At 60.8% G+C, this 57,671-nt stretch carries 49 protein-coding genes and 4 pseudogenes (1 of these 53 running past the window's edge); 33 read left to right on the top strand and 20 right to left on the bottom strand.

Annotated features, from left to right (window positions below; genetic code table 11):
• Window positions 1-506 precede the first annotated feature (506 nt).
• Window positions 507-2,228: a ubiquinone-dependent pyruvate dehydrogenase gene (gene poxB, locus OKW29_RS09365; RefSeq protein WP_429290848.1), complete on the top strand. Its 1,722-nt coding sequence runs from the start codon at window positions 507-509 to the stop codon at window positions 2,226-2,228.
• 229 nt (window positions 2,229-2,457) lie between these two features.
• Here poxB and OKW29_RS09360 read toward each other — a convergent pair.
• The 11 genes and pseudogenes from OKW29_RS09360 to OKW29_RS09310 form a co-directional block, all read right to left on the bottom strand.
• Window positions 2,458-2,727: pseudogene (locus OKW29_RS09360) on the bottom strand (transposase); the annotation flags it as partial.
• Window positions 2,728-2,895: 168 nt separating this feature from the next.
• Complete coding sequence (locus OKW29_RS09355; RefSeq protein WP_429290847.1) at window positions 2,896-4,809, bottom strand: ATP-binding protein; 1,914 nt, start codon at window positions 4,807-4,809, stop codon at window positions 2,896-2,898.
• Complete coding sequence (locus tag OKW29_RS09350; protein ID WP_429290846.1) at window positions 4,809-5,264, bottom strand: response regulator; 456 nt, start codon at window positions 5,262-5,264, stop codon at window positions 4,809-4,811. Before OKW29_RS09350 ends, OKW29_RS09355 begins: the two co-directional genes overlap by 1 nt.
• On the bottom strand, window positions 5,252-6,439 hold the full coding sequence (locus OKW29_RS09345; protein ID WP_429290845.1) for an ATP-binding protein: 1,188 nt from the start codon (window positions 6,437-6,439) through the stop codon (window positions 5,252-5,254). Before OKW29_RS09345 ends, OKW29_RS09350 begins: the two co-directional genes overlap by 13 nt.
• Before the next feature lie 431 nt (window positions 6,440-6,870).
• Window positions 6,871-7,317 (bottom strand): hypothetical protein, encoded by a 447-nt coding sequence (locus OKW29_RS09340; RefSeq protein ID WP_429290844.1) that lies wholly within the window; start codon window positions 7,315-7,317, stop codon window positions 6,871-6,873.
• A gap of 494 nt (window positions 7,318-7,811) precedes the next feature.
• Window positions 7,812-9,275 carry an efflux transporter outer membrane subunit gene (locus tag OKW29_RS09335; protein WP_429292471.1) on the bottom strand — a complete coding sequence of 488 codons (1,464 nt, stop codon included), beginning with the start codon at window positions 9,273-9,275 and terminating at the stop codon, window positions 7,812-7,814.
• Between the two features lie 2 nt (window positions 9,276-9,277).
• Complete coding sequence (locus OKW29_RS09330) at window positions 9,278-12,451, bottom strand: efflux RND transporter permease subunit (RefSeq protein WP_429290843.1); 3,174 nt, start codon at window positions 12,449-12,451, stop codon at window positions 9,278-9,280.
• Window positions 12,448-13,533, bottom strand: coding sequence for an efflux RND transporter periplasmic adaptor subunit (locus tag OKW29_RS09325; RefSeq protein WP_429292470.1), 1,086 nt, complete (start codon window positions 13,531-13,533; stop codon window positions 12,448-12,450). The genes OKW29_RS09330 and OKW29_RS09325 overlap by 4 nt, the downstream gene beginning before the upstream one ends.
• Before the next feature lie 319 nt (window positions 13,534-13,852).
• The gene (locus tag OKW29_RS09320; RefSeq protein ID WP_429290842.1) at window positions 13,853-15,217 is read right to left on the bottom strand and encodes a lyase family protein; all 1,365 of its coding nucleotides are present in this window, start codon (window positions 15,215-15,217) and stop codon (window positions 13,853-13,855) included.
• A 1,608-nt stretch (window positions 15,218-16,825) separates the two neighbouring features.
• On the bottom strand, window positions 16,826-17,185 hold the full coding sequence (locus OKW29_RS09315) for a hypothetical protein (RefSeq protein WP_184072440.1): 360 nt from the start codon (window positions 17,183-17,185) through the stop codon (window positions 16,826-16,828).
• 17 nt (window positions 17,186-17,202) lie between these two features.
• Entirely contained in the window at window positions 17,203-17,628 is a 426-nt protein-coding gene (locus OKW29_RS09310; protein WP_429290841.1) for a hypothetical protein, read from the bottom strand.
• A gap of 513 nt (window positions 17,629-18,141) precedes the next feature.
• Between OKW29_RS09310 and OKW29_RS09305 the strand changes: the two genes are divergently transcribed.
• Both OKW29_RS09305 and OKW29_RS09300 read left to right on the top strand, forming a co-directional pair.
• Window positions 18,142-18,375, top strand: a complete 234-nt coding sequence (locus tag OKW29_RS09305) for an ATP-binding protein (protein ID WP_429290840.1) — start codon at window positions 18,142-18,144, stop codon at window positions 18,373-18,375.
• A gap of 451 nt (window positions 18,376-18,826) precedes the next feature.
• Window positions 18,827-19,498 carry a response regulator transcription factor gene (locus OKW29_RS09300; RefSeq protein WP_187628426.1) on the top strand — a complete coding sequence of 224 codons (672 nt, stop codon included), beginning with the start codon at window positions 18,827-18,829 and terminating at the stop codon, window positions 19,496-19,498.
• Window positions 19,499-19,558: 60 nt separating this feature from the next.
• Here OKW29_RS09300 and OKW29_RS09295 read toward each other — a convergent pair whose 3' ends face one another.
• Window positions 19,559-19,999 (bottom strand): response regulator transcription factor, encoded by a 441-nt coding sequence (locus tag OKW29_RS09295; protein ID WP_260330610.1) that lies wholly within the window; start codon window positions 19,997-19,999, stop codon window positions 19,559-19,561.
• A gap of 666 nt (window positions 20,000-20,665) precedes the next feature.
• Here OKW29_RS09295 and OKW29_RS09290 point away from each other — a divergent pair.
• On the top strand, window positions 20,666-21,142 hold the full coding sequence (locus OKW29_RS09290; protein ID WP_429290839.1) for a hypothetical protein: 477 nt from the start codon (window positions 20,666-20,668) through the stop codon (window positions 21,140-21,142).
• Window positions 21,143-21,935: 793 nt separating this feature from the next.
• Here OKW29_RS09290 and OKW29_RS09285 read toward each other — a convergent pair.
• Together OKW29_RS09285 and OKW29_RS09280 are read right to left on the bottom strand one after the other, a co-directional pair.
• Window positions 21,936-22,040: pseudogene (locus tag OKW29_RS09285) on the bottom strand (ATP-binding protein); the annotation flags it as partial.
• 71 nt (window positions 22,041-22,111) lie between these two features.
• A pseudogene (locus OKW29_RS09280) lies at window positions 22,112-22,210 on the bottom strand (hypothetical protein); the annotation flags it as partial.
• Window positions 22,211-22,751: 541 nt separating this feature from the next.
• On the opposite strand from OKW29_RS09280, the pseudogene OKW29_RS09275 reads away from it, so the two are divergent.
• The 6 genes and pseudogenes from OKW29_RS09275 to OKW29_RS09250 form a co-directional block, all read left to right on the top strand.
• A pseudogene (locus OKW29_RS09275) lies at window positions 22,752-22,874 on the top strand (IS6 family transposase); the annotation flags it as partial.
• 379 nt (window positions 22,875-23,253) lie between these two features.
• Entirely contained in the window at window positions 23,254-24,405 is a 1,152-nt protein-coding gene (locus OKW29_RS09270) for a substrate-binding domain-containing protein (protein ID WP_429290838.1), read from the top strand.
• Window positions 24,402-26,534 (top strand): ATP-binding protein, encoded by a 2,133-nt coding sequence (locus OKW29_RS09265; RefSeq protein ID WP_429290837.1) that lies wholly within the window; start codon window positions 24,402-24,404, stop codon window positions 26,532-26,534. The genes OKW29_RS09270 and OKW29_RS09265 overlap by 4 nt, the downstream gene beginning before the upstream one ends.
• A gap of 233 nt (window positions 26,535-26,767) precedes the next feature.
• The gene (locus tag OKW29_RS09260; RefSeq protein WP_429290836.1) at window positions 26,768-27,067 is read left to right on the top strand and encodes a histidine kinase dimerization/phospho-acceptor domain-containing protein; all 300 of its coding nucleotides are present in this window, start codon (window positions 26,768-26,770) and stop codon (window positions 27,065-27,067) included.
• A gap of 338 nt (window positions 27,068-27,405) precedes the next feature.
• A complete protein-coding gene (gene folC, locus OKW29_RS09255; protein ID WP_429290835.1) occupies window positions 27,406-28,716 on the top strand; it encodes a bifunctional tetrahydrofolate synthase/dihydrofolate synthase in 1,311 nt (436 codons plus the stop codon).
• Window positions 28,717-28,729: 13 nt separating this feature from the next.
• Window positions 28,730-29,185, top strand: coding sequence for an FKBP-type peptidyl-prolyl cis-trans isomerase (locus OKW29_RS09250; RefSeq protein ID WP_429290834.1), 456 nt, complete (start codon window positions 28,730-28,732; stop codon window positions 29,183-29,185).
• An 82-nt stretch (window positions 29,186-29,267) separates the two neighbouring features.
• On the opposite strand, the gene OKW29_RS09245 is transcribed toward OKW29_RS09250, so the two are convergent.
• The 3 genes from OKW29_RS09245 to budA form a co-directional block, all read right to left on the bottom strand.
• Entirely contained in the window at window positions 29,268-30,179 is a 912-nt protein-coding gene (locus OKW29_RS09245; RefSeq protein ID WP_429290833.1) for a LysR substrate-binding domain-containing protein, read from the bottom strand.
• Window positions 30,180-30,483: 304 nt separating this feature from the next.
• Window positions 30,484-32,169, bottom strand: coding sequence for an acetolactate synthase AlsS (alsS, locus tag OKW29_RS09240; RefSeq protein ID WP_429290832.1), 1,686 nt, complete (start codon window positions 32,167-32,169; stop codon window positions 30,484-30,486).
• A 73-nt stretch (window positions 32,170-32,242) separates the two neighbouring features.
• The gene (gene budA / locus OKW29_RS09235; protein WP_429292469.1) at window positions 32,243-33,061 is read right to left on the bottom strand and encodes an acetolactate decarboxylase; all 819 of its coding nucleotides are present in this window, start codon (window positions 33,059-33,061) and stop codon (window positions 32,243-32,245) included.
• Between the two features lie 70 nt (window positions 33,062-33,131).
• On the opposite strand from budA, the gene OKW29_RS09230 reads away from it, so the two are divergent.
• From OKW29_RS09230 to OKW29_RS09170, 13 genes are all read left to right on the top strand, one after another.
• The gene (locus tag OKW29_RS09230; protein ID WP_429290831.1) at window positions 33,132-34,079 is read left to right on the top strand and encodes a LysR family transcriptional regulator; all 948 of its coding nucleotides are present in this window, start codon (window positions 33,132-33,134) and stop codon (window positions 34,077-34,079) included.
• 108 nt (window positions 34,080-34,187) lie between these two features.
• The gene (locus OKW29_RS09225; protein ID WP_429290830.1) at window positions 34,188-34,316 is read left to right on the top strand and encodes a hypothetical protein; all 129 of its coding nucleotides are present in this window, start codon (window positions 34,188-34,190) and stop codon (window positions 34,314-34,316) included.
• A gap of 511 nt (window positions 34,317-34,827) precedes the next feature.
• Window positions 34,828-36,225, top strand: a complete 1,398-nt coding sequence (locus OKW29_RS09220; RefSeq protein ID WP_429290829.1) for a cytochrome ubiquinol oxidase subunit I — start codon at window positions 34,828-34,830, stop codon at window positions 36,223-36,225.
• A gap of 49 nt (window positions 36,226-36,274) precedes the next feature.
• Window positions 36,275-37,261 (top strand): cytochrome d ubiquinol oxidase subunit II, encoded by a 987-nt coding sequence (locus OKW29_RS09215; RefSeq protein WP_429290828.1) that lies wholly within the window; start codon window positions 36,275-36,277, stop codon window positions 37,259-37,261.
• 59 nt (window positions 37,262-37,320) lie between these two features.
• Window positions 37,321-38,244, top strand: a complete 924-nt coding sequence (locus tag OKW29_RS09210) for a LysR family transcriptional regulator (protein WP_429290827.1) — start codon at window positions 37,321-37,323, stop codon at window positions 38,242-38,244.
• A gap of 182 nt (window positions 38,245-38,426) precedes the next feature.
• A complete protein-coding gene (locus tag OKW29_RS09205; protein ID WP_429290826.1) occupies window positions 38,427-40,100 on the top strand; it encodes an NAD-dependent malic enzyme in 1,674 nt (557 codons plus the stop codon).
• A 114-nt stretch (window positions 40,101-40,214) separates the two neighbouring features.
• Window positions 40,215-40,628 carry a succinate dehydrogenase, cytochrome b556 subunit gene (gene sdhC, locus OKW29_RS09200; protein WP_429290825.1) on the top strand — a complete coding sequence of 138 codons (414 nt, stop codon included), beginning with the start codon at window positions 40,215-40,217 and terminating at the stop codon, window positions 40,626-40,628.
• Between the two features lie 2 nt (window positions 40,629-40,630).
• Complete coding sequence (gene sdhD, locus OKW29_RS09195; RefSeq protein ID WP_429290824.1) at window positions 40,631-40,999, top strand: succinate dehydrogenase, hydrophobic membrane anchor protein; 369 nt, start codon at window positions 40,631-40,633, stop codon at window positions 40,997-40,999.
• Between the two features lie 3 nt (window positions 41,000-41,002).
• On the top strand, window positions 41,003-42,778 hold the full coding sequence (gene sdhA / locus OKW29_RS09190; RefSeq protein ID WP_429290823.1) for a succinate dehydrogenase flavoprotein subunit: 1,776 nt from the start codon (window positions 41,003-41,005) through the stop codon (window positions 42,776-42,778).
• Between the two features lie 30 nt (window positions 42,779-42,808).
• Complete coding sequence (locus tag OKW29_RS09185; protein ID WP_429290822.1) at window positions 42,809-43,513, top strand: succinate dehydrogenase iron-sulfur subunit; 705 nt, start codon at window positions 42,809-42,811, stop codon at window positions 43,511-43,513.
• A 1-nt stretch (window position 43,514) separates the two neighbouring features.
• Window positions 43,515-43,787, top strand: a complete 273-nt coding sequence (locus OKW29_RS09180) for a succinate dehydrogenase assembly factor 2 (protein WP_429290821.1) — start codon at window positions 43,515-43,517, stop codon at window positions 43,785-43,787.
• Window positions 43,788-43,924: 137 nt separating this feature from the next.
• Window positions 43,925-45,331, top strand: a complete 1,407-nt coding sequence (gene fumC, locus OKW29_RS09175; RefSeq protein WP_429290820.1) for a class II fumarate hydratase — start codon at window positions 43,925-43,927, stop codon at window positions 45,329-45,331.
• Window positions 45,332-45,409: 78 nt separating this feature from the next.
• Window positions 45,410-46,768, top strand: a complete 1,359-nt coding sequence (locus tag OKW29_RS09170; protein ID WP_429290819.1) for an NAD(P)/FAD-dependent oxidoreductase — start codon at window positions 45,410-45,412, stop codon at window positions 46,766-46,768.
• On the opposite strand, the gene OKW29_RS09165 is transcribed toward OKW29_RS09170, so the two are convergent.
• A complete protein-coding gene (locus OKW29_RS09165) occupies window positions 46,755-46,955 on the bottom strand; it encodes a hypothetical protein (protein WP_429290818.1) in 201 nt (66 codons plus the stop codon). The two genes, OKW29_RS09170 and OKW29_RS09165, sit on opposite strands and share 14 nt — an antisense overlap.
• A 374-nt stretch (window positions 46,956-47,329) precedes the next feature.
• Here OKW29_RS09165 and OKW29_RS09160 point away from each other — a divergent pair, with 374 nt between their 5' ends.
• The 3 genes from OKW29_RS09160 to OKW29_RS09150 all read left to right on the top strand — a co-directional run bounded on the left by OKW29_RS09160 (window position 47,330) and on the right by OKW29_RS09150 (window position 50,362).
• Window positions 47,330-48,364, top strand: coding sequence for an FUSC family protein (locus OKW29_RS09160; protein ID WP_429290817.1), 1,035 nt, complete (start codon window positions 47,330-47,332; stop codon window positions 48,362-48,364).
• Between the two features lie 528 nt (window positions 48,365-48,892).
• On the top strand, window positions 48,893-49,318 hold the full coding sequence (locus OKW29_RS09155) for a hypothetical protein (protein WP_429290816.1): 426 nt from the start codon (window positions 48,893-48,895) through the stop codon (window positions 49,316-49,318).
• A gap of 288 nt (window positions 49,319-49,606) precedes the next feature.
• Complete coding sequence (locus tag OKW29_RS09150; RefSeq protein ID WP_429292468.1) at window positions 49,607-50,362, top strand: PAS domain S-box protein; 756 nt, start codon at window positions 49,607-49,609, stop codon at window positions 50,360-50,362.
• On the opposite strand, the gene OKW29_RS09145 is transcribed toward OKW29_RS09150, so the two are convergent.
• On the bottom strand, window positions 50,278-50,664 hold the full coding sequence (locus OKW29_RS09145) for a DUF3331 domain-containing protein (protein ID WP_429290815.1): 387 nt from the start codon (window positions 50,662-50,664) through the stop codon (window positions 50,278-50,280). The genes OKW29_RS09150 and OKW29_RS09145 overlap by 85 nt on opposite strands.
• Window positions 50,665-51,226: 562 nt before the next feature.
• Here OKW29_RS09145 and OKW29_RS09140 point away from each other — a divergent pair.
• Window positions 51,227-51,898 (top strand): response regulator transcription factor, encoded by a 672-nt coding sequence (locus OKW29_RS09140; RefSeq protein WP_429292467.1) that lies wholly within the window; start codon window positions 51,227-51,229, stop codon window positions 51,896-51,898.
• Between the two features lie 95 nt (window positions 51,899-51,993).
• Here the strand turns inward: OKW29_RS09140 and OKW29_RS09135 are convergent, their stop codons facing one another.
• Window positions 51,994-52,167 carry a hypothetical protein gene (locus tag OKW29_RS09135; RefSeq protein WP_429292466.1) on the bottom strand — a complete coding sequence of 58 codons (174 nt, stop codon included), beginning with the start codon at window positions 52,165-52,167 and terminating at the stop codon, window positions 51,994-51,996.
• A gap of 777 nt (window positions 52,168-52,944) precedes the next feature.
• Here OKW29_RS09135 and OKW29_RS09130 point away from each other — a divergent pair.
• From OKW29_RS09130 to OKW29_RS09105, 6 genes are all read left to right on the top strand, one after another.
• On the top strand, window positions 52,945-53,460 hold the full coding sequence (locus OKW29_RS09130; protein ID WP_429290814.1) for a hypothetical protein: 516 nt from the start codon (window positions 52,945-52,947) through the stop codon (window positions 53,458-53,460).
• Window positions 53,461-53,635: 175 nt separating this feature from the next.
• A complete protein-coding gene (locus OKW29_RS09125) occupies window positions 53,636-54,157 on the top strand; it encodes a cytochrome ubiquinol oxidase subunit I (RefSeq protein ID WP_429290813.1) in 522 nt (173 codons plus the stop codon).
• A gap of 17 nt (window positions 54,158-54,174) precedes the next feature.
• Complete coding sequence (cydB, locus tag OKW29_RS09120; RefSeq protein ID WP_429290812.1) at window positions 54,175-55,164, top strand: cytochrome d ubiquinol oxidase subunit II; 990 nt, start codon at window positions 54,175-54,177, stop codon at window positions 55,162-55,164.
• Between the two features lie 38 nt (window positions 55,165-55,202).
• The gene (locus OKW29_RS09115; RefSeq protein ID WP_429290811.1) at window positions 55,203-55,946 is read left to right on the top strand and encodes a (Fe-S)-binding protein; all 744 of its coding nucleotides are present in this window, start codon (window positions 55,203-55,205) and stop codon (window positions 55,944-55,946) included.
• Window positions 55,943-57,316, top strand: coding sequence for a lactate utilization protein B (locus OKW29_RS09110; RefSeq protein ID WP_429290810.1), 1,374 nt, complete (start codon window positions 55,943-55,945; stop codon window positions 57,314-57,316). The genes OKW29_RS09115 and OKW29_RS09110 overlap by 4 nt, the downstream gene beginning before the upstream one ends.
• On the top strand, window positions 57,313-57,671 hold the 5' portion of the coding sequence (locus tag OKW29_RS09105; protein ID WP_429290809.1) for a LutC/YkgG family protein. The gene runs 241 nt beyond the window's last position; 359 of the gene's 600 nt are visible here — the first part of the coding sequence; the start codon lies at window positions 57,313-57,315; its stop codon lies off the right edge, out of view. Before OKW29_RS09110 ends, OKW29_RS09105 begins: the two co-directional genes overlap by 4 nt.

Here is a 57,671-nt window from a genome sequence, read left to right as displayed (position 1 = left end):
ACTTGCACCCGGCGACGCCGAGCGAGCATGAACAAGCAAAGCCCATTTGCCGCAAGGATGTCTACCGCCGGATAAAGCCGCAGCCACGCTCCATTTCGCCACCGCATGAAGCCAATGGCTCCCAGGGTGCGCTGCGTGGCGGGTGAGTCGTGCAGGGCAAGCAGATCTGCACCGCTTCCTGGTCGTTGTCGGCGTCAAGCGCGCGGGCCAATCCAACCGCAGCCCGCATGATTTTCGCCCGCCTCCTTTCGAAGTGCCTACATGCCTGATATGCAAAGTGCCTACATGCCTGATATGCACTAAGGTATCAGTTGAGCGGCGAGCTGGTGCCTGCGTGGCCCGAGCATGTGTGAGGCAGGCGTTTGAGCCTCGGCGGTAGCGCCGCGAGTCGCACGACCCGATGGAACTGCATTCCGACGCGCCGCTAACCGCCTTCTTGCACGTTACGGCTGGCCACAGCCCGGCTTGGCGGGTGCCGGCATTCCTTTTTCAGTGAGGAGTTGACCATGGCAAAGCAGACGATCGCTGAATATCTGGCAAAAACGCTCGAGGCCGCAGGGGTCGAGCGCATCTGGGGCGTGACGGGCGACAGTCTGAATGGACTGGCGTTTAGCCTGAGCCGACTCGGCTCGATCCGCTGGATGCACACACGTCATGAGGAGAGTGCCGCTTTTGCGGCCGGTGCCGATGCTGCATCGACAGGGCGGCTCGCCGTGTGCGCGGGCAGCTGCGGTCCGGGCAATCTTCACCTGATTAATGGACTGTTCGACTGTCATCGCAATCACCAGCCCGTGCTCGCGATTGCAGCGCATATTCCGTCGACGGAAATCGGCCTCGGCTACTTTCAGGAGACACATCCTCAGGAGTTGTTCAGGGAATGCAGCTATTTCGCCGAGTTGGTGTCGAACGCGCAGCAGTTTCCTCGCGTCCTCGCGCGCGCAATGCACACTGCCGTCGAGCAGCGCGGAGTCGCCGTCATCGTGTTACCGGGCGACGTAGCGTTGAGCGATGGGCCCGTGGAAACCGCGAGTTGGACCGAATCGGCTCCGCCGTCCATCGTTCCGGCAGATCACGACCTCGACCGACTGGCGGATCTTCTCAACACGTCCGCGGCTGTGACGTTACTCTGCGGCAGCGGCACGCAAGGCGCCCATGACGAAGTCGTAGCATTGGCGGACACGCTGGCTGCGCCCGTGGTTCACGCTTTGCGCGGCAAGCAGTTTGTCGAATGGGACAATCCTTTCGACGTGGGCATGACGGGCCTGATTGGTTTCAGCTCGGGCTATCACGCGATGCAATCATGCGACACGCTGCTCATGTTGGGCACGGATTTTCCGTATCGCCCGTTTTATCCGAGCAACGCAAAGGTTGTCCAGATCGATTGGAAGGGCTCGCAACTCGGCCATCGTGCGCCGCTTGCACTTGGACTGGTGGGAACGGTCAAGGATACGATCAAGGCAGTACTGCCGCGTTTGCACAGAAAGACCGATCGTGGGTTTCTCGACAACGCGCGCAAGCACTACGCTTCGGCAAGAAAAGGGCTGGACGACCTCGCTGTCGCGTCCGCTCCAGGCAGGCCAATTCATCCGCAATACCTGACCAGGCTCATCGACGAAGCGGCCGACGAAGATGCCATTTTTACCGCGGATGTCGGCACGCCGACACTCTGGGCGGCCCGCTATCTGACGATGAACGGCAAGCGGCAGTTGCATGGCTCGTTCAATCACGGATCGATGGCGAATGCCATGCCGCAGGCGCTCGGCGCGCAGGGCGCGAATCCTGGGCGCCAGGTCGTCTCGCTTTCCGGCGACGGCGGATTGTCGATGCTACTCGGCGATCTTCTATCGGCGCGACAATTGGATCTGCCGATCAAGGTTGTCGTGTTCAACAACAGTCTGCTTGGCTTCGTTTCGATGGAGTTGAAGGCTGCCGGATTCGTGGATACCAACGTGGATCTGAGCAAGACCGATTTTGCGGCGATTGCGAAAGGCGCCGAGATTTTCAGTATCAGGGTTGAGGAGTCGGAAAGTCTTCCGGACGCGCTGAAAGCCGCTTTTTCACATTCGGGGCCGGCGCTCGTCGATGTGGTGACATCGAAGTACGAACTTGCGATGCCGCCCAAGGTCGAGCTCGCGCATGCGAAGGGGTTTAGCCTGTTCATGCTGCGCGCGATCCTCAGCGGGCGAGGCGATGAAATCATCGAGCTTGCCAAAACGAACTTGCGCTAGTGCACGCGCACCGCAGAAAGCACGCCGCGGAGATGACCGATCAGAGTGGTCGACCGTTTTTACGGGCAGTCGAAGGCGCTGCGCGGCGATTCAACAGAATAGGCCAGTTTTGGTCCCTTCCTCGATCGCGCGAATGGCAGCCGACGCGGGACCAACGGCCTCGCGGCATCAGCTAGCGAGGGTCTCTTCACGGTCGACATGAACCTGACTCATCCGGCAGCACGCGGCGGCTGGCGCTGCCGTACAGCGCCTCTTCACAGGCGAAGTCGGCCAGATTGAACCAGTGCTGCACGAAGTGGATCCGCAGCATGCGCTCCAACCCGATCGGCGGGCGGCCATTGCCGCGCTTCGGATAATGCGGCTCGATCACCGCGCACAGTTGCGCCCATGGCACGATCGCGTTCATGGTGTCGAGAAACTCGTCGCGCCGCGTGCGTTTGCGGTGCGTCTCGAAACCCGCTCCTTGATCGGCTGCCATCGCCAGCGTCTGCTGCTTCATCCTGTTTCGCCTTCCTCGTTCGATCCGATCTCTGACGCCTGACGTACCGGTTCGGTGGACGTAATTAGCGTTACCCTAGACGGGTCTGGCTTGGGTAGTCCCACATAGCATCTCTGCCTTGGCCAACGGACGGACAGCAGCGCGAGGAAGTTCTCGTGCTGCTCGCAGTTACGATGAAGCGTCTGGATGGGCGGGCACCGTGAATTGAAAGATCGCGCCGCGCGGCACGTTCGCGCTTGCCCACAATCGGCCGCCGTGTGCCTCGACGATCGAACGGCAGATCGGCAGCCCCATCCCCAAACCGGTCGGCTTGGTGGTGTAGAAAGGAGCGAAAAGGCGCTCGGCACTGTCCGCGGCAAAGCCAGGCCCCGAATCGAGCACCGTCACGAGTACACAGCCCGAGTCGGCTCTTGCCGTGCTGATGAGCAATTCCCGCACGCCATCGCTGACACCGCTCATAACCTCCATCGCGTTGATGAGCAAGTTAAGGAGGACTTGTTGCAACTGGACCCGATCTCCTTCAACTAGCGGTAACCGGTCCGCGAGATGCGTCTGCACCGAGGCGCCGTGCTTCCACGCTTCGCCACGGGTGAGCTCAATCACCTCGCGGATTGCCTCGTTGATGTCCACCGGTTCCTTCCGTGGGGGCGTCTTCCTGATCAGTTCATGGATGCGGCCGATTACGTTCCCCGCTCGGTTACCGTCGTCGACGATCCGGCCGAGCGCCTGCCGGGCCTTCTCGACTTCAGGAGGCTGGCCGGCGAGCCATCGCAGCGCCGCCTGGGCGTTGGTGACCGTCGCGGCGATCGGCTGGTTGACTTCATGAGCGATCGAGGCCGTGAGTTGGCCCATGGTTGCGACACGATTCGCGTGCGCCAGCTCCCTTTGCACCTCCTGGTAACGCCGATCGCTCTCGTGGGCTTCGGTTTCGGCACGCTTGCGCTCGGTCAGATCCACGACGAATGCCACACCTTCCGTCCCGCTTGCGTCAAACGTGGCCAAACCGACCATAACGGGCACACGGCTACCGTCCCTCCTGATGTACTCCTTCTCGTAAGGCTGGGCGCGCCCCGTCTGCCCGGCCTCCACCAGGGCCCGTTCGCTGCGCGGGAGCCATTCCTGCGGCGTCAGATCCCTCCAGCCTACGCGACCTGAGCCTATATCTTCACGCTCGTATCCCACGATGCGCAGAAATGCGTCATTGGCCTCGAGAATCTCACCATCGAAATTCCAGACGATGATCCCGATGATGTTGGCATCCACGAGGCGCCGGATCTTCGACTCGCGTTCGAGCAGTGTTTGTTCGGTGCGTTTGCGCTCGGTGATATCCATTACCGCGCCCACGAAACGGAAGCGATCCGGATCACAGCCGCTCACGCCATGCGCCACAGCTCGAACATACTTGATAGAAGCATCAGCCATCAGCAGACGATGCTCGACCGTAAATGCCTTCCTTTCGCTTGCGGCGCGGTCAATGATTTGCTGCAGACGGACACGATCGTCCGGATGCGTCCGGTCGATGATGGCCTGCAAGGTGGGCTTGATGGCAGCGTCGAGCTCGAATATTCGATAAGTCTCATCTGACCAATAGATCTCGCCGCTCGATAGGTACCAGCCAAAACTCCCTGTCTGGCTCAGTCGTTGGGCTTCCGCCAGATACATCTCGCTCCGGTGTAGCGCCTGCTCGACGTTCTTGCGTTCGGCTCGCTCACTTGCTTCGCGCAGCGCGCGCCGCACTGCGGGCACGAGCCTCGACAGTCGCGTCTTCAGAACAAAATCGGTAGCGCCACTCTTTAGCGCCTCTACCGCCAGTTCTTCGCCAAGCGTGCCGGAAACCAGGATAAAGGGCACCTCGGGACGTTCGCTTTGAGCGATCTCTAGTGCCGAGAGGCCGTCGAACGCCGGAAGTTGGTAATCCGCGAGAATCAGGTCGATTCCAACGGTTTTCAACGCAGCCTCGAAGTCCGCACGCGATTGCACGCGAACGATTTCGCAGCAGAGATGATCGGCTTGAAGGAGCTCTTGAATGAGTTCGGCGTCATTCGCGTTATCTTCCAGCAACACAATGCGAAGCACCGACATTATTGCCCCTTCCTCATGCTGCCTGGCGGCGGCTCATTGATCAGTGCCCAGAATACGCCTAGCTCCTTGATGGCATTTATAAATTCATGAAAGTCGATTGGTTTTACTACGTATGCGTTTACCCCTAGTTTATAGCTTCGCATCATATCTTTCTCTTCGTGCGACGATGTGAGCACCACCACGGGAATGAGCTTCAAACGTTCGTCCGACTTCACTGTGTCCAGGACTTCCAAGCCATCTACCTTGGGGAGTTTCAGATCCAGTAACATGACTGAAGGGTTCTCGTCGTAGCGATCGACAAATTCTTCCCTGCGATAGAGGTAATCCAAGGCTTGCTGTCCGTCTCTGACAACCACTACCTCGTTTGCCAAGTTACAGTCTGACAGCGCGGCCAGAGTGAGTTCGACGTCTCTCGGGTCATCCTCGACGAGCAGAATGCGTCCTAGTTGGTCCATGGTGTCCTCGCAGTCTTTGCCGTTGCACCGTGTGCCTTAGGCACTGAGAAATAGAAAGTAGCGCCCTGATCCACCCCCCCCTCTGCACGGACCTTGCCTCCGTGGCGGACGATGATGCGTTGAACGATAGCCAGTCCGATGCCAGTACCTTCAAACTGCTCCGGGAGATGCAGACGTTGAAAAACGCCGAACAGTTTATGCGCATACCGCATGTCAAAGCCTGCACCATTATCTTTCACAAACACCTCCACCACGTCTTTATTCGGGTCCACGCAACCAATCTCGATTTCGGCCCGCGTTCGCATGCGTGTGAATTTGACCGCATTGGCGACGAGGTTGGCGATAACCAGTCGGAGCATGGGACGATCCCCGTAGCAGACCGGAAGAGCGTTGATTGTCCATACAATGTCTCGCCCGCTCGTTTCTTGCCCGATCTCCGCGACGACCTCCTTGACGAGCTGATCGAGGCTCACCGGCGTCTTTGTGGTCTCCACCTGTCCGACCCTGGAAAAGGCCAGCAAATCGTCGATCAGGTTACTCATTCTTTTTGCCGCGTCGACAATCGTTTGTATGTAGCGACGACTTTTATCATCGAGCGAAGAAGCCGCCTGTTTTTGTAGTAGCTCGGAGTATCCGATCACATGGCGAAGTGGCGCGCGTAGATCGTGCGAGACGGAATAGGCGAAGGATTGCAGTTCCTTGTTACTCGTTTCAAGCTGCTCAGCCCGCGCGGTGACTTCCTGATTGAGCCTGTGAATCTCGCTTTCTTTATGCTGACTCTGTTGCAATTCGGCCTGAAGGCGATCGCTGGTGTGACGAAGCTCAGTTTCGATTCGCCGTCGAGCAGCGACGAAACCGGCAAAGATCAAGCCCCATGCCGTGAAAACTAAAAAACGCGGAAAATCTTTGCTTTGAATACCGATGGTGTACAGCGGCGCAGAAAGAAAATAATCGTAGGACGCCGCCGATAGCACGACTGCCAGCACGGAAGGTCCCACCCCTCCGTACCAGCAAGCAACCCCGATGGCGAAGTTAAAAGGGGACCCGTAGACGTCGTGGATCCCGAAAAACCGGAACACGAGCGCCAGCCCAAGTGCAGCCCCAACGCAGACGACGGATAAGCCGTAGCGCAGAATCGGTGAGCGACTTTGCAAGTCCAGGTGCAAGTGCGCCAAGCTTCGCCTCGTTGCCAATGGTGCGGATCCCCTGAACTAAAAATTATAGTCGTCCCAGTTCCGATCGTTGAGCAGTCGGGGACGCCCCAACGCGGATGCGTTGGCGAGCCGGCTCATGCTTGTGCCCGTTGTCCGCCTCGATCATCGCGATGGTGCGGGTGTGGTCCACCAACGATTCGTCCGCCAAATAGACCGCCAGAAGTCTTCCGTTAAACCGCTCAACACCGCTTGACAAACATGGATAAGCAAATCGGCGAATGGCAACTCAGGGGTTCAGTAGCTGCCGCAGATGGGGTGCCGGGTTCAATGGGTCGGAACTACCCATTCGGCTCTCTGGAGAAGCGGTCATTGGCAGGCTCCAGCCTGACTTCGGCGCCGAAGAGGCGTGGCAGGCAGGAAGCCTTCCACCGTGAGGGTACGGACGCCGCGCGTCAAGACGGGCTGCAGACCACCGCGGTCAGCAACAACGGAATCACCATGCGCACGGTAGCGTTGCTGCCAGCATCGCGCACGCGCGATTCGACCGCGTCGCTGGGAGCGGACAGCACAGCGCCGTACAGCGGGCCCGCGAACGCATTGCCGCGGCCCTTCTTGAACGTCCCGTCGTCCTGCTCGTACCCAAGCACGGCGTAGACACGAAAGCCGAAGGCCGTTATGTCGCTGCCTTGCGCTGGCCGAAACGCGTTGACCGAATTCGCCTCAACGTGCATCGGATTCGGGTCGATGTACTGGTTGTTGATGAGCTGCCCGATAAACGCGTGCGGACTCGCCCTGCAGTCGAATTGCCCATCAAGCGCGTACGCGTGCGCCGCGACTGGGCAGAAGCCTGCGCCTGAAATCAGCAGTATGACGAGTACTTTTAGAAGACGGATTGCCATGGTGAACTGAACCGCGGGGGTCGACAGGCAAAACACGAGCCAGCCTGTAGTCTCGCAGATTTTCGCCGTCCGCGTGTGCGTGTTATGAGCGAACGATGCAGTTGGGGTAGGAGTCGGCTGCAGCGGCTCGGCTCCGACCATGTCTGACGAATGGCCGGTGTTCGCATGCGTACGCCGCCGTGATTGGCCTCGCGCGAGCGTCTGAGGTTATGTGCCATCCCTGACATGCAGCGCGCCGATTGCGCTCCGGTCGCGCCGCGGCCCGCGCCGCCGAATCCCGCGCCGGTCATCCCGACCGCGAGATGGACCTTCCTGTTCCCCCATCGGCGCGCAAGCGCACGGACGCCAGGATGAATTTTCTGGTGTCATTCGACGCGGCAGAAATGCCGGCTCATTTATGTTGTGGGTGCCTAACTAGCGCGTGGCACCACAGCTACTCTCGATGGATGGCGACCCGGTCAAGGGCCGCTCATCCCGAACTCATCGAGGGACGATCATTCTCTTGACGCGGCTACCGACTGACCGGCCGGCAGTTCGCCCATCGACTGGAACAGCGCCGCAGTATCGCTCATACGCTGGCTTGCTGCGCGAATCGAGCTGAGCTGTGCACTTAGAAACCGCTGCTCACTGGCATACTGTGCCGTAGAAGGCAGGGAGCCCATGCGATGGCGCGACGCCGTGTCATCGAATGCCGCCCTCGCGGCCTCCGCCGCCGCTTCCGTCGACGCGAGTGTCTGTGCGTCGTTATCCAGCGCGGCAAGCGAATCCGCGACATTCTGGAACGCCGAGAGAACGGTGGACTTGTAGTTCAGCACGGCCGCATCGTAAGCGTCGATCGACGCCTTGCGGTGCGCGAACAGCGCGCCGCCATGGAAAATCGGTTGCGTCAGGCTCGCACCAATGGCCCAGAGTCCGCCCGCTCCCGAGAGAAGCGCGGGCCAGCTAAAGCCGCCGCGGCCCATCGAGCCCGTCAGTGACAGGCTCGGAAAGAGCTGCGCGGTCGCAGCGCCGACATCGGCGGCTGCGGCCTTCAGGGCGGCGTCGGCTGCCTGAACGTCGGGGCGCGAACGCAGCAGGACCGACGGCACCTCGACAGGCACGTGTTCGGGCAACACCAGGCTGTCGAGATCGGGAACGGCCGGGGCGTTGTCCGGCGTGCGGCCCATCAGCACCGCGAGCGCATGGATGGCTGTGTCGCGCTGCTGGCGTAATGCAGGAAGACTCGCCGCAGCGGAAGCCGCATCCTGCGTCGATTCGAGCGCCTGCGCACGCGAGACCGAGCCGAGTGCGTACCGCTGCTGGTCCTCGTTCGCGGCCGTCCTGGCCACGGCAACGAGCCGTTCGGTGAGCGCGATCTGGCGATCGAGTGCCGCCACGCTGATCGTCGTACCGACGATGTTTGCCGCGAGCGCGCGCCGCGCCGCCTCCAGTTGATACGCCTGCACGTCTACGCGAGCGGCGCTGGCCGCATTCGCCGAACGCGTCGCACCGAACAGGTCAAAGGTGTAGGACGCGAGAACCTGTCCGGCAAAAAAGTTATAGCGAACCTCGCTGGGGCCAATGCCGGGCACAAGCGGTGAACGCCCGCGATCGACTTGTGCGGCAGCATCGATTGAAGGCAGCGTCGATGCGCCGACCTGGGCGCGCAGCTCCTGCTGCGCGGCTGCGAGCGTCCGCTGCGCAGCCCCGAGCGTGGGGCTGTTGCGCAAGCCTTCCTCGACCAGTGCACTCAGTGCGTCCGACCGGTAAAGCCGCCACCATTGCGGAACGGCCACTGCGCCGATATCGAACTGCTGCGCCACGCCGCCCGCTGCGACGGTCTTCGCCGGCTGTGCCTCGGCACCGTAGTGCACGGGCGAAGGCATCGCCGGGGGTGCGCCGTTCGGGCCGAACGTGCAGGCCGTCAGTGCGATGGCCACAGCCACGGCCATCACGGATGTCTTGTAGGCGAAGCTCATCATCAAACCTCCGTCTGCTCGTCCACGACCTGTTGCATCCCGCGCTCGTCGTGCCGGACCCTGAAGCACGCCGCGTACAGCGCGGGCAGGAAGAACACGGTCAGTACTGTGGCGATCGTGATGCCGCCCATCAGTGCGGTCGCCATCGGACCGAAGAAGCCCGAGCGCAGCAGCGGAATCAGCGCAAGGACGGCGGCGGCGGCCGTCAGCATGATCGGCCTGAAACGCCTCACCGTTGCACCGATAATCGCGTCGAAGCGTCCATGCCCCGCCGCGATGTCCTGATCGATCTGGTCGACCAGAATCACGGAGTTGCGCATGATGATGCCGAACATGGCAATCACGCCCAGCAGCGCGACGAAGCCGAAGGGCTTGCCGAACAGCAGCAGCGCGGCCACGACGCCAATCAGGCCGAGCGGCGCCGTCAGCACGACGATGAAGGTCCGCGCGAAGTTCTTGAGCTGGATCATCAGCAACAGCAGCACAGCGATGATCATCAACGGCATTTCGGCATTGATCGAAGTCTGGCCTTTCACGCTTTCTTCGACCGCGCCGCCCACCTCAATGCGATAGCCGACCGGCAGCTTGGCGCGTTGCGTGGCAAGCGCATGTTCGATGTCGTGGGTCACGTCCATCCCCTGCGCGTCGCCGCGCACGTCCGCCTGCACCGTGATGGTCGGCTGACGGTCGCGTTGCCAGATGACGCCGTACTCTTGCGTATCGCGCACGTGTCCGAGCGAACCGAGCGGCACCGGGCCGTGGGGCGTCGGAATCGCGAGGCTCATAAGCTGCGCCGGATTGACACGTTCGCTCTTTGGCGCACGCAGATCGACGTTGATCAGCTTGTCGCGCTCGCGGTACTGCGTCACCGTGTAGCCCGATAGCGTCATCGCGAGGAAGTTCGACACGTCCTCCGAGGTGACACCAAGCTGGCGCGCCCTGTTTTGATCGATCTCGAACGAGATCGAGCGCTCCGCCGGCTCGTCCCAGTTGAACTGGACGTTGCGCGTGCGGGGATCGGCGCGGACCGTGTCCGACACCGTCTGCGCAATCGATCGGACGGTCGCGATATCGTCGCCGCTCACGCGGAACTGGATCGGGAACCCGACAGGCGGACCATTCTCGAGCCGCGCGACACGCGTGCGCATGCCGGAGAAGTCCTTCTCGAGCATGCCGTCGAGCCAACGCATCAGTTCCTCGCGCTTCTCAACGCTTTTAGCCGTAATCACGAACTGCGCGAAGTTGGGCTGCTGCAACTGCTGGTCGAGCGGCAGGTAAAAGCGCGGCGCACCGGTGCCGACAAAGTCGACGAAGTGCTCGATCCCGGCTTTGCCGTCGAGCACCTTTTCCAGGCGCTTCGCTTCACGCAGCGTCGCCTCGAAGGAGGCGCCTTCCGGCAGCCGCAGGTCGACGAGCAGCTCTGGCCTCTCCGAGTTCGGGAAGAACTGCTGCGGCACGCGCGTGAAGGCCAGCATGGAAATCGCGAAAAGCACGACGGTGACGCCGAGCACGACCCAGCGACGCTCGACACACCATGACACCCAGCCCCCCAGGCGCCGGTAAAAGCCGGTGCTATAGACGTCGTGATCGTGACCATGGCCGCTGCCCTCATGGCCCTTGCGCTCCGGCAGCATGTGATAGCCCAGCAACGGCACGAGCACGACTGCCGCGAACCACGAAACGATCAGCGCAATCGCCGACACTTCAAAGATCGAGCGCGTGTATTCGCCGGTGCTGGATTTGGCCAGCGCGATCGGCAGGAAGCCGCATACCGTGACGAGTGTGCCCGTCAGCATCGGGAATGCCGTGCTTGTATAGGCGAAGGCCGCTGCCCGCAAGCGGCTCCAGCCCTGCTCAAGCTTCACGGCCATCATCTCGACGGCGATGATCGCGTCATCGACGAGCAGGCCTAGCGCGAGCACGAGCGTGCCGAGCGAGACCTTGTCGAGCCCGATATTGAAGATGTGCATGCACAGTGCCGTCACCGCCAGCACGATCGGAATCGTGATCACGACGATCATGCCGGTGCGCAGGCCGAGCGAGACGAGGCTCACGACCAGCACGATCGCCACCGCTTCGCCAACCGATCTCACGAACTCATCCACCGAGTGCTTGACCGCGTGCGGCATGCTCAAAACCGGCGCGAGTTTCAGACCCGCCGGCAGCGTGGCCTGCAGTTCGGCGGTTTTTGCGTCGAGCGCCTTGCCGAGGTCGATCACGTCGCCACCCTTTTGCATCGTCACGCCGATGCCGAGCACCGCCTGGCCGCCGACGCGCATCTGGGTCACCGGTGGATCGTCATAACCGCGTGTGATCTTCGCGATGTCGCCCAGCCGGAAGCTGCGCTTGTTGATGGTGATCAGCATGTCGGAGAGTGCCTGCACGTCTTTGAATGCGCCGCTCGGCCGCACGAACACGCGGTCGTCCGGGGTCGTGATGGTGCCGACGGGCGCCACGGCATTCTGTGCGTCGATCGCCTGCGCGAGCTGTTGCGGCGTGATCGAAAGCCGCGTGAGCTGCGCATTCGGTATCTCCACGAAGATGTGCTGATCGGGGTCGCCAAAATAGTCGACCTTGGCCACACCGGGTATGCGCAGCAGGACTGTGCGCAGCTTGTCAGCGTAGTCGTGCAGTTGCGCCGGCGAAAAGCCGTCGCCTTCAAGCGCATAGATGTTGGTGTAGACGTCACCGAATTCGTCGTTGAAAAACGGGCCGACGGTTCCCTTCGGCAGCGTCGCGGCAATGTCGCCGACCTTCTTGCGCACCTGATACCAGGTTTCCGGCACTGCCTTGACGGGCGCCGAGTCCTTCATGGCGAAGAAGATCATCGACTCGCCAGGCCGCGAGTAGCTCTTGATGTAGTCGATGTTCGGCGCGGCCTGTAGCTGGCGGCCGATCCGGTCCGTGATCTGTTCCTGCACCTCGCGCGCAGTCGCACCAGGCCAATAGGTCTTGATCACCATCGTGCGGAAGGTGAACGGCGGATCCTCCGACTGCGCGAGTTGCGTATAGCCGATCACGCCGAAAAGCGTGGCGAGCCCGATCAGAAAGATCACGAGCTGCTGATGACGCAACGTCCATGCAGACAGGTTAAAGCCACCTTCACCCGGCGTTTCGGCGTCGGAACGCGGGACGGGCGCGCTGTTGCCTGCGGATTCACTGTCGCGGGCCCTCATGACAGGAAGTCCTCGGGATGCAGCGGGGGCACCACCTGCACATGCTGGCCTGCGCTCACGGCGTGGGCGCCTTGGAGCATGACGCGGTCGCCGTCGCGGAGGCCCGATCTGATCGAGACGGTGCGCTCGTCATATCGCTGGATAGTGACCGGGCGCAGTTCGAGTGTGTCGCTGCCGGCGCGCACCACCCAGACAGCGGGGTGCTCACCCTGGTGAAAGAGCGCCGTCACAGGCAGCGTAAAAATCTGCCCCACGGGCGCGTTGCCGACGGCATCGAACCCCACATTCGCCGTCATGCCGAGGCGCACGTCGCGGCTCGGGGCGGCCAGCGTCAGCTTGACGCGCCAGGTGCGGCTTTCTGGATCGGCAGCAGCCGATACCTCGCGCACGCGCGCCTCGAAGGTCTTGCCGGGTAGCGCCGGCAGCGTTACGCGCGCCATGCTGCCAACGGTCAGCGATCTCAGCGTGCGCTCGGGCGCGTCGCAGACGATATCCACGTCGCCCGTCCAGTCGAGGTGATAGATCGATTGGGTTCCCTGAACGTTCTGGCCCGTGTCGGCGTCCTCCGAGGTAATCACGCCGTCGTGGTCCGCTGTCAGCGTCGCATAGCGCAGATTGTCCGAGGCGAGCGCCATCTGGGCGAGCGCCGAATCACGCTGGGCGATCGCGGAGGCGTAGGCGTCCTGCGTCTGTTCAAGTTGCGCCGGCGCGATCAGGTTCGCCTGCGCCTGCGCCTGATCGCGGTCGAGCTGCTGCTTCGCGTAGACAAGTCGATGTTCGGCGGCATCGAGCTGGGCTCGTGCATTGGCCAGGTTATTGCGCAGGTCGGTCGGGTCGAGCAGTGCAACAACCTGTCCCGCCCTGACGGCATCGCCGAGATGAACCCGCCGTTCGATGATTTTGCCGCCCACCCGGAACGAAAGCGCCGTCGAGTAGCGCGCCTGCACCTGAGCCGGCAGCGACGCACCTGCCGCGCGCCCGTCAGCGTGAACGGCCAGGGCGACCACGGGCTTCAGCTCAGGAGCGGCGGCTTCGCGTGGCTGGCATGCCGACAGCAGGATTGCGCTGCAAGCCGCGACCATCACGTGCGTCCGCTTGGGCAAGCGTATGAACGAAGATAAGAAGATACGTGCAATTTTAGGCGCGACAGGAACGGAATGTTTCACGATGTTCACAAGGCAGAGGATTGATCCAGGTAAAAAATTTCCCGATGCTGTAGACCCGCCATGCAATGAAGCACGGTTCGCCGTCAGCATGGGTGCGCAAACAATCTCTCAATACGCTGGACTCCTACGTATCGCCATGGCATGCCGGCAACATGTGCCCTCCCGATGGGACGCGCGCACTCAGCGTCTGATTCGCGCGCTTACATGCACACTTGCCTCACGGGTCTTTTGCTCTCTACCCCGGCATCGACAAAACTACCGATAAATCGCCTGCGCCAGCGCGCAGGGCCCGGTCGAGTTCCTCCTCGGCTATCAGCTGCCGGTGCAGCACCGCCTCTCTTAGCATGCTGTATCTGGAATGCGCGCCGGGTATGCGAGCACTCTTGCCGCCAATACAGGGATTTGCCGCAGTCGCCATCGCGCAACGACACTCGGGTATCTCCCGGATCTGTTCGGAAGCGGCCGCGATCTCCCTGATGCAGTGCTCGGCCAGCGTCTTGCATGGATGCACCTGAACCGATTCAGCCGCGAACGTGACCGCGACGTCGCTCGCCAAAATCCGGAGTGCCATCTGACGGACGACATCGGAAATCACCGCATTCGGTCTGCCAGGCGTGACAAAGGAGTCGGTCCGCATCCACGCGAGATCGCTTTCGGGCACGTCGAATAGTGCCCGGATGGATATCAGATTGAGGTCGCTGCTCGCGTTCGAAAGCTCGACGGCGATGTCGGTCAAAATGCCGGAAATCCGCAAATACGCGGCACACTCCTGGGTTCTTTCAATCGGAGTTGACGCCGTAGGCAAACCGAGCGCGGTCATTGCGTTTACCGCATCAACCGCTTCAACTTCAACCGCTTCGACTTCATACCCGGAATGGGCCGTAGCGCCCGCGTCGATCGTCGCGCGAAGATAGATTTCACGAAGCTGCACGGATGACGCTCGCAACCTGACCATCTGTTCGTCCAGCATAAGCGCATGCGTCAAAAACTTGAAAGCCAGCGTGGTGTGAACTGCATCGTATAACTGGGTGGTTCGGTCGAGTTGCAGCAAATCGCGGAATTCCTGCGCCTTTCTGACGAAGGCGGACCGCAACGCATCGCACCCGTCACATAGGTGTTCAATCGCAGCGCAGATCGAGATCCTAAGTACGGTCGAATAGACATTGCCGCCTCCGGGACACATGCGCGCACCTGGATCCAGATGAATATAGTCGCCGCGCGGACGACCCAGAAGTTCAAGAGCGCGGTTGCATATCACCTCGTTGGCGTTCATGTTGTTCTCAGTGTCAGCGCGGCCCTGAGTCACGTCGACGAAGCACTGGTCACACAAGCGTCCTTTCTGCGCCTCCACGCAAGAGGCGACGATTGCGTCACCAAGTGGGGGTTCAAGTAGATGCAACTCGGCATTCACTTCTGCGACAGCCTGCTTGACTGCCGCCAGCGCATTCAGCCGGTCTGGGTATGCGCCTACCGGCGTCCCCGATATGGGACAGTTCTCGACGGCGCCAGGCGTGTGAATGCCATATCGCGCTTCCTCGGGTATTTCCCGCTTGCCCGGCGAATCGTATTCGACCCGGAAACCTGGTCTGCCGATCTCCATATTCACTCCTGCCAAGGATGAGTGCTTGCATAACACACGCAATAGCCAATAGCGGCCGCTCTGCATATCAAGGGCAGCGCTGGTTCGGACGGGGTTCGTCGGTATGCATTCCGGTCGAACGAGGCCAGAAGCTATATTCGCGGTAGGCATTGGTGCCTACATAGAGCCAGTTACGCAAAATGTTTGACATGTCACTTCCTTAGCAGCCGTTGGTGAGACCACGATCTCGTGAAGCCGGTGTATAGCCGCATGTTTATTTCCGGCGCCCAATGCCGGTAATTTCTGACGGCTAATCGGAGTGCCCCGACTCGGCGCAGAAACGGGCCGAGGAAATACCCCGGTTTCGCAGTCGATGACTATCGCGAAGCCAAGGCGCGAGGACGCTAAAGCGCCATTGGGGTCGATAGGGCAACGCAAAAAAGACTCATCGCGCACAGGAAAGAGAAAACTTTAGCGGCATGGCGAGCGCCGAGTAGCGCTGCAATGCCTGGCCAACAACACCGGTCTTGTCGACACCGCCGAGGTGAACGCAGCGTCACCGATGTTCAACAGGAAGTCAGATACTGTCTGGATGAGCGGTCGCCAGGAGACGACATGCGTCGCAGCGGTGACAGCGAATCCGGTATTTCGCCGTTTGACGTCCCGACGCCAAGGATGTACTTGCGCAAACTGCAATGCCTTCACTCGTGCTCGTTCGTCAAACATGGATTACTTCTCCAGGAGGGTGTGACGGGATCTCCATTATCAGTATGCGTATCGAGGTCTGGCTCGCACGCTACCGTGCATCCGAGCCGCGCGAATGCCACTGGACGATCACGTTTCGGACGCCGCCGGATGAATCAGACTCCGTCGATCGCCCCTGTGCAAAGGCGCTGTCCACATTTCCCACGATAGACGCTAGCGACCCAGGAAGATATCGTACCGTCGGTTATCGCGCGTCTACCTGCCCGTCCAAAGCCTATACGGCGGTATAGCGCACGCGGCGACAGGGATAAGACCAATCCGCTCAGGTGTAGGGTCCGATACCGTCGTTCAGCAGCGTGCGGAAAGCCGGCGTGTACCCATGCGTGTTGTTCCGGTGGCCGCGATAATGCGATTCGTTTTTTTTCGCCATCTCATTCGCTCGCGCCTGCACCGCAGCAGCTATCGTTTTACCGAGATATCGGTGACGAGCCAAACGTTTGGCGCGTCCGTCGAGGTATCAACATAGACCGTGACCAATACACTGGAGCGAAGCGGCCGCGACTGCCTCCTGGAAGTGCGACGACGGTCGCGGCAAAATTGCTGTCGACAGTTTGCGTGGCAAGCGCACCGCCATCACGGTACGGTTTCCAGTCGATCAGCGGTCGGCAACGTAGTGCAGTGGAGAAACTGCATTATTGAGTCGTTCTGCAACAGATCAAATGAATCCGTCAGAAGGCGGCTGACTACGGCTGGTCGTCGTCGGGCCATCGGAGACGGTCAGAGGTGGGTTTTCCTCGCAAACGACGGAATCTGGTCGCGACGCACGCTTCACTATCCTGTGGCTGATCAATCAGCATGCCACCGGCCGCTACGACTCGCGAACCCTCGCATCGCCAATGCGCGATCAATTATTCGTTTTGCGTGTCAGACGAACCCGTACCGCTTACCGAGAGCGGCGAGAAGATCTGGCCACTGATCGACGCTGGCGCCGTCGTGAATCTCCTCAAGTTCGCAGAGCAGATCGGCAATGCCCGGATCGTAGGCATTGACGTTGGATGCATACAGCGCCTGCAGTAGCTTGCCGTCCCGGGCGTGCCGATAGTACGAAATGCCGATCCCTTCGATGTCCGGGTGATAGAACTCGTCGCTAACGAGCGATCCGACCGCGCACTCGCGGTCGTTGTCGCCGCGCAGCCGGCATGAGCCGTTCTCGTCCTCCGAGACGGCCTCCTGGTTAAGCAGATGAGCGCTGACGCGCTCGTAGATCTCTCTTGCGCACTGCATCACGACACCTGCAACCCTCAAGCAGCGGCTTTCAGAAACGTGGCCGACAGGGCAAATTGTCGAGCAATTGATGCCAGCCGCTCACTCCATTCCCATGTGCCAAATACATCGTGGACGTTCTGCAGACAACTAAGCCATTCGACAGTCACCGGATCGGACACATCGATGCGCGAGCGAAGCAGCGCGCGCTTGAGCGCCGCGACACCGATATCCATATAAGCCGGCACGTCCTTTGGCGGTTTTGCGACGTAGCGGATGGGCACGCCTTCCATTGCCGTCATATAGTCGCACGGCTTAATGAAGCTGCCGACCGGACAGCTGCCGCAGTAGCCTCGATAGGCGCCGCCGCCGCGAGGCAGCAGGGAGGCTCGCGCCTGACCGAATAAATGCTCTACAGCGTGGTTGAAAATCTCCTGACGTGTCAGGAAGCTCCGGCTTTTCATGTCCACCTCTTTGCGTCTTTCGCATCGGCCAGTCGTTGACAACGGGCAGCCTGCGCTCTAAGTATCAAACGTCGCCGCCGGGGCAAAGGGGCTGCTGCGAATACAAGCGACGCGAAGTTTTGACGGAACCTCGATTTGGCTCGAAGCCGCCTGCGCTAGTCAGACCGGAGGCCGTTGTAGGCGCAAAGCGCGGCTGCATCGGGCATGGGTTTACGGTACAGCCGCGACCGAAATTGGGCTATCACACGGAAGGAAGGAACGCCTCTACGTTGGGATGCACCGGCACAGTGTTCAGAGTTGCGTGAATATACGGGCGTATAGGCTCCGCCTCCGAGATTTCGATAACGATTGAGTACGCGACGCGAGTGGGCGACTGTGGGGCCGTAGCCGCATGCTGCTCGAGCAGCTCTTCCGGGTCACCGCGCCAAAGCGGGGGCTCTACGCCGCGATATGGTGAGCGTGATCGTTGCCCGCGAGCGCCGGACACCATCGCCCGAAGCATGAGACACCGGCGTGGGGCTGCGCGACGCAGAGCTGGAACACCTTTTTGAATCGTTTCATACGACGAAAGCGGGAGGCAAGGGCATGGGCCTTGCCATTTGCAGGTCCCTTGCCGAGACTCATGGCGAGCGCATCGACGCAGGCGCCGAACAAGCCTGGCAGTGCGGTGTTTCGCTTCGCGATCCCTGTCGAACGGCACGATTGTCCGCGTGCAGCAACTCAGCGCGCCTAAAACCGCAGGTTTAAAGCCCGCGGCGGCAGGGGCGGTCTGCGGCTGCGTTTGTGCTGCCGGGGATGCAGCGGCCAACAGCAGCTGTTTTCCGGTATCTCCTGCTTTCGTGCTGCCCCCGCGTCAAGCAGGGCCGGGTGGCTGCGCTTGCCAAGGCGCGCAGAGGTAAATCTGCAGCACGCCTCTGGCATCGACGACATAGTAAGCTCCGAACAGGGGGCGTATCCCTCGCCCCATGCCGCGGTTCATGTTCTAGCCGCTTCGTGCGATGCATTGCAGACGTAGATGCAAGGGTAGCGGGCCGCTTGGGCGTCGGCAAAGCTCCATTCGGACATCTACCCTACTCCCGTTTTACCGTGTCATACTTGAAACGCGTCTTATGGGCGCAAAACGGCGGGGACGCGTCTCTGTCAAGCGGGCGAAATGTCTCGTCAGACCGCCGCATTGTGCCGTGTTGAGGACTCGTTTATGGCTACCGATCGGCATGTACCGTCGTCCACGGGTGGAATCCGCGGCTCGACAGTCTTCGTCGTCGACGACGAAGAGTCCATCCGCCTCGCGCTGTGCGATCTACTGGAGTCCGTCGGGTATTCCGTCGAGACGTTCTGTTCCGTGCAGGAATTCGTGACGTTTCGCAAACCCGCCGGCCCGAGCTGTCTCATCCTCGATGTCAGGCTCAAAGGCGAAAGCGGTCTGGCGTTCCAGCAGGCGATGGCACGCGAGGGACTGCAAATGCCGGTTCTCTTCATGACCGGGCACGGCGACATGGAAATGTCGGTGCGAGCAATGAGAGCTGGTGCATTCCATTTTTTCCCGAAGCCGTTTCGTGACCAGGATATGCTCGACGCGATTTCCGAGGCAATTTCGAAAGACTCGCAACGCCTCGAAAAGGAACACAGCCTCGCGGCTGTACGCGCCGCGTACGCCTCGCTGACGCCGCGCGAACGCGAGATCCTGGCGCTGGTGGTCAGCGGAATGCTCAACAAGCAGATCGCCGCGCAACTCAACCTGAGCGAAATCACGGTGAAAATCCATCGCGGCCAGTTGATGAAAAAAATGGGCGCGCGCTCACTCCCGGATCTCGTCTTCAAGGCCGCCGCACTCGAAATTGGGCGGCAACAAACAAAGCCGCGCCCTTAGGCTCGCGCCAGCCGCCATTGACGGAAAGAGGTCCGAAAACGCTGTTTTGAGCGCCCCTGCCTAAATCCCGACGTTGCCAAGTGCTCGCTTCAGGAGCGCCGCGTCCACGGGCTTGTCGAGCAGCGTGATGGCTGTGCTGGACTGCACCTGCGCTCGCAACGCGTCGCTGGGAAACGCGCTCACGAAGATCGTCGGCGGCGCGGCGCCCAGTGCGACAAGACGGTCAAGCAACTCCAGTCCTGACATGCCGGGCATGCGGACGTCGGAAAGCAGGACTCCGTTTTCGGTGCGAAGGTGCGACGCCCGCGCCGCCAGATAGTCCGAAGGCAGCGAGTAAGTTTCGGTCGAATAGCCAAGCGATTGCACCAGGCTTTCGAGCGCCAGGCGGGATGATTCGTCGTCGTCGACAATCCAGACGATCCCGGAAACGGAAGCCCGCGGCTGTCGTTGCGAGGGGCTTCGGGAGGACATAAGGTCGCTTGCCAATGATTGCTTATTCAATCTAGACCCTGGAGCGTCGACTTGTCCATCATACCGGCGTATGTCTGACTATCCCTTCCGGAATGATGAGACGCAGTGCGTCGGCCCCCGCATCGAGACTTGCCGGGCGCGCCCTCGCTCAAGGTTTCATCGTACGAACGCCGTCCAAGGAACCTTGAGTACGCCTCTCGTGGCTAATCTTACCGCCGCGGTGCTGCCTCGGAATGTTGCCCCCGAACCTCTTCTGACTGTCCCCATATCTTTTCCTTGCGGTTGCTAGAGTCTTCTGCAGAGCGAGACGCGCAGTCCGGCAAGTTCCATTACCGATTATCGCGACTGAACTGCTCCACGGCGGCCCGCGTCGACGTTGTCTTCAAACGCAAAAACCTACGCTTCGGATCTTTCAGAGCGACGGTAAGCCGAGCCATACCGACGTATGAGCTCGACAAACAACGGTGGGCGAAAGTCCAAACGCTCGCAGAATGGATTCGATACCACCCGGCCGTCTATCCTGGCAATCATAGGCGGTGCTGCTTACAAGTCGACTCCCTTTAAAGGCACGACAGGTCCCGCCCCCGCCTATCGGTGAGCGTTGACCTGCAAGTCGTTCTGTGCGTCGACAGGCTCAGATGCGTTACGTGTTGGAGACACACGTTTTCGTCTCGGCATGCCCGTCAAAGGTTAACCATGTTCAGCAAACGCACAGGTCATCGCTGTTTTCCGCGGGCGGAAACAAAGGCGTCCAACGGCAACAGCATCGGCGGATCGACCGGGCTCGCAGTCACCATTTCGGCGCTAGTTGTCTGCTGGTGGGAATTGATCAAGATATCTTTGGACTTCGCATTGACCGACAGCGACGCGGCACTCGGCGCGACAGTAGGCACAAGCCTGATCGTGGTGGTGTCTGGACTCGCGGTCGTAGGCGACGCCCCCTTCGCGCGGCCCGTTTTCTGTTTTCTGTGCGCGATGAGCGTGCTTGCAGTCGGTCCGGCCATCCCGCTTGAGCTCACAGACTCGCTCCTGATACCAGCCGTCTCGTTCGTCGACTGCGTAACGAAAACATTGTTTCTCGCTTGCGCGTTTTCCTCCTCGGGCAGGAATGGTCGTGACAAGCGCAACCACAGTCACGTTTTTGAAGTAGCCGTACTGCCGCCGCGCAACTGACGCGCCGACAACGCTTTTTCCCCAACCTTCATTTTGAGGTGACTTTCATGTCCAACTGTTTGCATAACTGGATCTACGTCGGCGCGAACGCTTACGACGAATACACCTATGTCCCATGGCTTCAGCGGAACGTCTACCGGAGAACCGTCGACCTTTGCAGAGTTTGCATCCAATAGTAGTCGATACATTTCTATCCGACTTCCCTCATTTCACCGGTAGCACTCGACGTCAAATCGGCCTTTCTGAGGTCCGAGTGCTCGTCTTGTTCAGTTTGCGCAGGCGTGTTTAGTTCCCAATAAACGACTTGGTGGGAACTAAAGTGGACGAGATATTGAGTCGTAGCCCGAAGAGCAAACAACCGAACTTTCCTGTCGAAACGACGCGGCGCCTGGTCGAGCAGACCTTCTAACGGGGAGCTTCGGTATCGCTGATTGCCCGCCCTAACACCACAAATCTGCTATTCAGGTGGCGGCGCCCGCATCTTCAAGGCATATTCGACACACCACGTCCTGAGCATGGGGCTGCAGCCTCAAATCCCGAGACCGGTGCGCCGGTACTACTGCCGTGAGCATTGTGGCCGAAGTGTAGACGTCTGAGCGCCCGGTCAATGTCCGCGGGAAGTGTTTTGCGGGGCGGTTTCTGCGTCTTGGCCATCGTGTCCGGCATCGGCGTCGGGCCGCAGAATTTACCGGAGCGCCTTATTGCGACACAGCATCGCCAAGGGGCAGATGAAAGACGCAGGCAAACCAAGCCATCGGTATGGCGGACGATTGTCGGCAAGCGCGAACCCGCCCCGCGAGCCATGTGCTTCGATGATCGAACGGGAGATCGACAGCCCCATCCCCAAGCCGGTGGATTTCGTCGTGTAGAAGGGGGCGAAAAGGCGCTCGGCGCTTTCCGGGGAAAAGCGAGTTCTGGTGGATGAGCATCGAAATCGGTCTTGCCTATCATGTCGTGAGGCTCCGCAAATCCATTCGCAGCGGCAACGGCGCGATTGACTGCGATGAAACGGCCGTTTGCGTCCTCAACCCACGCAAGGTCCGGTATGTTGTCCAGGATTGCCGCCATGCGTGCATTCGCGTTTCCCAGCTCGATCGCGTGCTGCCGCAGCCTCTCGCGCATTGCGTTGAGGGCATCCACCAGCTGATCGAGCTCATCGCCTTCGACCCGCAAACGCCGCAAGCGCAACGGCGGCAGTTCGGCGCCCGGCGTGACGCTGGCCGCCGATGCGGCGATGTCCAGCAGATGTCGAGTCGCCAGGTGGTCCACGATGAACAGGATGAAGAACGCGACCAGGAATGTCTTGGCGGCGTTGCTCAGGAGGATGACGACGGCCTGAGCGGCCAGGTCGCGATAGATGTCCGGACCCGGAGTAACCCGGTTTTCAGGGCCAGCTCTTTGATTGCATGATGAAAGGCAAGACCCGGCGCCGATAGCAGGCGTTCGCCCGACTGGACGCAGCATGCGAGTGGTGCCATTGACGTTTCGCTGACCTTACCTCACCCCAAACATACCCGTTCTAACGCCCGCACCGAAAGCCGGCCGTCCAGCGACTACGCAGTCTGCGCTTATTTCAGACGGTACCGGATTGATTGGCTTATGAAGTTCAATCTATGGAGAACGCAAACCCCTCTATCACGGTCAGCGATTCCTCGCCGTCGTCGTCAGTTGCGCGGCGCGTTGGTACTATCGACTCCAGTTAAGCCTGCGCGACATCGAGGAGTTGCGGTTCTGTTGCAATAGCAGAGGCCGGTATGCTGCGGGACCCCGTTTTGCCAGGGTTATCCTCCTTCATTGCCGGCCTGCGATAAGCATCATCGTTGCGTCACGTGTGTGGCAGACTTGTCTTCATGACTGGCGGCCTTTGCGCCGGACAGCGCCAGCGACTCGGCTATCCCGGCATCGGCAGATGGTCCGCGATCGTCAATGCACTGCACAAGTGGTGATACGCCACCGCGCGGGCTCCTTGCGGCGACCCGCAAGTCCGCTGCCCCAGCGCGACGATGACTCGCGGCGGCTTGGGCTGTAGCTTGTTTGGATGGCACTCCGAGCGGCATTTGGGTAGTCTTCAATTGGGTCGATCGACCCCGAGCGGACCGTTAGGGAGCAGCATGAGGGCGTTGATTCTGGCATGCGTATGCATGCCGTCGGTTATCGCGGCGCAGGGTTTGTTGACTCCCCCCGTGTCCCCCGCCTCTTCCGCCACGGTCACCGCGATTGTCGCCGCCGCGAGTAACTACCTGGCCGAAGCGAAGCGTGTGGTCGATGCGGCGGCGCAACCCGCTGCACCCTGGAACGGGCCGCGCAACGGGCCGCGCGCGCAACCCGGGAAACGCGTCGCCATCGTCGCCGAGGATTTGCGCAACGGCGGCATCGTCGGCGTGGTCGACGGTGTGCTGGAGGCGGCCAAGGTCATCGGCTGGAGCGTAAAGATATTCGACTCCGGCGGCACGCCGGACCTGCGGCTGAAGATGCTGGCGAATGCGCTGGCAAGTCGTCCAGACGGCCTGATCATCATCGGTGGCGACGCACGCGCCCTGCTGGCCGGGCTACGGCCGTTTGCCGAGCGGAGCATTCCGATCGTCGGCTGGCATGTCGCGGCCCGGGCCGGACCGGTGCCCGGCACGCCCGTGGCGATGAACGTGGCGACGGATCCGCTCGAGGTCGCGCGCGTGACCGCGCTGGCGGCCATCGTGCAGTCCGGCGGGCATGCGGGAGTCGTCATCTTCACCGATTCCAATTTCCGAATTGCGCAAGGCAAGGCGGATGAAATGGCTGCCGTCGTGCGCGCGTGCAGCGGCTGCACCTTGCTCGATGTGCGCGACGTGGCGATCTCGCGCAGCCAGGAACTGATGCCGGGCGCGACACGCGCCTTGCTCGCGCGGTATGGCAAGCGCTGGACATATGCGCTGGCCGTCAACGACATCTACTTCGACTACGCCGCCCCGGTGCTGACCCAGGCCGGAATGCCGAACGCCGCCATGGCCATGCTGTCGGCTGGCGACGGCAGCGAGTCCGCCTTCCTGCGTATCCGGACGGGCACGTTCCAGACCGGCACCGTGGCCGAACCCCTGAATCTGCACGGCTGGCAGTTGGTCGACGAGATGAACCGGCTCTTTGCCGGCGGAGACGTCACGGGTTACGTGTTTCCGGTGCATCTCGTAACGGCGGACAACATCGCCGCCGACGGTGGTGATCGTCTGATTTACGACCCCGCCAATGGCTACCGCGATATTTATCGCCGCATCTGGCAACGCCCATGAAACTACCGCGCCCCCAGTCGCTCACCGCTCAGTTTGCGCTCGTCACTTCGTGCCTGGCCGCCCTGGTGGTCGCGGTCGGTGTCACGACCATTTACTCGTTGGCCGGTTCGGCCCACGCGATCCGCCAGTTGGCCGAAGAGCGGCTGGCGCGCCAGGAAGATGCACAGGACCTGGCGCAGCGCACGCTGATGATCGAACGCCTGGCATTACAGTTGTCCAGTGACGATACGGTGGACGCTGTGCGCGAGACGCATCGGCATGTCATCGAACAGCTGGCATCCTTTGACCGCCTGGTAGACCGTCTGGCATCCGCGGCGACCGACGCCGTCACTGTCGATGCGCTGGCGCTGCATCGGTCCAGCCAGCGCTTCCGCAACACAGTTAACATCGAGGCGCAGGTGCGCGAAACCGCGCTGCGCGCCGCAGCCGCGCCGGCGTCCGCGCCGCGGCCCGGCGCGTCATTGGCCAGCCTGGACGACGATCTGCGCCGCCAGGCCGACGCGTTGGCGGCCGCGGCGCGCCAGCAGTCGGATTATTTCACGCGCGCCTACCGCAAAGCGGTCCAGTCTCTGGCCGAAGACTCGGACCGCACGCGCAGATGGGTCATCGGCGAAGTTGCGGTAAGCCTGCTGCTTGCCTGGCTGATCGCCCGCGCATTCCTCGGTCGCCACGTCGTGGCACGGCTGCGCCGAGTCAGCCACTTCCTGCGGCACGGTGACGTCGACAGCGTGCAAGCCGGCGTCCCCGTTCACGGCGGGGACGAGATTGCCGATATGGCGCGCGCAGTCGAGCAGTTTCTCGAAGACCGGCGCCAGCGCAGGCAGGCCGAGGATGCGCTGAAGGAGCTCAACGCCGAACTCGAGGCACGCGTCACGCAGCGCACGGCCGAACTCACCACGGCGCTTGCGGGCCGGACGGCCGAGATCGCCGAACGACAGCGCGCCGAAGAGGCAGCGCAAGCGAGCGAACATTTCCTGGACAGCATCATCGAAAACATCCCGGATGTAGTCTTCGTCAAGGATGCAGCGACCCTGCAGTTCGTGCGCTTTAACAAGGCAGGAGAGCAACTGCTCGGCTACCGGCGCGAGGAACTCATCGGCAAATCCGTCCATGACCTGTTTCCGGTCCAGGAGGCCGATTTCTTTGCGCTGAAGGATCGTGCCGTGCTGGAGTCGCGGCGGATGGTCGAGGTGCCGGAGGAACGGGTTCTAACGCGTAATGGGCCGCGCCTCGTACACACGATGAAGATCCCGATCCTCGATGCGCGCGGCGAGCCGCAGTTCCTGCTCGGCATCTCACGCGACATCACGGAGCAAAAGCGCGCGGAAGCCGAGCTACGGGAGAGCGAGCGGCGCTACCGCGAAGTTCAGACGGCGCTGGCGCACGCGAATCGCGTGACGACGATGGAGCACCTCGCGGCCTCGATCAGCCATGAAATCAAGCAGCCGGTCGCGGCGACCGTCGCCAATGCTCAGGCCGGGCTGCTTTGGTTAGGTGCCAATCCGCCGGTTCTCGAGCAAGCTCGGCAAGCGTTCGATCGAATCATCAAGGACGCGAAGCGCGCCAGCGAGGTCACGAACCGGGTTCACGGTCTCGTCCGGAACGTCCCGCCGTTCAAGCAAAGCCTGCAGATGAACGAGGTGATCCATGAGGTCATTGCCCTCACGTCCAGTGAGCTTGCGAAAAGCGGCGTATCCACGCGGATGCAGCTTGCGGAGGACTTGCCGCCCGTTGAAGGCGATCGCGTCGAACTCCAACAGGTCATGCTGAACCTCATCATCAACGCCGTGGAGGCGATGAGCGTCGTTGAAGACGGCCGGCGGGAAATGATCATCAGCACCGCCAACGACAATTCGGGCCACGTCCTCGTTTCCGTGCGCGATTCGGGACCAGGGTTGGCGGTCGACAACGTGGAGCGTCTCTTTGAGCCGTTTTACACGACGAAGGCTGGCGGCATGGGGATGGGGCTCTCGATTTGTCGTTCGATTATAGAAGCGCACGGAGGACGTCTGTCGGCGAGCTCGAACGAGCCCCGCGGCGCCGTGTTTCAGTTCACCCTGGCCGTGTCGCCATGCCCGCCCGGTGTCACGACGGGTGCAGACGTTCGTTCACGCGGTGCCATCGACTGAAATGGGTGTGCGCCGTGAAAAGGCGGCGCTTTCTAGCGGGTGCAAGCGCCGCCCGACAACCGCTCCCGCCGGAAGCAAACGGCGCAGCTATGGAGGCAACGAAGTCCTTCGCGACCATCACCCACAGCATGCGGGCATGCTTGTTGGCAATGGCGGTCAGCGTTTTGTGATAGCCGTTGCGTTCATGGAGCTGCCTGATCCACCGTTGCCGGCTAGAGGCTGATCTCGTGCATATGAACCGGGTCAGTATGTTGGGAGAGCTGGCCGCCTCCCTGTCTCACGAGCTAAAACAGCCCATTGCCGCGATAGCCACCTCTGCCAGTTCCTGCCTGGGGTGGCTCCAGCGGGATGAGCCCAATGTGGAAAGGACGTGCGAGAACATCGCAAGGATCATCGAGGACATGGGATTAACCATCTGCCGTTCGATTGTGGAGTCGCACGCAGGACGGCTGGAAGCCGCTCCAAACGATCCGCGCGGTGCCATCTTCCGCTTTTCGTTGCCGGCTGAGCGCGTGGGTGCCTCAGCTTCCTGAAGGCGGTGTGATTATGCAAGGGCCGGAATTCATGCTAGCCGCTGCCCACCAGCTCTCCACCTGGCTTCCGACCAACTACTTTCCATAATCGACAACTTTGCATAATCGGCCTTTGCAGCCGTTCGTCCATGCGGCGAGTCAATCCGACTTTTGACCCGGATTGTGGTTGTCCGGCATGACGCTGTCCGACTGCGAGCTAGCCTTTTTCACTCCATGCCAGCGTCCTGTTATTTACTAAACTATATCGAAGTCATCACTCTGAATATATTGGACTTTACCCCGCATCGCCAGATACTGCTCCTAACGTCCATGACAACAGGCAGGAATCAACCTATCCGATGACCACATTCCCCACTCTCGACGCGTGGCTCACGCACCTCGAATCCGCGCATACGGTCGGCATCGACTTGGGTTTGCAGCGGATCAGCCAGGTGCGCGACGCACTGCAAGTTTCCTTTGACTGTCCGGTGATTACGGTTGGCGGCACCAACGGCAAGAGTTCGACCTGCGCGATCCTCGAAGCGATCCTGCTGCGCGCGGGTTACCGGGTTGGCTGCCATACCTCCCCACATTTGCTGGCGTTCAATGAGCGAGCGCGGGTGAACGGCGCGATCACGAGCGACGCCGACCTGCTGCCGCATTTCGAGGCGGTCGAAGCGGCGCGCTTGAGCCTCTCTGAACCGGTTTTGCTGACGTACTTCGAATTCACGACGCTGGCGATCATGCATCTGTTCGCCTCGCGCAGGCTGGACGCGGTCATTTTCGAGGTAGGCCTCGGCGGGCGTCTCGACGCCGTCAATATCCTCGACACCGACTGCGCGATCATCACGAGCATCGACATCGATCACACCGAGTACCTCGGCGACACGCGCGAGAAGATCGGCTTCGAGAAGGCCGGCATCTTCCGCGCGGCCAAGCCGGCGATCTGCGCCGACCCGGTGCCGCCGCAGACGCTGATCGATCACGCCGGGCAGATTGGCGCCGATCTGTGGCTATTCGGGCGCGATTTCCGCTACGAAGGGCAGGCGGGCAGCGAGCGTCAGCAATGGAGCTATGTCGGCCGCAAGCTGCGGCGTTCGGCGCTGGCGTACCCGGCGCTGCGCGGCGCGAACCAGCTGATCAATACGTCGGCCGCGCTCGCGGCCATCGAGGCACTGCGGGACCGTCTGCCGGTCTCCGCGCAGGACATCCGCCTCGGTCTGGCGAACGTCGAACTCCCGGGCCGTTTCCAGGTGCTGCCGGGCAAGCCGTCGATCGTGCTCGACGTCGGCCATAACCCGCACGCAGCCGCGGTGCTCAAGCAGAACCTCGGCAACATGGGCTATTTCCCGTACACGTATGCGGTATTTGGCTCGATGCAGGACAAGGACATCGCTGGCGTGATCAAGCACATGAAGGCCGAAGTCGACCACTGGTGCGTGACCGATCTGCCGACGCCGCGCGCGGCCTCCGCTCAGACCGTGGAGGCTGCGCTGCGCGAGGCTGGTTTGACCGACGGCGCCGACAGCAGCGTCACGCGCTTCGCGTCACCGGCAGACGCCTATCAAGACGCGCTAAAACGAGCGTCGGAGAATGATCGGATCGTCGTTTTCGGCAGTTTCTATACGGTAGCCGGCGTGATGGCGTATCGTAAATCGCAGCAACACTGAACAGGCGGCAGGCATGAGCATCATCGACATCTCTGAAGTAAAACCCGGCTCGCACGTCACGCTCCATTACCGGCTTTCGCTTGCCGATGGCACTGAAGTCATCAACACCTTTACCGACAAGCCAGCCACACTGCTGCTGGGTGCGGGCCAACTGGCGCCGCCGCTGGAAGATATTCTGCTGGGATCGAAGGTCGGCCACCATTCGACCTTTCAGCTAGCCCCGGGGCAGGCATTCGGCCCGCGCAATCCCGATCTGATCCAGCGGGTGTCGCTTGCCACGCTGCGTGAAAACAGCATGATCGGTGAGGATTTTTCGCCGGGCGATCTCGTCGAATTCAACGCACCGGGTGGCGAACGCTACGCGGGCGTACTGAAGGAAGTCAACGAAACGTCCGCCCTGTTCGATTTTAATCATCCGCTCGCCGGCCAGGCGCTGGCGTTCGAAGTGAAAATCATCGGGATTTTGTAATCGTTAGCATGACGGATACGACTCTCGCCGAAGCCGGGATCCGGCTGGCGCTGCCAGGCCGTCGATCCTGACTCGCAGGGCCTCACCGTTGCACTTTGCGCCAGTCCTTTGCCATTCGCCGGGCGACCACCAGAAAGCGGCGCACCACTTGCGACGGATCGTGGCGCCGCCACGCAAGACTGATCGGCGCCTTGGGCGCATCGCCGGCAATCGGCAGATAGACCACTTCGTCAGTCCGGATCTGGCTGGTCGAGCGCGGCACGATCGAAACGCCGAAGCCGGCTCCTACCATCGGCACGATCGAGGTAATTTGTGGCGCCTCCTGGCCAAGTCTCGGAATGAAACCGGCACGCTGACAGGCGCCCGTGACCGCGTCGTAAAGCCCCGCGCCGATCGAACGCGGGAACAGGATGAAGGTCTCCCCTGCGAGTGCGGACAGCGATACCGCCGCGCCGGGCTGCGCCAGTGGATGGGTATGCGGTAGAGCCACGACCATATCCTCTTTGACCAGCAACTCCACCTCCAGTGCGTCGGCGCTCATGATCGGCGGCCGGATGAACGCCACGTCGACGCGGCCTTCGAGCAGGCCATCCACCAACGATGGCGTATTGCTCTGCTCCGGCGACACCGTGACGTCGGGATGCTGGCCGCGGTATTCGCGAATGATGGCCGGCACCAGCGACTGGAAATAAGTGGCTCCCGCAAACCCCACTCGCAGGTGTCCCAGCTCGCCTCGGGAGAGGCGCTGCACGTCCGCGCACGTGCGATCGACCTGAGCAAGGATCTGACGCGCGTTGTCGAACAACAGTTCGCCTGCCTCGGTCAGTTCGACGCCTCGCGACAGACGGCGGAATAGCTGTGCGCCGATATCGCGCTCGAGTCGCTGGATCTGCAGGCTCAACGGTGGCTGCCCGATACCGAGTCGCTCCGCAGCCCGCGTGAAGTGCCGTTCCTCGGCCACTACAACGAAATAGCGTAGATGTCGAAGCTCCATGCCAGCATCCATCCTGTTATGTACTTAAAGATATCGAAATCACCGCGCTCAATATATTGGACTTTATCCCAGATCGCCAGATACTGCTCACATCATCCCCGACAACGGGTAAGCATGGCGAAGCTCTCCGACGCGTCGTCAGGGCGCGAATGGACTACAACAGACGACCAGATCGGAATATGGACATTGAACCAGCGACAAGGCATTCGAACGTAGCGATCCTGTTGACGTTGTTCGGCCCGGAGCAGACAACTTGACATCCGGACTGCGCCGCACTCCGCGTCGAGGTGCTCTGACCTGTTGCTCAGATCAGATAGTCCGACCTCAACGGCTCCATCAGCTTCGGGTTGTCCGAGTAATCGACCGGGATCGCAACGACGGCGGGGCCATCGACAGACATCGCCTTGTGCAAGGTCGAGCGCAGTTCGTCAGCCGACTCAACCGCGAAACCCGCCGCTCCGAACGATTGCGCGTAGGCCTTGAAGTCGATCGGCCCAAATTCGACGCCCGAACGCCGCTTGTACTTCTGGACCTCCTGAATCCCGACCATGTTGTACATGTTATCGACCCAGATCACATGGACGAGGTTGGCTTTCAGGCGCACGGCGGTCTCCAGTTCCATGCTGGACTGCATGAAGCTCCCGTCGCCCGACACCGAGATGACCTTTTCGCCCGGACGTACGAGCGATGCCGCGATCGCCCATGGCAGCGCCACGCCCATCGTCTGCTGACCATTCGTAATCAGCAGCTGCCGCGCACGGAAACTGTGCAGGTACCGCGCAATCCAGATGTGGAAGCTGCCCATATCGACACACATCGTCGTATCGTCGCCTACGACGTTCTGCAATTCATGGACGATGCGCAACGGATGGACCGGCGAGCCTCCCAATGCCGCGGACCACTTGGCCAACGCCAGGCGCGCACTGGTATGTGTTACGAGAATGGCGTTTGTATCCGGCGAGCGGCTCAAGGTACCCGCTTCCGGGGCAAGCACGTCGAGCGTCTTCGCGATGCTACCGACGAGTTCTACGGCGGGCCGATAGTATCGATCGACATCGGCCGGCACCACATCGATGTGAATCAGCGTGCGCCGCGGATTCTTGTTCCACTTGGGCGGCTCGTATTCAACGGGGTTGTAACCGACCGTCACTACGACATCGGCCTGATCGAGCAACCGATCGCCGGGCTGGTTGTTCCACAGACCGACGCGTCCGGCGAAATTCGCGAATTGCGGCGAGCCCAGCGCCCCCGCTGCCTGAAAGGTGCCAACGACGGCCACGCCCGTTTTCTCGATAAAACTGCGGACCGCCGCTGCATTCTCCGGGGTGCTGGCGAGCATGCCGAGCAGCAGGACGGGGTTGCGCGCCTCCCCGAGCAGTTCGGCAGCCGCGCGGATGCTGTCCGCCGCTGCGGGCCCCAGTTCGGGAGAAGGAAGATCGGTCAATGCATCGCCTGTGGCCGGGGCGTTGACGAGGTCCATCGGCAGGCTGACGAATGCTGCACCAGGACGGGGACGCTCGGCAGCCCGAAACGCATTGCACAGCACCTCCGAAATGGTTGATGACGTGACGACTTCCGCGCTGAACTTCGTAATCGGCTTGAACAGGCTCACGGTATCCATCGTCTGGTGGACCTGCTTGAGCCGGTCGTCAAGCGGCACCGCGCCACCGATCGCCACCATCGCGTCGCCTTCCGAATTCGCCGTCGCAAGACCCGTGGTGAGATTCGAGACGCCTGGGCCAGAGGTGACGAGCGCAACGCCCGCCTTGCCCGTCAGCCGGCCCACGGCCGCCGCCATGAAGGCCGCATTCGCCTCGTGCCGGACCACCACAGTCTCGATCGACGAGTCGACCAATGAATCGAATACACGATCGACCTTGGCGCCCGGAATGCCAAACACATGCTTCACGCCTTGTGTTTCGAGGTTGCGGACCACCAGATCAGCGCCACATTTCCACGACGTTTCGACGTCGCTTTCACTCTTCAACATGTTCAACTCCAGTAATTTTCAACAGTTCATGAAGCAACGCCTGTGTCGACCGGCTGATTCATCAGCCGGTCATTCAACCTTCAGCGGCCTCGATTGCCTTGCTCATTTCCTCCGAGTGCAACGTGGCTTGCTGAAAGCTCTCGGTCTGCGGAAGATCGATGCGCAGCTTCGAGATCTTCGCGATCTCGAGCTTGCCTTCGAGCAGGCGATAGTCGAGGACATGGCCGCCGCCGCGTCGATCGTCGGTGATGTAGTGGACGTGAAAGCCCGCCACGTTGATACCCTGCACGTACGGGGGGCAACGAAATCCGATCAGCGTGCCCGATGTTTCTTCAAACTTGAAGACCGGCTGCCGCTCGATTGCCTGAAGCATGGGCCGGTATGGTTTGGTCTGGCGTGGCACCGTGCGCGTCTCGACGCGCTCGAAACGGCCGTCGATACGAAAAGCGCAAAAAAGATTCGGCGACCCGACCAGTTTATCGATGATGTCCTGCACTTCGAGCTTGTCAAGCGCGGTCATGAGTTCCCCACTGATCGTAGGGCGAAAGTGCGTCATCACCGCGAACGGCGTCTTCTGGTCCATCGCTGCGACACGCGCGCTTCCGTCCTCACGCAACTGGTGAACTTCGCTGTCGAACGCGACGAGCTCCCCATCGAGCTTATTGAACGTGCCCAGACCGAAGTCGCCGTGTTCGAGCAACTCCGCGATCGTCACGTTTCCGTCATACACGCCGTCAATCAGCGCGCTCATCAACGAGGTTTGATAAATCTCACTCAGTTCGAGATCAGCTTCCTTTTCTCTTAGAGATGCAAATGATTTTGAAATCTCATGGGCACAAGAACACGCGACTGTGGCTTCCATAACTCCGGTTTCCTGCAAAGGTGTTGGCATGACCACAGTATGGTGCGCGGCAATGCACGCGTCTAATACAGAAAGCAGCCTTCTTTAAGACGAGATAGATATGGAATTTCCCTACCCCAGGTATTTCGTGGTCGTTGCCGAAGAACGGCATTTCACTCGCGCCGCGGAGCGGCTTGGGATGGCGCAGCCCCCGCTAAGCCAACAGATACGCAAGCTGGAGCGTGAAATCGGCACACAGTTGTTCCGGCGCCTGACGCGCGGCGTCGAACTGACGGATGCCGGCCGCGTCCTCTACGAGGACGCAAGGCGCATCCTCGATCAGGTCGAGCAGGCGAGAAGCCGCGTACAGAGCGCAGCCCGTGGACAAACCGGTCACATCCGCGTCGGCTTCGCAAGCTCAGTTGTCTTTCATCCCGTCATTCCCGAAATCGTTCGCGCATATCGTGAATTGCACCCTGATGTCAGACTGTCGCCATCCGAGAGCAATGTCGCGGCGTTGATTGACGATTTGCTGGCCGAACGCATTGACCTGGCGATCATTCGCCAAACTTCGCAGGACTCGGAACGCGTGAAGATCGAGGCGCTCTTCGATGAAGAGATGCTGCTGGTACTGCCACCGCAACACCGGTTGGCCGCGTCTGCAAGCATCAGCCTGCGCTCGATTGCCGAGGAGACGTTGATCATGTTCCCCCGGGAAATTGCGCCCGTTCTGTATGACGAAGTGATATCCGCGTGCCAACGCGCCGGCTTCAGCCCGCTGCTTGGGCAGGAGTCCACCCAGGTCGCATCCGCCGTCAGCATGGTTGCAGCGGGCTTCGGCGTCTCGATCGTCCCCCACTCGATCCGCCAGCTGTTGGCGACCGGGGTGACCTACCGTGCGATCCAGGGAGCTCAGCCCAAGGCGCAAATCGTCATTGCGTATCGGTCGACCGAGTTTTCTAAAGTCGTTCGCGATTTCCTGGAGGTCGCGAGGCGCCTGAGCAGGAACCGTCCCGCGCACCCACTCGAAACTCACTTCCTGGATGCCATGAGGTATCCAAACGTATGAGTGCGCTATGCCAACGAAGGATCGCAGCGACCGTTCGTAGAATGGCTTTCGTCGCGTCGTCCATGTATCTTGATTCCATGGACTTTGCGATTTCATTCGAGAGGCGCCATGTCAAACGTTCTGCATAACTGGATTCATATCGGTAGCAACGCGTACGACGAGTACACGTTCGTCCCCTGGCTGAACAAGAACGTGTATCGCCGGACTGTTGACCTTAGCCACATCTGTATCCAGTGAGGGCCACGATGAGCACGAACGCAAGAGATTTACTCGAGCTGCGCCGAGATGATCCAACGTCGGCAGAACTGCGGAAGATGGCCGCGAACATCATCGCCGTCGGCGTCGCAGATCGACGCGAGGGCTGCTGACATGAACGCGCTCGAACGGTGGCGCTCCCGACCTCTGTGTCCTGGATCGCTGCGATGAATGCGGCGAGATGAAGGAAGACGTCCAGAAGCGCGTGAACTATTGGCCAATATTACTGCCGTCTGCTGTGGGAAGTGCTTCACCGAAATGACGGGCGAATACAGCGGATCTTCAGCTCTTTCAGGAGTCAGCGATGGCCGGAATGATCCTGACTTCGCGCCCGTTCGCATCGGGCATTCCCAGGATCATGCGGGTCACTCCTTCGGTGATCTTCGTGTGGGCATTGCATTTGGACGCTGAAATTTAATAAAGCGTTCTTCTTCTACCAGTTGAGACGCGCCCTTGCCGGGCGAGCCTCATCGTCAACCATCTGGTAAATAAAATGTCTGTCGAAGCTTTAAATCTGGCGCGCGGCCAGTTTGCGATGACCGCAATTTTCCACATACTCTGGCCAATCCTGACGATCAGCCTCGCCGCATTTTTGCTCGTTGTTGAAATCCTGTGGATCAGGACGAGTGATGTGGTCTGGTACCGTCACGCGCGCTTCTGGAGCAAGCTCCTGATCCTCAATTTCGCTGTCGGCGTTGTAAGTGGTATCCCAATGGAGTTTCAGTTCGGCACCAACTGGGGACCGTTTTCGCAGTACACCGGGCAGTTCTTCGGCAATATCCTGGGCTTTGAGGGCGCGATGGCCTTCATGCTTGAGGCCGGTTTTATCGGCATCATGATGCTCGGCTGGGGGCGTGTTCCCAAGGGGGTGCACCTGTTCGCCACCGCGATGGTGGCGCTGGGCTCATCGATTTCCGCGTTCTGGATCATGGTCGCGAATTCGTGGCTGCAAACACCGGCGGGCGTCGCTGTCGTGGATGGCAAACTCGTGGTGACCGACTACGTAAAAGCGATCTTCAACCCCGATATGCCCTGGGGTGTTTCCCATATGTGGTTCGCCGCGCTGGAAACCGGTCTGGTCGTGGTCGCCGGCATCTCGGCCTACTATCTGCTCAAGCGCCGCCATCCGGAGTTTTTCGTCCGCTCGTTCAAGCTCGCGCTGCTGATGCTTTGCTTCGTCGCTCCCGTACAGATCTGGCTGGGCGACTCCAGCGGCGGCGACGTCTTCGCAACCCAGCCAGCCAAGGGTGCGGCGATCGAAGGCCACTGGCGAACAAACGCACCGGGCACTGGTGCAAGCTGGTCGCTGATTGCATGGCCTGACGCTGCCAGGCAGGCCAATGACTGGTCGCTCGAGATTCCCGGCATGCTCAGCATCCTCGGTACCCACAGTCTTCACGGTCAGGTGAAGGGACTCAGGGACATTCCGGTCGCCGACCAGCCGCCGATGATCCCGCTGCTCTACTACGCATTCCGGGTGATGGCCGGTATCGGCTTCCTGTTCATGGTGCTCGCCTTCTGGACCATCTACGCAATCGGTCGAGCGCGCGGTCGCGTGGACGCACTCGTCGCACAGCGCAAGCTGCTCCTCGCCTGGGTTTTGGCCATTCCGCTGCCGTACATCGCGGTGGAATGCGGTTGGATTGTCCGCGAAGTGGGTCGTCAACCGTGGGTTGTATATGGGCTCATGCGCACGCAGCACGCTGCCTCGGCCATCTCGCCGACGGCGATCACCGGCAGCATGGTGATGTTCGCAACCTTCTATGTGATCCTGATCGTTTCGTTTTTCATCTTCGCACGTCGCTGGTTGAAGAACGGCCCGGATCTGACGCTGATGCCGCCGCCGGCTGAGCCGATCCGCACCGTCGGTTCGCGTGCCATTGACTACTAGCCATAGCGTGCACCCTTACCGCACAGTCTTACACCTATAGGCAAGCAAAATGAATCCCTCATCAACTCAGAACCTTCTGAGCCATGCGTGGTTTGGTCTTATCGGCCTGATGCTCGTGCTCTATGTCGTGACCGACGGTTTCGATCTCGGTGTCGGCGTGCTTACCCTGTTCCGGCGTCGGGCCAACGACCGGGACCTCATGATTCAGTCCATTGGCCACGTATGGGATGCCAACGAGACCTGGTTGGTGGTGTTAGGGGGTGCGCTGTTCGGCGCCTTCCCCCCCGCTTATGCAATGATTCTTTCGGATCTTTATGTTCCCGTGATGATGCTTATCGCAAGCCTCATCATGCGGGGCGCGGCAATCGAATTCCGGCATGCAGCGCATACCAGCAAGGTAGCCTGGGACCGAGTGTTTGGTATTGGTAGCCTGCTCGCCGCAGTCGCGCAAGGCATCATCCTTGGGAGGATCATTACCGGATTCACCCCCGGCAGCGCGAGCTTCGGCTTGATCGCGGTGACCGCAATCGGTGTTGTATCGGGTTACTGCCTGCTCGGTGCGACATGGCTCGTGAAGAAGACCACTGGCGCGATCGCAAGCGCGGCGCGTGGGTGTTCGGTGATCACCCTCTTCACGACCGTCATCGCGGCAATCGCAGTTTCGCTCGGCACGTTGAAGGTGAGCCCAATCGGCATCACCCGCTGGCAGGATCATGGCGTATTGCATGTGTTGATTGCTCTCGCCATTCTGGCGGCGCTGGCGTCCGTGTATGTTCTGTATTCGATCTTCATGCGCGGAGAACATGGCCCGTTCGTGGGTTCGACGATCCTGTTCGTCGTGTCGTTCGCAGGGCTGGCTATCAGCTTGTTCCCCTACCTTGTTCCGGGTCAACTGACGGTTGCGTCCGCAGCCTCGGACAGCACGACGTTGACGTTCATGCTCTTCGGTATTGGAATGCTGTTCCCGGTCATGATCGGCTACAACCTGTACCAGTACTACCTTTTCCGGGGCAAGGTCGTCCCGGTCAAGCATTAGGCTATCCCGTCGAGTCCGAAAGAAAGCGAGAACGTCAGCTCCGTCAGATCGGATTGGATATGGAATTTCGTTACCTCAGGTATTTCGTGGTTGTTGCCGAAGAACGGCATTTCACTCGCGCCGCGGAGCGGCTTGGGATGGCGCAGCCCCCGCTAAGCCAACAGATACGCAAGCTGGAGCGTGAAATCGGCGCACAGTTGTTCCGGCGCCTGACGCGCGGCGTCGAACTGACGGATGCCGGCCGCATCCTCTACGAGGACGCAAGGCGCATCCTCGATCAGGTCGAGCAGGCGAGAAGCCGGGTGCAGAGCGCAGCCCGTGGACAAACTGGTCACATCCGCGTCGGCTTCGCAAGCTCAGTTGTCTTCCATCCCGTCATTCCCGAAATCGTTCGCGCATATCGTGAATTGCACCCTGATGTCAGAGTGTCGCCATCCGAGAGCAATGTCGCGGCGTTGATTGACGATCTGCTGGCCGAACGCATTGACCTGGCGATCATTCGCCAAACTTCGCAGGAGTCGGAACGCGTGAAGATCGAGGCGCTCTTCGATGAAGAGATGCTGCTGGTACTGCCACCGCAACACCGGTTGGCCGCGTCTGCAAGCATCAGCCTGCGCTCGATTGCCGAGGAGACGTTGATCATGTTCCCCCGGGAAATTGCGCCCGTTCTGTACGACGAAGTGATATCCGCGTGCCAACGCGCCGGCTTCAGCCCGCTGCTCGGGCAGGAGTCCACCCAGGTCGCATCCGCCGTCAGCATGGTTGCAGCGGGCTTCGGCGTCTCGATCGTCCCCCACTCGATCCGCCAGGTGTTGGCGACCGGGGTGACCTACCGTGCGATCCAGGGAGCTCAGCCCACGGCGCAAATCGTCATTGCGTATCGGTCCACCGAGTTTTCTAAAGTCGTTCGCGATTTCCTGGAGGTCGCGAGGCGCCTGAGCAGGAACCGTCCCGCACCTTGTTTGAACCGAATCGTGGCCTGAGGATGACAGCGTCTTATTCACTAAACCATATCGAAATAACCACCTTCAATATATTGGACGCTAGCCCGCACCGCGACATACTGTCGTCAACGTCAGTCGGCTACAGGCAAGCATCACGGCTCAGACTACCGTAGTGGAACCATTCTCAAGGCGCCTCCGCTGGATTCCAAAGGACTAACATCATGACTTCTTTTTTGCCGCAAACTTCTACCAATCTATCTGCCGGTCGCACGGTCGAGAATCTGCGAGGTGCAGCGCTGCTGCACAATCCGCATGCCAATAAATCCACCGCTTTCAACTCCGCCGAGCGCGAACAGTTGGGGCTGGTTGGCCTGTTACCCGAAAAGGTTGAAACCGAGGACGCACAGATTCAGCGAGTCCTGAAGCAGATCGAATTGAAGACCAGCGATATTGAACGCTACATCTATCTCTCATCACTGCTCGACACCAACGAGACGCTGTATTACCGGGTATTGATGTCGGATCCAGCGCGCTTTATTCCATTGGTCTATACGCCGACTGTCGGTGAGGCCTGCGAGAACTTCGGCCACATCCTGCGCCGCCCGCGTGGCATGTATTTGCCCATTAGTCGCAAAGGTCGGCTCAAGGAGATCCTGCGCAACTGGCCAGAAAAGGATGTGCGCTTCATCGTCGTTACTGACGGCGAACGCATTCTGGGCCTGGGGGATCTCGGCGTGAATGGCATGGGAATCCCTATCGGCAAGCTGGCGTTGTACACCAGTTGTGCTGGCGTGCCTCCTCAGGTCACGCTGCCGATTACTCTTGACGTGGGAACCAACAACGAGAACCTGCTGGCAGATGGGCTCTATCTTGGGCTGCGTCAGCGCCGGGTCACTGGCGCCGAGTACGACGAGTTCATCGAAGAATTTGTCATGGCGGTTCAGGAAGTATTCCCGCGTGCCTGCATCCAGTTCGAGGACTTTGCGTTTACCCATGCTGAACCGATGCTGACGCGTTATCGCGATCGCGTTTGCTGCTTCAACGACGACATCCAGGGTACCGCGGGAGTCGCACTTGCCGGCATTCTGGCTGCGCTGCGCGTAACAGGCGGAACGCTGGCGAACCAGCGCTTTCTGTTCCTTGGCGGCGGAACTGCAGGGACCGGGATTGCCAGCCTGCTAGCCAAGGCCATGATGGAAGCCGGCGTGTCACAGGAGGATGCCTTCGGCGCATGCTGGCTCTACGACAAGACGGGATTGATCCATGCCGGGCGCACCGATCTGGCCGAGTTCCAGAAGCCATTTGCTCACGACCATGAGCCGATCGGCGACTTCGTCACCGCAATCGAAACACTGCACCCGACGGCCATCATCGGTGTAAGTACGGCGGCCAAAGCGTTCAGCCAACCCGTGATCGAGGCGATGGCACGCGTCAACGAACGCCCGATCATTTTCCCTTACTCCAACCCGACCTCACGTTCGGAATGCACTGCGGAGGAAGCCTACACCTGGTCTGAAGGGCGTGCCGTGTTCGCCAGCGGCAGCCCGTTTGCGCCGGTGCAGTACAACGGTCAGACCTTCGTCCCCGGACAGGGCAACAACGTCTACATCTTTCCGGCGCTCGGCATGGCCATTTATGCCACAGAAGCCCGACGCGTGACCGACCAGATGCTGATTACCGCCGCCCGCGCGCTCGCCGCCCAGGTCACGCAGGACGATCTGGACGCGGGACTGATCTACCCACCGCAATCGCGCATTTTCCGAACCTCGTTGGTAGTCGCGCGCGAGGTCGCAAGGTTCATTTTTGACCAGGGGCTTGCGGGCGTACCACTGCCCGATGATCTCGACGCCTACATCGACGGGAAAGTTTACCAACCCTCCTATCAGTTGGCCTAGCCGTACGCAGATCATGCATTGACGGTTTATGTGACAGATGGACCCGTCACGACCGTCTTCAATTGAATCGTCCGCTGCATTGCGGGTTGGTGCAACTACAACTGGAGGTCCCCCATGGCCGAAGCCGTAAAGAAACCGAGACCGGAATTCCGGAATATCGGTATCGGGCAAGTATTGACGGCATACCGTCTCCCGCTGGCGGGGCGCGTGTCGATCCTGCATCGCGTGAGCGGCGCGCTGCTTTTCGTGTCCCTTCCGTTCCTGCTTTACCTGTTTGATCGGAGCCTGACTTCCGAACTCAGTTTCGAAGTCTTCAAGGGTGTCCTTTCCAACGTGATCGTGAAGGTCATCACGCTCGTGCTGGCGTGGGCTTTTCTCCTCCACTTCTGCGCCGGCATCCGCTACCTCGTGATGGACACGCACCGTGCGGTCTCGAAGCAAGGTGGCAAGGAGACGGCGGCCGTCGTGGTGGTCGTCTCGTCTGTCCTGACGATTGCTTTCGCGCTCAAACTGTTCGGAGCTCTCTAAACATGGCAATCCATAACCAAATCGGGCCGAAGCGTCTCGTCGTCGGCGCTCATTATGGTCTGCGCGACTGGCTCGCGCAGCGCGTCACCGCGGTCATCATGGCGGTCTACACCGTCATCCTGCTCGTGTGGTTCTTCGGCGCGCAAGACTTCTCGTATGAAGGCTGGGCGTCGATCTTCGCGACGCAATGGATGAAGCTCGCCACGTTCGTCACGCTGTTGTCGCTGTTCTATCACGCATGGGTGGGGATACGTGACATCTGGATGGACTACGTGAAGCCGGTCGGCGTGCGGCTTACCCTTCAAGTTTTGTCGATCGTCTGGCTGGTCGCGTGCGCGGCTTTCGCCGCACAGATTCTCTGGGGAGTGTAAAGAATGGCTGCAATCAATAGTTCTCTGCCGCGGCGCCGCTTCGACGTGGTCATCGTCGGCGCGGGCGGCTCGGGGATGCGCGCTTCGCTGCAGCTCGCACGCGCGGGTCTGTCGGTCTGCGTGCTGTCGAAGGTGTTCCCGACGCGTTCGCATACGGTCGCCGCGCAAGGCGGCATCGGCGCGTCGCTCGGCAACATGAGCGAAGACAACTGGGAATGGCACTTCTACGACACAATCAAGGGCTCCGACTGGCTCGGCGACCAGGACGCGATCGAGTTCATGTGCCGCGAAGCACCGAACGCCGTCTACGAACTGGAACACATGGGCATGCCGTTCGACCGCAATGCGGACGGCACGATCTATCAGCGCCCGTTCGGCGGCCACACCGCGAACCACGGCGAAAAGCCGGTGCAGCGCGCGTGCGCGGCGGCTGACCGTACCGGTCACGCGCTGCTGCATACGCTGTACCAGCAGAACGTCGCCGCGAAGACGCAGTTCTTCGTCGAATGGATGGCGCTCGATCTGATCCGCGACGCGGACGGCGACGTGCTCGGCGTGAGCGCGCTGGAAATGGAAACCGGCGACGTCTACATCCTCGAAGGCAAGACCACGCTGTTCGCCACGGGCGGCGCGGGCCGGATCTTTGCCGCCTCGACCAACGCGTTCATCAACACCGGTGACGGCCTTGGCATGGCAGCCCGTTCGGGCATCGCGCTGCAGGACATGGAATTCTGGCAATTCCACCCGACCGGCGTCGCCGGTGCGGGCGTGCTGATCACCGAGGGCGTGCGCGGCGAAGGCGGCATTCTGCGTAACTCGGACGGTGACCGCTTCATGGAGCGCTACGCACCGACGCTGAAGGACCTGGCGCCGCGCGACTTCGTATCGCGTTCGATGGGACAGGAGATCATTGAAGGGCGTGGCGTGGGTCCGAACAAGGATCACATCCTGCTCGACCTGTCGCACATCGGCGCCGAGACGATCATGAAGCGTCTGCCGTCGATCCGCGAAATCGCGCAACGGTTCGCTAACGTCGACTGCATCAAGGAACCGATTCCGGTCGTGCCGACCATCCACTATCAGATGGGCGGGATTCCGACCAACATCCACGGCCAGGTTGTGGGTACGGCCAAGGGTCATGACGAGCCGGTCAACGGTTTCTATGCAGTAGGTGAATGCTCGTGCGTGTCGGTGCACGGCGCGAACCGCCTGGGCACGAACTCGCTGCTCGACCTGGTGGTGTTCGGCCGCGCGGCGGGCAACCACATCGTCAAGCACGTGAAGGAAATCAAGGAGCACAAGCCGCTGCCGGCCGATGCCGCTGATTTCGCGCTATCGCGTCTGGACAAGCTGGAAAAGTCGTCGTCGGGCGAATACACGCAAGTGATCGCGGGCGACATCCGCTCGTCGATGCAGAAGCACGCTGGTGTGTTCCGCACCTCGAAGCTGATGACTGAAGGTGTCGAGCAGATCAAGGCACTGGTCGAGCGCGTGAAGCATGTGCATCTGAAGGACAAGTCGAAGGTGTTCAACACCGCGCGCGTCGAGGCGCTTGAACTCGCCAACATGATCGAAGTGGCGCGCGCCACGATGGTGTCGGCCGAAGCGCGTAAGGAAAGCCGCGGCGCGCACGCGCCGAGCGAGTACCCGCAGCGCGACGACGAAAACTGGCTGCGCCATACGCTGTGGTTCAGCGAAGGCGACCGCCTCGACTACAAGCCGGTTCGAATGCAACCGCTGACCGTCGCAACGGTTCCGCCGAAGCCACGAACCTTCTAGGCGACACTCCCGGACTTAAAGGAAACGACCATGGCAAAACGTACCTTCGAACTCTTCCGCTACGACCCGGATAAGGACGCAGCACCGCGCATGCAAACGTACGAGATCGAGATCGACTCGCACGAACGCATGCTACTCGACGCGATCGTCAAACTGAAAGCTGTCGACGAAACGCTGGCGTTCCGCCGCTCGTGCCGCGAGGGCGTGTGCGGTTCGGACGCGATGAACATCAACGGCAAGAACGGTCTGGCGTGCCTGACGAACATGAACGACCTGCCGCAGAAGATCGTGCTGCGTCCGCTGCCGGGGCTGCCCGTCATTCGCGACCTGATCGTCGATATGACGCACTTCTTCAATCAGTACAACTCGATCAAGCCGTATCTGATCAACGACACGCCGCCGCCGGAGAAGGAGCGCCTGCAGTCGCCAGAAGAACGCGACGAGCTCGACGGCCTGTACGAATGCATCTTGTGCGCGAGCTGCTCGACGTCGTGCCCGAGCTTCTGGTGGAACCCGGACAAGTTCGTCGGTCCGGCAGGCCTGCTGCAAGCCTATCGCTTCATCGCCGACAGCCGCGACCAGGCGACGGGCGAACGTCTCGACAATCTCGAAGACCCGTACCGTCTGTTCCGTTGCCATACGATCATGAACTGCGTCGATGTTTGCCCAAAGGGCCTCAATCCGACGAAGGCGATCGGCAAGATCAAGGAACTGATGGTGCGCCGAAAGGTTTGACATGAACGAGACCCCACACCAGTCCGACCCGCTGCGCCGCGCGCGACTTCGCTGGCGCGCCCGGCGCGGCATGCTGGAAAACGATCTGATCTTTGAACGTTTTTTCGGCCGCTATGAGCAAACTCTCAACGATGCCGACGTCGGAGCACTCACACGTCTGCTCGAGCTGAGTGACAACGACCTGATGGACTTGCTGCTCGCGCGCAAGGAACCGGAGGGCGACCTTGCCGACCCGGACGTCGTTCGACTGCTCGCGCTGCTGCGCTCGGCTTGAGTGCGTCGATGTTGCATCAGGCGAGCCCACTGATGGCGGAGCCGATGTAGCACCACTTGGGCAGTTTAAGTTCAGTAGCCGGCCGGATTGCTTCATATGCACGGCATGGCCACGCTTTAAATGAAGGATAACTTACGATGGACAATTTTCGCACGGAGGCCGACAGCCTCGGAGAAGTCAGTGTTCCGGCCGACAGGCTGTGGGGCGCCCAGACGCAGCGTTCAATCGAGCATTTCAGCATCGGGCGCGAGCTGATGCCACGGGAAATGATTACCGCCTATGCCTTTCTCAAGAAGGCGGCGGCCAACGCAAATCACGCCGGAAAGCGTCTCGACGACCAGGCCCATACACTAATTGCCCAGGTCTGCGACGAGATCCTGGCCGGCCAGCATCACGACATGTTCCCTTTGCACGTCTGGATGACGGGCAGCGGTACGCAGTTCAACATGAACGTCAACGAGGTGATCTCCAATCGCTGTTGCCAGCTCGCGGGCACACCGCTCGGCAGCAAGAAGCCGGTTCACCCGAACGATCACGTCAACATGTCGCAATCGTCGAACGACTCCTTTCCTGCCGCGATGTACATTGCCGCCGCGCTCAACACGACGCAACGCCTGATTCCCGCCGTCGCGGCATTGCATGGCGCGATCGCGGCCAAGGCTCACGAATGGGACGACATCGTCAAGATCGGTCGTACCCATATGCAGGATGCAACCCCGCTCACGCTCGGCCAGGAGTGGTCGGGCTATGCCGGCATGCTTGCAGACAATCTCAAACGCATCGATGCTGCGCTTGAGGGAGTGTATTGCCTCGCGCTGGGCGGTACCGCGGTCGGAACCGGGATCAATGCAGCACCGGGCTTCGCAGAAGCAGCCGCCGCCGAAATTGCAAGGCTGACGGGACTGCCGTTTGTCAGCGCGCCGAACAAGTTCACGGTGCAAGGCGCCCACGATGCGCTGGTGCAGCTTTCCGGCACGTTCCGTACGCTCGCAGGGTCGCTCTACAAGATCGGTAACGATATTCGCCTGATGTCGTGTGGCCCGCGCGCAGGATTCGCGGAACTGCTGATCCCCGAGAACGAGCCTGGCTCGTCGATCATGCCGGGCAAGGTCAACCCCACCCAGGTGGAGGCGCTGACGATGCTCGCCGTGCAGGTCATGGCGAACGACGTGGCGGTCGGCTTTGGCGGCGCCGGCGGATTTCTGGAGATGAACGTCTATAAGCCACTGATGATCTTCAATCTGACTCAGTCGATTACGCTCGTGACCGACGGCTGCACGAATTTCCGGCGCTTCCTGGTCGAGGGCACCAGGCCGAACGTCAAGAAGATCAAGGAATACGTCGATCGCTCGTTGATGCTGGTCACCGCGCTGGTGCCGGTAATCGGCTACGACCGCGCTTCAGCGATCGCTCACCATGCGGCGGAGCATGACCTGACGTTGAAGGCCGCCGCACTGGAACTCGGTTTCGTCGACGAACAGACGTTTGACCGCGTCGTCGACCCGGCCAAAATGGTCAGGCCATATGTCGCCACCGTAGGTTGAGACCGCGAGCCTCGAACAGTATCGCTCGCCCACGCCTTCCGTTCCGGACGGCGAATTGCAAATACGGAGAGTCTACGCATGCATCGTTTCATCGTCGTAGGGGGAGGCGCGGGGGGGCTGGAGCTCGCGACGCGCCTTGGCGATCGCTATGGCAAGCGCAAGCGGAACAGGGAGCCGCGCGCGCTCGTCACGCTCATCGATCGTTATCCCACGCATATCTGGAAACCGCTTCTGCATGAGGTCGCGGCCGGCAGCATGGATCCCTTCACGCAGGAACTCGCCTACGCGGCGCAGGCGTGCTGGCACGGCTTCGAGTTCCAGCAGGGCGAGCTCGTCGGTCTTGACCGCGCGGCGAAACGCGTCGCGCTCGCCCCCGTGCTGGATGATGATGGCGCGGATCTGCTGCCGCTGCGCGAACTCGAGTACGACACGCTCGTCATTGCCATCGGCAGCTCCACGCATTTCTTCGGCGTGCAAGGCGCCGAGGAGCATTCGTTCGCGCTGGATACGGTCTGGCAGGCCGAGCGTTTCCGCAAGCGTCTCGTTGCCGCCTGCATGCGCGCCGAGCACCAGCACCAGGAGACCGTCGAGAGCGGGCCGGTTGTGTCGCCGCCAGGCGAACCGCGCCTCCAGGTGGCCATCGTCGGCGCCGGCGCGACGGGCGTCGAGCTCGCCGCCCAGCTACGCAACACGGCGCAGGTGCTTTCGGCGTACGGCCTGCACAAGCTCGATCCGAGTCGGGACATCGGCATCGTCGTGATCGAGTCGGGGCCGCGCATTCTGAGCGCGTTGCCGGAGCGTGTGTCTAGCGCAACCTCGGGACTGCTGGGAAAGCTCGATGTGAAGCTCATGACGGGCGAACGGGTGGCGGAGGTCGCGCCCGGTCTCGTGCGGACGGCGGGGGGCAAGACCGTGCGCGCCGATTTGACCGTCTGGGCGGCCGGAATCAAGGCGCCGGCCGTGCTCGCGAAGCTCGACGGGCTGCCCGTAACGACCCTCGGCCAACTGGCCGTGCGGCGTACGCTGCAGACGCACACCGATGACGATATCTTTGCGCTTGGCGACTGCGCGGCCTGTCCGTGCTCCGGTAACGAAGGCAATGACCGTAACGTGCCGCCGCGTGCCCAGGCCGCGCATCAGCAGGCGAGCTTTCTGGTGCGTGCGCTAGGCTACCGCCTGGACGGCCGACAACTGCCGGAGTTTACCTATCGCGATTCCGGTTCGCTCGTCTCGCTCGGCCATTTCAGTGCGGTCGGCAACCTGATGGGCGGGCTCGTCGGCGGCAGTATGCTCGTCGAAGGATTGCTCGCGCGTTTCATGTACATGTCGCTCTATCGGCTGCATATTGCCGGGTTGCACGGCTATCCGCGCATGGCGCTCGATACCGTCGCGCACTGGCTGAGGCGCGCCACGCTGCCGCGCGTCAAGCTTCATTAGTGTTCTGTGGCAACAGCATGTACCGATTAACGCACGTGACGTTGATCGGTGCAGAGGCTTGGCCCGGTCGCGGGTTGATGATGACGAGGTTCGGATTTGCATCCTCATTCTGCATCGCCCGGATCTCACGAGTGTACGGATTGACCTTCAGGCCGTCGTTGTGTCCCGCCACTTCGTAATTCTTCACGATGTTGCCGTCCAGCGAGTACCCAACGATCTCGCTCCTCGCGCCATTCGAGCCATCCGGTGCGCCGGTGTTTGCATAGCCAGTCCTCCGGAACCTGTCGCGAAGACGCTCAGGCTGAAGTCCGGTGTGACCTCTGGCTTCGCCGAACTCCCGACGCTCATTCACCAAATGATATTGAGATCGCTATAACGCGTGCATTGCATGTATGCCGGTGGAAACCGATACTGCTCTGCAGTGCTGTCTGACGCAGTAGTGGCCGATCCAACCTTAGGTCGTCAGGCGCGCCAAAGAGCCCTGATAGCAAAGACCCGCATCGATCGGATGCTGGCCCCGTCAGAAGAAGAGTTGTTCATCGACGCATAATTGCCACCTATATGTTCAACGGTCTAATCAATATCCAAATGCTGTCGCGTGGCGCCATACTGCTTTCGCCGACATTCATCGCGGGACTCGTGACAGGCGATCCAATGTGGTTTCGCGCTGAGATCGTCACGCTGTCCGTCTTCATTGCCGCGGAACGCTCGTGCCTTGCACCGGTTGGCGTGCTGCTGCATGCGCTCGCAATAGGGTTGGGCGTTCTGGTCATGACCCTGTCGCTTGGAAGGCCGGAGACGTTCGTGATGGCGTCCGTCCTGCTCGCCATCGTTTGCGCGGGCATCACTGCCGCGGGGTCCTCCATGCGCTGGACCGGCAGCTTCACTTTCATTCCTGTGCTCTATATTGCCTTTGCAACGGCGAACAATGCCAATGGACATCGATTAGGGCAACTCGGTCTGGAGGTGCTCCCGTATCTCCTTTGCTCAGCGATTCCCGTCATCCTCGCTTCGAGCGCTTCCCGGCTTTCGAAGCAGTTAGCGGGCGGATCGGCCGGCCGTGGTTGGCTCGCGCTTCGGCAGGTGACTGAAGCGCCGGCGCCTGGATGTTTCGAAGGGATTCTCGCCGCTGCCCTCGCTGTTGGCGTGGCGGCATCGCTTGTCGAATGGCAAGGCATTCACTACGGGCAATGGCTGGTTTGGTCGGCGGCCAGCGTTGTCACGGGCGATCTCGCGACGGCGCGCGCCAAATGGAACGACCGGATGATCGGTGCAATCGTCGGCGTTCCCGCAGGGATGCTGGTGGGAGTCTTCATGCCCCACGCGCCGGTGTTCTTCGATGTACTGACAGCCGCTACCGTGTTGACGCTCGTCGCTTTCGACCGGTATGTCATTGCGTTCGGTACGAGATGCGCGCTGCATGCGGTCGCGATCATTGTCGCGGGGCACGCCGTTTTCCTAGCCGACTACCGGGCGATAGACGTCGTCGCCGGTAGCGTAATCGGCATCGTCTTCGTCTTGGGGACCCATCTGATTGCCGGCTCGCTCAAAGGCAACCGCACCGAGGGCGGGCTCAGGCCCCGACGTATCGAGTGATATTCAACGGAACCCATCCTTTCATCAATTCTGGCGTTCCTGTAACGCGCACCTACGATTACAGCCGCGGTTGAAGACTTCTTATTCCTGGGGGAAAGCGTGCAAGACCTTGCTGAGGGAGAACGCTTCGGGGTGGACGCTGAATATCACGCCGCCTGATCTGTGTTTTGGTAGGTCGGGAGAAAGTGCTAACGTCGTGAGCCGCAAAAAGACTCCTGAGAGCCTCAGCTTCCAACCATTCTCATGGCCTTCATCGTCCTGGCAACCCAGGTATATTCATGACGCGCTTGAGGTTGTGGGCCAATACCGACGTATGCCTCCGGCAAACAACTGTGGGCACAAGTTCAAACGCTCGAAGAATGGATTTGATACCAACTTTTCTCCTATCCTGGCAAGCATGGACGGCGCTGCTGCGAAGCCTCGTTCGCCTAAAGTCTTGAACGGCCCTGCTCTATTCGGAAGCGATGCGTCCAAGCGGTGCGCAGTCCGTGAGTCGTGTTGCGCACACACTCATATTTGTCGGAGCGAATGATGTCGCGGACATATCTTACTCGCCAGCAGATTTTTGATCTGGCCGTCGTGCACCTTATCAGTCAGCGTCGCGCGTCACTGCTGCCGCGCGGTGGCGGCGCTTACCGCGGCCAATGCGGCGGCTGCCCGGTTGGTGCGCTCGTGCGCCTGAGCGACTACCGGACGTCGATGGAGGGGGTACCTGTGCGCTTCGTTCTAGCCGAAGCCACGCAGATTCCCGCCTACATGGACGCCGGCGTTGCCGCACTAAAGCGTGCACTGCTGCGAGCCAGGGTGAACATCTCTTGCCGCGAGACGGTCGAACTCCTGAGTTGCCTGCAGAACGTGCATGACATCTTTGGCATTTGGGAGTGGAACGACCGCTTGCATTCGATAGCAAGGCAGTTCGGACTGTCGGCGCAGAGCTTGCAGCGCGCTGCTTGATATCAGCGACTGCAAGGCCGGACAGGACGGCTCCATATCGAATGCACTGGCGGTGTCGGATGTAGACGCGTGTCGCCCACGAGTCGCCGCACTGTTATGGCACGCCTGAGATCTACACGATGCCGAGAAGCTCGCCGAGCGGCAAGTTCAACTGCCGAACGGTAACTTGGCTTCCTGTGCGGCTGCAAGCATCGACAGGGTGATCTTGCGCGCCTCCGGTTTACTTTGCATGATACGAGCGCGCAGCAACAGGCACGCCTCGGCAAGCTTTCCAGGATCAAAGATCTCATGCGTAGTAATCGACGGATCGACCGGCTGCGCGCCGAGCGGGAACGCCTCACTATCCGCAGCCTTCGCACAGAACAGCGGCACCGATATCAGGCCAACCTGCTCGAACTGACGCGCGATGCTTTCTTTACGTGGGACATGAGCGGGAAGGTCCTCTACTGGAACCGTGGCGCCGAAGCACTGAACGGCTTCGACCGGGCAGCGGCCATAGGCAAGGTCGTGCACACATTGCTCAACACGCAATTCGTCGTACCGCTCGAGCAGATCGTTGACCGGCTTCATCAGCACGATAGCTGGGAAGGCCAGTTCGCCAGGCGTCGCGCCGACGGCGCCCCGCGCATCGTGAGTTGCCGTCTCACTTTGCAGCGGGATGCGGCCGGGCGCGCTTCCATGGTCCTCGAGACCAACAATGACATCACCGAGCGCGTACGGCTCGAGGACGCGCTGGAGCAGGCGCGGTCCGACCTGGTTCGAATGAATCGGGTGCTCGTCCTGGGCGAGTTGACGGCGTCGATCGCGCATATGGCTTGCCCCCCCACGCGGTCAAGGGTTTCCCCCAAACACTTCTACTGCCGAATCCATCGTACGCAAGCCGCGGACACCCTATCCACGCCGCGCGGCCAAAATTGCAGCAGGCATCGTTCGCTGCGGCAAAAAACGATGTGCGCGGTTCAGAGAGTCGCCGCGTCGTGCACCACGCAGGCCAGGATCATCGCTTCCGCATTGATGGGCGTTGGGCGTGAGATCGGCTTGTAGACGGCGTCGCCGGGATTGATCGCTTGCCCGCTCATCGCGCAGAAGCCCGGCATGCGCGCGCGCGCCATGCGCCAGGCCTGGTCGCCGAAACAGCCGCGCGTCGCATCGCGCCAGGCAATCGTGGCCGTCGACGACGTCGGACGGTCGATCAGCGTCACTGCGGCGGTAAAGCATCCATCGGCACAGTGCGCCTTCTGACGGCGCTGCTCGGCCCCTTCCACAGCGGCCAACGGGCGCGAAGGCGTCCCCAGCAGACAGATGGTCTGCTCCCACGGATCCATCACGTTTGCGTTTGCCAGCATGTCGAAACTCCTTGCGAAAGCGATCGGGTTAGCATTGCTTCTGGACTTTGGGACGCGGCGAAGGGCAGCGCGCCGTTCTCCTCCCGCGACGGGCATGCTGGCGACTTATCCACCATTCACAGTCCGCGTCTCGTCAGTCGGTAACAGCGGCTGGCCGCGGCCTTCGTGATGCCAAGCATGCATCGGCCAGGCGCGAAGGTTGTTCTGCATCGTCTGCTGCGCGCCATTGCACGCGCCAGGTCGGGCCGTGCGGGCCGCGCCTGGCCGCGGGCATAGAGATATGGTCTGAAGCACTCTTGCAATGCGAACGACATACTTCTCTCCATATGTTGCAAGCCAGTCCGGTCTCTATGCTCAGCCGCTCGTGCGACTCTTCCGACGTCGATTCCAGCATACGGATGCCCGCAGGCGGCTGCAAAGCTGCGTTTGGACATTCACCTCATACCTGGGGCTATGCCGTGTCATACTTCCTAGCGTCTCGTTGCCTGGATCGGCCGCGACGCGTCCCGATCGGGCAAGCGAAGTGTCTGAACCTTTGGGCGCGCTCTTCAAGGAATTTGTTATGGCTACCGATAGGCATGCGCCGCCGTCCACGAGCGGAATCCCCGGCTCCACAGTTTTCGTTGTGGACGACGAAGAGTCCATGCGTCTGGCGTTGCGTGACTTGCTGGAATCAGTGGGGTATTGCGTCGAGCCGTTCGGTTCCGTCCGCGAATTCCTGGAGTTTCGCAAACCCGGCGGTCCTAGCTGTCTCATCCTCGATGTCAGGCTGAAAGGCGAGAGCGGGCTGGCCTTCCAGCAGGCGATGGCGCGCGAGGCATTACATATGCCGGTGCTTTTTATGACCGGTCACGGGGACATGGAAATGTCGGTGCGTGCAATGAAAGCCGGCGCGTTCCATTTTTTCCCGAAGCCTTTCCGCGACCAGGACATGCTCGACGCGATCTCCGAGGCAATATCGAAAGACGCGCAGCGCCTCGAAAAGGAACTCCGCCTGAATGTTCTACGCGAGGCCTATAAGTCGCTCACGCCGCGCGAGCGCGACATCCTGGCGCTAGTCGTCAGCGGAATGCTGAACAAGCAGATTGCCGTCCAGCTCAACGTAAGCGAAATCACCGTCAAGATCCATCGCGGTCAGTTGATGAAGAAGATGGGCGCGCACTCACTCGCGGACCTCGTGTTCAAGGCCGCCGCACTCGACATCGGCCCCCAGCAGGGACGTCCGCGCCCCTGAGCACTATCTGGAGACCGTGACCGAAGAGTTCGGCACAGCTCCGGCCTTGCGCGTCACCATTCAGATGCGGATATTGGCGAGCTCGCGCTTCAAGGCTACCGCGTCCACCGGTTTGTCGAGGAGCGCGACAGCCGGGCTCGCCTGCCCCCGCAAATGCAACCGTCGCTGGGGAACGCGCTCACAAAGATTGTCGGCGGCGCCGCGCCCAGCGCGACAAGACGATCGAGCAACTCCAGGCCCGACATCCCGGGCATGCGGATGTCGGAAATCAGAACTCCGTTCTGGGTGCGCAGGTGAGAGGTGCGCGCCGCCAGGTAGTCGGTCGCCAGCGGAAAAACCTGCGTCGAATAGCCAATCGACTACACAAGGCTTTCGATTGCGAGGCGCGACGATTCATCGTCGTCGATGATCCAGACCGTCCCAAAAGACGGGAGTCGGCAGATGCTGTCTGGATGGACTTCGTGAGGGCAAGCATCGACCTGTCCAATATACCGGCGTATGTTCCGCTATCCCTTCCGGAATGTATGGCCCGAAGCTTGGCACGACATTGCGGCTTGTGGTGCGCGCCATCGCTCGAAACGCTGCCCATGTCCGTTCGAGGTTGTAGCCGCCCTCTGCCGCGCGGGCCGCGTCGTCCTCAATCCCGAAACGCCACCGTTGCTGACCAACAAGCAGTCATGTCGTGGACATGCCATCGGGCCGTATGACGCCACCCCACGTCTGTAGCGACTGGGAAAGAACCCTGCACCTGCGGCACCTCTCCTCGAGCCCGCCGGTAGCGCGAGCGATACCGGCGTATAGCTGCGGCAAACAACGGTTGGCAGAAGTCGAAACATTCGGAGAATGGATTCGATACCAATCTTCGTCCTATCTTGGCAACCATAGGCGGTGCGGCTCGAACAGTGACGACTTCGAAGTTATGACAGGTCCCCCCGTCCCGTCTGTCGGAAGCAATGCGTCGCAAGCTGTTCACGCGTCGACAGCAATTCGCAAATTGCTTTCGAACGCGCATTCTCGTCTCAGCATGCCCGCGCGAAGGTTGAACCATGCTCAGCAAACATACAGGTCATCGCTTTTCTCCGCAGGCGGAACCGCACGCGAGTGCCTGCAGTCAGCCGACCGGGCGCGCGGTGATCGTTGCAGCGCTCGTCGTCTGCTGGTGGGCACTGATCGAGACAGCTCTGGACTTCGCAATGACAGACGGCGACACCGCGCTCGCCACGACGACAGGCACACGGTTGATCGTGACCGTGTCCGGGCTCGCGGTCGTACTCGAAGCACGAATCGCACGTCCCTTTTTCTGCTTTCTCTGCGCGATGAGCATACTGGCGGTCGCACCGACGATTGCCTTCCAGTTCAATGACTCGCTGCTCCAACCGGCCGTGTCTTTCATCGGCTGCGCAACAAAAGCGCTCTTTCTCACCTGCGCCTTTGTGTCCGCAGAGAGAAGCCATGGCCGCGGCCACCGCACCGGTAATCACGCGTGCCCACTATCCGTGCTGTCGCCGCGCATCCCAAGCGTAGACAACACTTTTCGCCAGACTTCATGCCAAGGTGACTGACATGGCCAACTCCTTACACCACTGGATCTACATCGGCTCAAACGCATATGACGAATATACGTTTGTCCCTTGGCTTAACCGCAACGTTTACCGGAGAACGGTCGACCTGTGTCGAGTCTGCATCCAGTAACCGCTTATCTGTTTCTCTCCGGCTGTCTGATCTCACTAGCTGCACATGGTTCGGAGATCGTCGTGCCGCATGTCAGGCCGCCTGTCTTTGCCATGTTGCGACGGAAACTGCTGTTCATCTGTTCAAGCAGTCCTCCACCCACCATGGATCGGTACCGCCGCGGCGCCAGGTCGCAGGCTGCAGAAGCAGCGATGGCTTCTTTGGCCGGTAGCCTGGAGTTTCCCGCTTGGCTTCATTGCGATCCTGGCAGGCTGGTTTACTGCTGAGGTTGGCCGGCAACCGTGGGCCGTATGGGACGTTCTGCGTACCACGAACGCATTGACGCCCGGCCTCTCCGCGCACTTCGCAGCTGCGACGCTGGCGCTTTATGTTGCGGTCTACGGGTTTATCTTCTGCTTCGGCATCTACTACATCCTTCGGATCGTGATGAGCGGTGTGACGACAGGTGAGGTGATTGGCTTCTGGAATGGAAACGCGATTTTTCAGATTATCAGTTCTGCGAAGCCGTTTCCAAAGCAGCGACTATCGCCTACCGTAACGCCTGGTGACCGTGCCGAAACTCATTGATGACGAGGGGAACAATCATGCTCGAATGGCTCTGGTTACTAGCATTCATCTTCGCGCTCGTCGCCTATGTGTTACTTGACGGCTTCGATCTAGGGGTCGGCGTTTTGAGCGGGTTCGCAAAAAAGCGGGCAATGAGAGACCAGATGCTCGCGTCCATCGCGCCGGTATGGGACGGCAATGGGACGTGGCTCGTTATTGCCGGCACGACACTATTCGGCGCGTTTCCAGCCGTGTATTCCATCATGCTACCGGCGCTGTATGGTCCATTGGCCGGCATGCTTACTGGCCTGATCATGCGCGGCGTGGCGATCGAGTTCAGTCACAAAGCAGAACGATCGCGATGGGTGTGGGATGTGATGCTGTTTGCGGGTTCGCTACTTGCGGCGTTCATGCAGGGCGTTTCTGTCGGAACATACGCTCAGGGTATTCCTGTTATGAACCTGCGATACACAGGCAATGGTTTGGAGTGGTGCGGTGCGTTCCCGTTGTGGTGCGGTGTGGCGCTCAGCCTTGGATATGCCACGCTCGGCGCGGGTTGGCTCGTGCTCAAGGGTGACCGCACGTTGCAGGAGTTCGGCCGCGCTGCGGCGCGTCGGCTCATGCCGCTTGTTATCGTCGCGGCCGCTTCGGTGGTCGTGCTGACGCTTGTAATGCACGGCGGTGTGCGCGCACGGTGGTTTGCTCACCCGGTGCTTTTCTTCTTGCCAGTACTCGCATTGCTGGCTTTCTGTGCGGCGGGTTGGGCTGCGCGGCACGGCTCACCGAAGCTTCCTTACCTCTACACAGCAGCAAGCTTCGTACTGCTGCTTCTCGCTTTGGCGGGGTCTTACCTGCCCTACATCATTCCTTTTCAAGTCACGTTGTCTGATGCCGCTGCGCCGCCGGCGTCGCAGATGTTCATGTTCTGGGGTACAGGGCTCTTCGTGCTCCCGCTCATCGTGCTGTGCACGTGTGTCGCGTATTCGGTGTTCCGGGGCGAGGTCTCGAAAGACCAGGCCTATCACTGACGTGCCCGCTCCCCACTGAACTTGTTCAAGGGCTGACCATGAAAGTCGCACTCTTCATTCCCTGTTTCATTGACGCGTTCTTTCCTGATGTGGGCATTGCGACACTGCAATTGCTGGAACGCCTCGGCTGCGACGTCGACTATCCACTGGATCAGACGTGCTGCGGGCAGCCGATGGGCAACAGCGGCTGCGAGAAGGAAGCCGTCGCCACCGAAAACCTCTTCGTGCGTAACTTCACCGGCTACGACTACATCGTCGCGCCCAGCGGCAGTTGCGTGCACCACGTGCGTGACCATTTGAGCGCGGCAGACCAGACGCCCGATGCGCTGGCAGTGCGGTCCAACACCTACGAACTGGTGGAGTTCCTGCACGACGTGCTGCAGGTACGAGAGTTCCCGTGGGCCGAATTTCCGCACAAGGTCGGTCTGCACAACAGTTGCGGCACGCTGCGTTCGCTGCGCACCGCGAAGATGTCAGAGATCGATGAGCCGTTTTTCTCGAAGCCATTGACCCTGCTCAGGGGTGTCAGGGGCATCGAGTTCATCCAGCCTGACCGTCCCGACGAGTGCTGCGGGTTCGGCGGCACGTTCTGCGTGTCGGAGGAGCCGGTGTCGGCGCGCATGGGCGCCGACAAGGTCCGCGATCACAAGCGCAATGGCGCCGAGTACATCGTGTCGGCCGATTCGTCGTGCCTCATGCACCAGAAAGGTTGCTCGGACCGTCTCGAGCTGGGCCTGAAGTTCATCCATATTGCGCAGATTCTCAATGGAGCACAAGCATGACACGTGTTGACCATGTCGGCTTTTCGGAGAAGTTCATCGCTGACGAAAAGCACATCCAGTTCCACGACAAACGCCTGTGGGAGCTGCGCACCGGACGCGACGCAGAGGTGCATGGCATCCCCGAGTGGGAGGAGTTGCGCTCGCTCGCCTCGGGGATCAAGGAGCATACGCTCACGCACCTCGCGGACTATCTGGAGCAGTTCGAGCGTAATGCGACGGCCAACGGCGTGACTGTGCACTGGGCCAAAGATGCCGAAGAGCACAACCGCATCGTCTACGAGATCCTGAGTCAGCGTCACGCGAGGCTGCTCGTCAAGAGCAAGTCGATGCTGACCGAAGAGTGCGAGATGCGCCCGTACCTTGAGGAGCGTGGCATCGCCGTCGTGGAAACGGATCTGGGTGAACAAATCCAGCAGTTCGATGACGAGCTTCCCTCGCATATCGTGGTCCCGGCCGTGCACAAGCTCGCCACAGACGTAGCGAAGATCTTCTCGGAGAAGATTGGCACCGACCCGAACGAGAGCAACATCCCTAAGCTTGCCGAAGCGCAGAGGAAAGCCACGCGTCCGCTTATCCTCAACGCCGATGCGGGCATGACCGGCTGCAACTTCGCGGTTGCGGAAACGGGCGGTATTACCGTCTGTACCAACGAGGGCACCGCGGACCTGAGCGCGAACGTGCCGCCGCTGCATATTGCGTCGATCGGCATCGAGAAGCTGATTCCGAAGCTCGAACATCTCGGCGTCTTTATCCGCATGCTCTCGCGCAACGCCATCGGCTCGCCGATCACCCAGTACACGTCGCACTTTCGCGGTCCACGCAAGGATAGCGAAATGCATTTCGTGCTGGTCGACAACGGCCGTTCAGAACGGCTCGGCATGGACGACTTCTGGTATTCGCTCAAGTGCATCCGCTGCGGAGCGTGCATGAACACATGCCCTGTCTACCGGCGCAGCAGCGGCCTGAGCTATGGCGGTGTCTATTCGGGTCCGATCGGCGCGATCATCAATCCGACTTTCAACCTGAATAAGTACAGCTCGTTGCCCTTTGCCTCGACGATGAACGGCAGCTGCACGAGCGTGTGCCCCGTCAGGATCAACATACACGAGCAGATCTACAAGTGGCGGCAGATCGTCGCCGAGCAGCACGAGCTTCCGTTCGTCAAGCAGGAGGCCATGAAGGTGGCCGGCCAGGTGCTGTCGCACCCGGCGCTGTACCGGGCGGCCGTCAAGACAGCCGGGACGGCCGTTTCCGTGTTGCCGCGCGCCGTGCTCTACAACCCGCTTAATGCGTGGGGCAGGCACCGTGAGGTGCCTGATGCGCCCAAGGAAACATTTCGCGATTGGTATCTCAAGAGGAGCAGTAAATGAGCAGCCGCAATATGATTTTGTCCCGTTTGCGCGAGGTCTCACCCGTGCCGCGCCGCTTGCCGGAGGTGCCGATGTTCGATAGCGCATTGCCACCGGTGGTGAAGAGCTTCCGCAAATCGCTCGACCGACTTGGCGGCGTCTGGTGCCTACTGCCGGAGGACACCAGCCTCGAGCAATTTGTCCGCTCGCGTTTCCGCGATGCCACGGTGTTCTGTTCAGCGACGCCCGAGTTCACGGGCACGCGTGACATCGCGTCGGTTGACGATCCCCGTGCGCTCAATGACGTGGATGTCGGGATCGTGCGCCCGGCGTTTGCTGTCGCCGAGACAGGGTCCATCTGGCTGAGCGAAGCGCA

The sequence above is a fragment of the Paraburkholderia sp. CI3 genome (assembly GCF_050436505.1).
Classification (GTDB): domain Bacteria; phylum Pseudomonadota; class Gammaproteobacteria; order Burkholderiales; family Burkholderiaceae; genus Paraburkholderia; species Paraburkholderia tuberum.
This window is presented reverse-complemented; position numbering and strand designations above follow the sequence as displayed.

Bases quoted from the DNA above. Each gene is read 5' to 3' on its own strand.
- sdhD (WP_429290824.1), top strand. From the start codon at position 40,631: ATGGCAATCCATAACCAAATCGGGCCGAAGCGTCTCGTCGTCGGCGCT.
- sdhC (WP_429290825.1), top strand. From the start codon at position 40,215: ATGGCCGAAGCCGTAAAGAAACCGAGACCGGAATTCCGGAATATCGGT.
- OKW29_RS09300 (WP_187628426.1), top strand. From the start codon at position 18,827: ATGGCTACCGATCGGCATGTACCGTCGTCCACGGGTGGAATCCGCGGC.
- sdhA (WP_429290823.1), top strand. From the start codon at position 41,003: ATGGCTGCAATCAATAGTTCTCTGCCGCGGCGCCGCTTCGACGTGGTC.
- OKW29_RS09150 (WP_429292468.1), top strand. From the start codon at position 49,607: ATGCGTAGTAATCGACGGATCGACCGGCTGCGCGCCGAGCGGGAACGC.
- OKW29_RS09125 (WP_429290813.1), top strand. From the start codon at position 53,636: ATGGTTCGGAGATCGTCGTGCCGCATGTCAGGCCGCCTGTCTTTGCCA.
- OKW29_RS09350 (WP_429290846.1), bottom strand. From the start codon at position 5,264: ATGGACCAACTAGGACGCATTCTGCTCGTCGAGGATGACCCGAGAGAC.
- OKW29_RS09205 (WP_429290826.1), top strand. From the start codon at position 38,427: ATGACTTCTTTTTTGCCGCAAACTTCTACCAATCTATCTGCCGGTCGC.
- OKW29_RS09270 (WP_429290838.1), top strand. From the start codon at position 23,254: ATGAGGGCGTTGATTCTGGCATGCGTATGCATGCCGTCGGTTATCGCG.
- OKW29_RS09325 (WP_429292470.1), bottom strand. From the start codon at position 13,533: ATGGTCGCGGCTTGCAGCGCAATCCTGCTGTCGGCATGCCAGCCACGC.
- cydB (WP_429290812.1), top strand. From the start codon at position 54,175: ATGCTCGAATGGCTCTGGTTACTAGCATTCATCTTCGCGCTCGTCGCC.
- OKW29_RS09140 (WP_429292467.1), top strand. From the start codon at position 51,227: ATGGCTACCGATAGGCATGCGCCGCCGTCCACGAGCGGAATCCCCGGC.
- budA (WP_429292469.1), bottom strand. From the start codon at position 33,061: ATGCCAACACCTTTGCAGGAAACCGGAGTTATGGAAGCCACAGTCGCG.
- fumC (WP_429290820.1), top strand. From the start codon at position 43,925: ATGGACAATTTTCGCACGGAGGCCGACAGCCTCGGAGAAGTCAGTGTT.
- OKW29_RS09320 (WP_429290842.1), bottom strand. From the start codon at position 15,217: ATGGAGATCGGCAGACCAGGTTTCCGGGTCGAATACGATTCGCCGGGC.
- OKW29_RS09230 (WP_429290831.1), top strand. From the start codon at position 33,132: ATGGAATTTCCCTACCCCAGGTATTTCGTGGTCGTTGCCGAAGAACGG.
- OKW29_RS09155 (WP_429290816.1), top strand. From the start codon at position 48,893: ATGATGTCGCGGACATATCTTACTCGCCAGCAGATTTTTGATCTGGCC.
- OKW29_RS09130 (WP_429290814.1), top strand. From the start codon at position 52,945: ATGCTCAGCAAACATACAGGTCATCGCTTTTCTCCGCAGGCGGAACCG.
- OKW29_RS09215 (WP_429290828.1), top strand. From the start codon at position 36,275: ATGAATCCCTCATCAACTCAGAACCTTCTGAGCCATGCGTGGTTTGGT.
- alsS (WP_429290832.1), bottom strand. From the start codon at position 32,169: ATGTTGAAGAGTGAAAGCGACGTCGAAACGTCGTGGAAATGTGGCGCT.
- OKW29_RS09220 (WP_429290829.1), top strand. From the start codon at position 34,828: ATGTCTGTCGAAGCTTTAAATCTGGCGCGCGGCCAGTTTGCGATGACC.
- OKW29_RS09115 (WP_429290811.1), top strand. From the start codon at position 55,203: ATGAAAGTCGCACTCTTCATTCCCTGTTTCATTGACGCGTTCTTTCCT.
- OKW29_RS09145 (WP_429290815.1), bottom strand. From the start codon at position 50,664: ATGCTGGCAAACGCAAACGTGATGGATCCGTGGGAGCAGACCATCTGT.
- poxB (WP_429290848.1), top strand. From the start codon at position 507: ATGGCAAAGCAGACGATCGCTGAATATCTGGCAAAAACGCTCGAGGCC.
- OKW29_RS09250 (WP_429290834.1), top strand. From the start codon at position 28,730: ATGAGCATCATCGACATCTCTGAAGTAAAACCCGGCTCGCACGTCACG.
- OKW29_RS09180 (WP_429290821.1), top strand. From the start codon at position 43,515: ATGAACGAGACCCCACACCAGTCCGACCCGCTGCGCCGCGCGCGACTT.
- OKW29_RS09335 (WP_429292471.1), bottom strand. From the start codon at position 9,275: ATGAGCTTCGCCTACAAGACATCCGTGATGGCCGTGGCTGTGGCCATC.
- folC (WP_429290835.1), top strand. From the start codon at position 27,406: ATGACCACATTCCCCACTCTCGACGCGTGGCTCACGCACCTCGAATCC.
- OKW29_RS09310 (WP_429290841.1), bottom strand. From the start codon at position 17,628: ATGAAAAGCCGGAGCTTCCTGACACGTCAGGAGATTTTCAACCACGCT.
- OKW29_RS09355 (WP_429290847.1), bottom strand. From the start codon at position 4,809: ATGTCGGTGCTTCGCATTGTGTTGCTGGAAGATAACGCGAATGACGCC.
- OKW29_RS09245 (WP_429290833.1), bottom strand. From the start codon at position 30,179: ATGGAGCTTCGACATCTACGCTATTTCGTTGTAGTGGCCGAGGAACGG.
- OKW29_RS09290 (WP_429290839.1), top strand. From the start codon at position 20,666: ATGTTCAGCAAACGCACAGGTCATCGCTGTTTTCCGCGGGCGGAAACA.
- OKW29_RS09330 (WP_429290843.1), bottom strand. From the start codon at position 12,451: ATGAGGGCCCGCGACAGTGAATCCGCAGGCAACAGCGCGCCCGTCCCG.
- OKW29_RS09265 (WP_429290837.1), top strand. From the start codon at position 24,402: ATGAAACTACCGCGCCCCCAGTCGCTCACCGCTCAGTTTGCGCTCGTC.
- OKW29_RS09110 (WP_429290810.1), top strand. From the start codon at position 55,943: ATGACACGTGTTGACCATGTCGGCTTTTCGGAGAAGTTCATCGCTGAC.
- OKW29_RS09340 (WP_429290844.1), bottom strand. From the start codon at position 7,317: ATGGCAATCCGTCTTCTAAAAGTACTCGTCATACTGCTGATTTCAGGC.
- OKW29_RS09210 (WP_429290827.1), top strand. From the start codon at position 37,321: ATGGAATTTCGTTACCTCAGGTATTTCGTGGTTGTTGCCGAAGAACGG.
- OKW29_RS09160 (WP_429290817.1), top strand. From the start codon at position 47,330: ATGTTCAACGGTCTAATCAATATCCAAATGCTGTCGCGTGGCGCCATA.
- OKW29_RS09225 (WP_429290830.1), top strand. From the start codon at position 34,188: ATGTCAAACGTTCTGCATAACTGGATTCATATCGGTAGCAACGCGTAC.
- OKW29_RS09260 (WP_429290836.1), top strand. From the start codon at position 26,768: ATGAACCGGGTCAGTATGTTGGGAGAGCTGGCCGCCTCCCTGTCTCAC.
- OKW29_RS09185 (WP_429290822.1), top strand. From the start codon at position 42,809: ATGGCAAAACGTACCTTCGAACTCTTCCGCTACGACCCGGATAAGGAC.
- OKW29_RS09170 (WP_429290819.1), top strand. From the start codon at position 45,410: ATGCATCGTTTCATCGTCGTAGGGGGAGGCGCGGGGGGGCTGGAGCTC.
- OKW29_RS09315 (WP_184072440.1), bottom strand. From the start codon at position 17,185: ATGCAGTGCGCAAGAGAGATCTACGAGCGCGTCAGCGCTCATCTGCTT.